Origin of the sequence: Bacillus pumilus (genome assembly GCF_900186955.1) — a bacterium.
Lineage (GTDB): Bacteria > Bacillota > Bacilli > Bacillales > Bacillaceae > Bacillus > Bacillus pumilus.
In genome coordinates, this window is sequence record NZ_LT906438.1 from 919,795 (window position 1) to 977,465 (window position 57,671).

Here is a 57,671-nt window from a genome sequence, read left to right on the forward strand (position 1 = left end):
AAGCAGCCTATTATGATCAGCTTTTATCGGACTGGAAGAAATTTCAGCAAACGGAGACAAGAGGCTTCATGAAATGGTGTGCGGAGCGTAAGAAGCCGTATGAGTGGGTAGAGGCTTTTTATTATCAACAATAGATGAGGAAACGGCAGAATTCATTCTGCCGTTTAGTTATGCCATATACGCTCTATTTCTATATGATCTGGTTTGAAATATTTCAGGACATAGACATCTGGATTGCTTAGCTTCTCCCACTCTTTGAATCCAATCGTGGGATCGGCATGTTTAAGAAGCAGGCTCATAAGATTGCCATGTGTGACGAATAGAGTATGATTTTTTCCTAATTTTATTTGTTCATAGAGTGCCTCTACAATACGATTCATCGCTTCTTGGCTCGATTCTCCGCCTTCACAGGTCATATGCAAGTCCGTAAAACTGAGCTTTAGTTTCTCATACCAATCGTCCATTGGTTTGCTGCTTAACACACGTTCAGAGAGACGCTGATCAATTTGTACCTCGAGTTGTTTTGCATGAGCAAGAGGCTCAATGGTTTGGATCGCTCGCTTATAGGGACTTGAGATGATCTTATTGAGGTGAATGCCGGAAAAGAACTGTGCTAGTGCGTGAGATTGTGCGATGCCTTGTGGCGTTAAATACGCATCCTCGGATTGTCCATTGGCTTGGCAATGTCTGACGATATAATATGTTTTCATGTGACACACCTTTCATCGAGTATAAAAAAATCATCCAGGATTGGATGAGGATAGGTTCATTTGTTCGGATCTGTTTCTTTATAGGGATCTGTGAGCTTCGAGGTGAGGTCTAAGTTGAACAAAAAATCATCTACTGTGTCTGTACCAAAGGGAAGTGTGGAGAAGTTGATTGGGATGCTGTCTTCTTTCATTTCTGAGATGATCTGTTGTTTAGGCTGCTTTTTTCTCCAGTACTTAAACAAGCGCATGTAAAGCCCCCTTTTCTATGAAAAAGATGGATTTATACATAATATACGGGGAGAGTTGTCCAGGCGTCAAATGTTTTCTTCAAAAGGATATATGAAAAGAGCCACACAGGAAAGTGCGGCTCTTTTTGTATATTACTCAGCAAATTACGTTCGTATTCGTTTTTGATGGAGTTTTATTCCAATGACCTTTAAAAACAATCCCAATGCATAAACCATTCTTTTGTGTCTTTGTCGTAATAGAAATACATCGTGCCATTATCACCAATCATGAACCGAGGTTTTTCTTCTGAGGCGATTTGCAGCATGAATTCGCCTTGTTGTTGATGGGGTGGAGATTGAATATACGCCCCATATCCACCGATTTTTGTGAACGAATAATTGGTGTATTGATCAAAGAAGTGTTCTATCGCTTCATCACTTTCATTTACTTCTGATAAATCGACGTATGACCACGCTTCTTCCCAGCAAGGGTAGTCTTCTTGCTCACTTTCCTTCCATTGGATTTGAAAGGATTTGAGTCCTCTCACTTCTTCAGGAGTTTCAACTACTTCTAATCCTTCCATATCTGCATATTCAATGAGCTTCCAGCACTCGCCGTTTTTGGTAATATCCATCGGAAGTGCTTTCTGGTTGAGAAAGATTTGAATCATTTTACATTCATTGAATTCGTTCAATCCTCCTGGCACTTCAGGTAAATAAATTTGTAAGATCGGAATCATAACGCCATCTTGATCTATGGGCCAGCCTTGATCGGGGTGGATGAAGAAATGACCGGCAAACCAGCTGTGTGCTGCTGGATCAGGACGAAAGCCGCCAATCTTAGCCACGACGGGTGTTTTTCCAATTTGCTTTAATTCATGAAAAGCCTTGATCTCCATTATTTATCCCGCCAATCTTTAGCCTGCAATGTGGGCATCTTGAAACGTGCCATTGATATTGCCTGAGACAATGATGACATGTCCCCAAAATAAATCACCGTCATGACAGTAGACTTCAAACTCTCCATCTGGGAAAGCATGCAGACTTTCAAGTGAGATGCGGCTTATAAAGTGATCCAGCGTAAGCTCTTCTTGTGTTTCAGCGGAGTCATCTTGCTCCTGCCAGTCTTTAGCTAATTCAAGCAGCTGATTTGCTGCAAATGATTTAATAGAAGCATCCCATGTGGTCTTCTCTTTCATGAGTTGTCTAGCGGTTCGAAGAGAGTCGTTTACTTTTTCATCTTCTTCGAGGTTGAAGTAGAGCAGGCATTCTTGATTACTCCACTGGATCGTTGTTTCAAATAAGTCTAGTCCTTTCACTAATTCAAAGGTGCCCAGCAGGTCATCATGATAAAAGACAGGTTTTTGGGCTTCTTCTAGTATCTCTTGCAGCTCTTCATCCTGTGTATCTGTATCGATGAGTGATACAAGCATGAACTCACCTTCACCTTTTCGGACCTGAAGTGACACGATTGATTTTTTATGTAATTGTGCCTGCTTTTCCCTTAATCCCTCTTCATCTGTTAACCAGCAGAGTCTTATGTTTTCTGTTGTAACGAAGTCTTTTTCCTTCCATGCAATCAGTGGAATAGAAGCAGTCCAAAGAGCTTCCTGTCCGGCTTTTCCTGCACCTACTCCTGAAGGTCCTGTGACAGCAATGATGTGATCTATTTCTTCTGAAAATCGTTTTTTAAATGCGTTAATTTGTTTGTTATGTTTCATGTGATTGTCCTCCAGCCTGATTTGTTGAAAATCTATATCTTTATCACACCGCACATCAGGAGGAGAAATCAAGCTTTTTTTGCTTAAAACTTTTTTAGATTGTCAGAAGGAGAGAAAATACATGGATGATTGGAGGTTGAGTCACAATAAATACGAATATGTTATGTATCGAATTTTGTATATATTTGGGTAAATGAGTCGAAAAGCCTAGGTGATTCTTCCTTTTCTTTATAATTACTTTGACACGAATAGATGAAAAAAGTAAAGTAGTACTGAGTGATTTACAAACCCTTCTTCATCTATTGAATTGCAAAGTGCGTGTAAATGAAATGTAAATGGATATTTTTCCTTTTATTTACTCGTATTTTTTTGAAACCTATGATGCTTCTCATACGTTATATTAACGGAGCACACATATCCGGCGGAAACAGAGCATCGGGAATGCTTGGTGAAGAAGATTTACATTTGCAAAATCAATGTAAATTTTTTATGATTTCATTTATATCAGAACGATAATAAGAAAGAAGAGGTTTTATGAAAAAAATATTTGCGAACAAATATAGCTTTTTTGTATTGGCTGTCCTTTTATTTTGGGCGAAATCGTATGCAGCCTACAAAATGGACTTTAATTTAGGAGTGAAAGGTTCTTTTCAAGAGGGTCTTCTCTTATTAAATCCATTTAGTTCAGCCATTGTGTTTTTGGGACTGGCTCTCTTTTTGAAGGGTCGTAAATCTGCCATAGTATTAATTGTGATTGACTTTATTATGACCGCACTTTTATATGCGAATGTAGCGTACTACCGTTTCTTTGATGACTTTTTGACTTTCTCCACAATGAAGCAAGCAGGCAATCTTGGAGGAGGCATGACTGGCGGTGTGTTATCTAGTATTAAGCCGCATGACCTTTTATATTTCCTTGATATCATTATCTTGATTGCGATTGTGATCTGGAGACCAGAAGTGAAGAAATTCCAAATGAAAAAGACATTTGCACTGTTGATTGTGGCTGCAGGTGTAGGACTGTTCTTTGTAAACCTTCATTTAGCTGAAAAAGACCGTCCAGAATTATTAACAAGAACATTTGATCATAAGTATGTTGTCAAATATTTAGGTGTTTATAATTATACGATTTATGACGGGGTACAATCAGCACAAAATGCAACACAGGTAGCAAATGCGAGCAGTGAAGATTTAACGGATGTTGTAAACTATACAGCTTCTCACTATGCGAAGCCAAACGCAGAGTATTTCGGTAAAGCTAAAGGGAAAAACATCATTAAAATCCATTTAGAAAGCTTCCAGTCTTTCTTAATTGACTACAAACTAAATGGAGAAGAAGTGACACCGTTTTTAAACAAGCTGGCTCATGGGAAAGAGGACTTTACGTATTTCGATAACTTCTTCCATCAGACAGGTCAAGGAAAGACAGCTGATGCTGAACTGATGATGGATAATAGTATGTTCGGCTTGCCAGAGGGAGCAGCGTTTGTGACAAAAGGTGAAAATACTTACCAATCACTCCCTGCCATCCTAGATCAAAAAGCAGGCTATACGAGCGCAGTGCTTCATGGCGACTATAAATCTTTCTGGAACCGTGACACGATTTATAAACATATGGGATATGATCAATTCTTCGATGCTTCACATTACAACATGGATGAAGAAAATCTTGTGAATATGGGTCTGAAGGATAAACCATTCTTCAAAGAATCAATCCCGATGCTAGAATCAATGAAAAAGCCATTTTATGCACATTTAATGACATTGACTAATCACTATCCATTTAATTTAGATGAAAAAGATGCGACGATTGCTAAGGCAACAACTGGTGACAAAACAGTAGATAACTACTTCCAAACAGCAAGGTATCTAGATGAGTCATTAGAGCAATTCTTTAAAGACTTGAAAAAATCAGGTATGTATAAAGACTCTGTCATTTTATTATATGGTGATCACAACGGAATTTCTGAAAACCATAACCGTGCAATGAGCGAAATTCAAGGGAAAGAAATTACACCTTATCAAAATGCTCAAAACCAGCGTGTACCACTCATGATACGTATTCCTGGCAAACAGGGCGGCGTGAACCATACGTATGGTGGTGAAGTAGACGTGATGCCTACGCTTCTTCACTTACAAGGTATTGATTCAAATGAGTATGTGAATTTTGGAACAGATCTATTCTCTAAGAAACATGATCAAACTGTTGCATTCCGTAACGGAAACTATGTGACACCAAAATATACACTTGTAGATAACACTGTCTATGATACAAAAACAGGTAAAGTTGTGAAACAAAATAAAAAGACAGAGGCGATTAAAGCCCGTGTCGATAATCAGTTAAGCCTTTCAGATAAAGTGCTTTATAGGGATCTTCTTCGATTCCATAAGCTGTCTGATTTTAAACCAGTGAATCCATCTGATTATTTCTATGGTAAATCAAAAGAAAAAGAAGAGGATTCTTCTACTAAGTAACTGAGTTTTGGGCAAGCACAGAAGGGTGCTTGCCTTTTTCTCTCTCATCGCTTGATTTGTTGGCAAATTATGTTTATATTTAGGGTGATACAAGCGTGATGCTGGCGTGCAGCTAGCGGAACTCATTTCGTCCTAGGGGATTTCAGGAGGAGCTTATGACAACAAATACAAAAACACAAAAAAAGAAATCAGAAGTATGGGGCTGGCTCAAAGCGATCTTAATCGCATTCATTGCCGTTTTTATCATTCGTAACTTTTTATTCGCACCGTATATTGTAAAAGGGACCTCTATGGATCCAACATTGCATAATACAGAGCGGGTTTTTGTGAATAAAACGGTTGATTATTTCGGCGATTACAAACGGGGACAGATCATAGTTCTTGATGGGGAAGACCGCAGTACTCATTATGTTAAGCGGTTGATTGGTTTACCTGGTGATAAAATTGAAATGAAAAATGACCAGCTGTATGTCAATGGTCAAAAGGTGGCAGAGCCTTACTTAGCGTCAAACAAAAAGAAAGCAGCCGCAGATGGCATCTTGTTGACACCTGATTTTGGTCCTCTTACCGTTCCAAAAGGCAAGTATTTTGTCATGGGTGACAACCGTCAAAACTCAATGGACAGTCGCAATGGCTTAGGTCTTTTTACAAAGAGTGATATTCAAGGAACGACATCATTTGTGTTTTATCCTTTCCAAGACGTTCGACTACTCAATAATGAATGAAACATAAAGAAGCACACAGAGGTGTGCTTTTTCTATTTCATTCAGCCTGGCTTTTTTTGATCGCCTGTTCAAGATCTGCAATAATGTCTTCAATCGCTTCTGTTCCAACAGATAAACGAATGAGCTCAGGTGTGACGCCTGTCGCTTTTTGTTCTGCTTCACTTAATTGCTGATGCGTTGTGCTGGCAGGATGAATGATCAATGATTTAGAATCGCCCACATTTGCAAGATGTGAGAAAAGTTTAACTGAATCAATAAGCTTTTTACCTGCTTCTCGTCCACCTTTAATACCGAATGTGAGAATGGCGCCTTGTCCTTTTGGTAAATAGGTTTGAGCAAGCTCATAAGATTCATGGCTTTCAAGACCTGGGTAGCTTACCCAATCTACAAGAGGGTGATCTTGTAAGAATTGCGCTGTTTTTAACGCATTTTCACTATGTCGCTCGAGACGCAGATGCAAAGTTTCTAGGCCTTGCAGAAGTAAAAATGAGTTGAAAGGTGACAAGGCTGCTCCTAAATCCCGTAAGAGCTGCACACGTGCTTTTGTGATATAAGCCGCTTCTCCAATTGCTTCGGTATACGTCAGGCCGTGATAACTTGGATCTGGTTCAGTCAGCCCTTTGAACTTATCACTGTCGGCCCAAGGAAACTTGCCGCTATCGACAATGACACCGCCAATTGATGTACCATGACCGCCAATGAATTTTGTAGCGGAATGGACGACAATGTCTGCGCCAAACTCAATCGGTCTTAATAAATATGGGCTTGCGAGCGTATTGTCCACAATAAGCGGAATGTGGTGCTTGTGTGCAATGGCTGAGATGGCTTCAATATGTAGAATGTCGCCTTTAGGATTCCCAATACTCTCTGCATACACTGCCTTCGTTTTGTCTGTAATCGCTGCTTCGAGTTCTTCAAGGTTGGATGAATCGACAAATTTCACTGTAATGCCGAGCTTTTTAAGCGTATGAGCAAACAGATTGTAGGTGCCTCCATAAAGGCTGCTGGAGGAGACAATTTCGTCACCAGCTCCTGCAATATTTAAAATAGAATAAGTGGTCGCTGCTTGTCCAGAAGAGACAGCAAGTGCACCAATGCCGCCCTCAAGCTCGGCGATCTGTTTTTCAAAGACGTCATTTGTGGGGTTCATAATGCGAGAATAAATATTTCCGGGTTCCTGCAGTCCGAATAAATTCGCCGCATGCTCACTATCTCTAAAACCGAAAGAGCTTGTTTGGTAAATAGGCACGGCTCTTGAATAGGTTGCTGAATCAAGCTCCTGACCTGCGTGAATGGCTTTTGTTTCTAAACGGAATGGACGTTCTTCTGACATGTGTGTATCCTCCTTTTGTTAGATAAAACCAACTACTTTGATAAGAAATATTTAATAAGACTATAAATCTTGTTTCGAGCTTGGTCAATCATTTTTTAGATAAATCTGAAAAAATAATAAATAAAGTTGATGGGCTTTTTTAATTTCAATGAGGAAGGGTGTGGATACGCTGGATGAAAAGAGGGATTGTTGCATTAGAGAGTACGGATCAGTTTTTTTGAAAGCAATCAATCATTGCCAACTAGTGAAATCATGGGAATGTCTATGCTGTAAGTTGTTTTTTCATAAAAAGAAGCGAATCATATGTTGGATGTTACTCAAGAAAAGAAAGGGCTTTTTTCCCAATGGACTTTCTTGTATATACATATTTTAAGTGACAAGAGAAGAAGGGAAATAGACTCACTCTTTTATCGGAATTATCAGTAAATATTTCATAAATGGTGTGTTAACGACATATAATTAGGACCTTTTTATCTGATATATCGGGGGAATTCTTTCTATTTCACAAAAAAGAAAGAATATATAAAGGGATTGATAAAAATGGACTATTTCAAAAAAAGAAGAAAAAAGATGGTTTAATTGACATTATATGGGTTTTGTGGTTCTTATGGATTGCAAAAAACTAGCTAATAAGATAGGGGTCCTACACTTAAAAGTGAAGAATTGAATAAAAAGTCACATTTTGTCCGAAAGTATGTTCGGTCAAAAATGGGATCTTCTGTTGATGTTTGGAGAGTGAAGCCTATGATACGATCATCATAAGCTGGGAGGTGAAAAGTATGACTTATGCAGCGCCGCAAGTTGACTATTCCACTATGGAACCTGCTATTATGGACCAAGCTTGGTTCTTAGTATTTGTTGCTGTCCTTCTTGGATTGGGAGCAACAGTTGTTCTAGGAGCAGCAGTTTGGTGTTTAGCAAACGGGAAGGGTAGCTTTACAGGAGCCGTTCAGTGGGAAAGTGGCTTAAAAGTCCAAATTGAATGTAAGTAGCTATACTTAGGATTCATCTTTTTACTTCTATGAAATGACACCAGGGCTAAACCGTCTGTGGCGGGCGGTTTAGCCTGATCTGTTTTTAAAGAATATGCAGACACTTGGAGGTTATATGTTTACGATCGAGAAATTAACCAAGACGTATAAAAATAACGTGACTGCTGTCAATGATTTTCATTTAAAAATCGACCCTCATCAAATCGTTGCTGTTGCTGGACCGAATGGTTCCGGTAAAACAACGATGATTAACTGTATACTCGGCATCATTAAGCATACAGAAGGAACGATTCTCTTGCAGGACGTCACAAATGACGAACCATCCTTTAAAAAACAAGTAGCCTATGTTCCAGATGATCTGCTACTCCCTGAAGCATTGACTGGTGCTGAATATTTAGATTTTGTTTCTTCTATGTATGAATGTAAAACAATTCATAGAAGAAATCAACTAATTGAACTGTTTGATATGGACTCGGCTTTATCAAGACCGATTGAAACCTATTCACATGGTATGAAAAAAAAGACACAGCTGATTGCCGCCTTTATGCTTGATAGTCAATTGGTGATCATGGATGAGCCCTTTAGAGGACTTGATATTGAAGCGGTTATAAACACAAAGAAACTGATGAAACGTTATACCGAGCACCATGGTGCGATCTTGCTTTCAACGCATGATATGCTTTCAGCGGAAGAGCTGTGCCATAAAATCGCCATTATTTCTAAGGGAATTAAAATGGATGAAGGAACGGTCTCAGCCTTAAAGGAGAAGTATCAATCAAGCACATTGGAACAGGTGTTTCTGAAAGCTTCAATGTTAAGTGATAGGGGTGCACATTTTGATGAAATCATTAATCATTTCTAGAATGATGCTTAAAATGTGGCAGCAGGAGATGTATAAGCTCTTTGATACTCAGACGAAGCGGATCATTGTGATCTTATTCTTTTTATTTGCCGTCACAATGGGCGCCATCATCGGATACAGTTTTACGGGTGTCTTTATGAAGGCTTTCTTAAATGGCGATGAGCGCTCACTAGGATTACTCGTTGTGTCAATGGCGATCAATGCATCCATCTTTACTAGCCTGTTATTCATTTTGATCAAGGTCAGAACGCCTGAGCAAGACCGTTTTTCTATGCAGCTCAGCTGGTTCCCGCTTTCTACCTTTCAGAAAAGCCTTGGTTACTTTATTCCGATGGTGACAGTAGTGGCAGGACTTGTTTTATTTTTTATCGGTATTCTGCTTTTACCTAATTTTATTGCCCAGGGAATAGGTATTTTCTTTATCTTTACGTTCTTTTTGATGGTGATTTTGCAATCGCTTTTTGTCTTAATGCTTTTGCAACTCATTTATAATATGACGTATTTGGTCATTCTGAAATTAAAATTACCGTTGCAAAAATTTGCAGCGATCTTTGTTTTATTAGCACTGGTTGTAGCGTATGGAATGACGCATTTTGATATCAGTCAAATTCAGCAATCATATATACAGTTTGATTATCATTTGATGTATTTTACAGCACCGTTTTTCTTAGCGGCTCAAGGGATGTCTCCTGAAGGGGTAAACTATGCAATTTTGATTCTGTTTATCCTTTTATCGGCGAGCGGTGCATTTCTTTCCCTTGCGATGATGCCGATTATGGCAGAGAAAAAAGCGTTAACCTTCTTAAACAAACTGCCGTTCTCTTCTTCAAAAAAATGGTCACTTATTGTAAAGGAAATGAAATCACAGGTGCGAAATGAAGAAAACATTTTAAACTTTCTCATTCTCCTCATTGTGATCTTATTCGTCCGTTATCAATTTGGATTCCGTTTTGAAGAAGAAGCATTTTTTGTTTTCTGCGCTCTTGCTGGATTAACCGCCTTCAATTCATTTGGCAATGATAAACGAATGCTGGGGATGTACAAAACATTTGGTCTAAGATCGTGGGAAGTGGCTCTGTATAAGTTTATCGGGCTTTTGTTTGTTGGTGTACTGCAAATTGCAATCTTCATGCTGACAACGCTGACGCTTCCTGATCAGGTTTGGAACGTATTGATTGGGGCCGCTGTCTTATGCAATGCCACTGCGCTCTTTTATGTAGTAGGTATTTTACTTCCGCTTGATCGGAACAATCCTTACACAGGCATTTTTTCATTTGGAGCACTTATTTTACTCATGATTCCGATTGTTTTTATTGGAAACTATGTCATAGGGGAGTCGAGTCAAACGCTTCAGTGGCTGCTTGTAGCTGCATTTGAAGGTCTGCTCATCTTTGCCATATACAAAGGTTTTTCATGGAGGTATTCACATGATTCAACTTCTTAACAATAAGCTAAAGATTGAGCGGGTACCGGCTTTCGCGCCGTATGTGACCTTACAAAAGAGGCATCTCACGGATACGCAGTATGGAAGCACACTCCCGATTAATGAAAGTGCCTATCATATGTTAACGAAAGTAGATGGCAAAAGGACAGAAGCGAGTATTACCACAGAGCTCGCCGATTTGTTTCAGGTCGATGAGTCTGTGATTTCTCGTGACTTTTATCAACTGATAATGGGGTTGAATCAGCACCACTTACTGTCTATTCATTATCAATCACCATATCGGATTGTGACAGCCTGCTGTCAATTTTTCAAGCAGTATCAAGTGAAAATGAAGGAACGATTTGATTGCACTGGTCACTCGTTCCTTCATATTTTTGGGACAGCATTACTCATGGTGACGCGTAAAATCATCTTTTTCTGGATGCTATTTATGGTCATGGCAGGAATCGCTTTTTTATTCATTCCTGACCGGTCGATTGCAGCCATTGCGATTTATTTTACAATTATTTATTTTGGATTAATTACGGGAACGGCCTTACATGAGGCAGCACATGGCTATACGCATCGGAAATTTGCGGGACGGGATGGTCCACAAGGTTTTTTTGCAAGTGATATGATGTCAGTGAAATTTGTGAGACCGGTATTAGATCCGTTTCAGAAAAAGCAGGTATGGATTACCCTGCTTGGGCCGCTTGTCCCAGGTGTGATCGGAGCAGCAGGGATCATTGTGACCGTATTATGTCTAAAAGAAAATCCAATTTCAACAGGTTTCTTTATTTTTTCAATCACGTATTTTATTCAATTACTCTATCTTCTTCCATTTATGGGGGATGGTAAATCCATTATGAAGCAGCTATTGCTTGGGGGAATGGGAGGACAACGATCATGAACGTACAGGCGATGAAACAAGGTGCTATTGTTGGTGGTTTTCTGGGGTTTTTAGGCTTTCCGATGCTGACAATCGGCATATTATTCTATCATTTATTTCAATCAAAAACGAATGATGCTTTATTATTTAACAGTCTCGCTTTTGAGATGGAAGGTTCATCCGCATTTACTTTTCAAATCAAGCCAAACTTTTTTATTTATATGATTGTGATTTTTGCCGCGAGTTTTCTCATTGTGGCTATCTTATCAGCCATGAAGCAGAAAAAAGCGAAAGGTTAGGAGAATTCTCCTAATCTTTTTTTTGTATGTCCAACCAAATTTTAGTATAATAGAAAATAAAAAACATCAAAGGGGATCTCAATGTTAAAAAAATGGAGTGTTCTTATATTCACTGTTTTTCTATTAGCAGGATGCGGTGAGAAGGCTGAAGAAACCACGCAAACCGAGAAGACGGTATCGACAATAAACACGGAGTCTGCTACTAAGAAGCAAGTAACCATCGAACAAATGAAACTGACAAAAAAAGAAAAAAACTTACTAGAAGCATCAACCACTAATGAAATGGTCGCTTTGACAATAAAAGGATTAACGAAGAAGGATAAGAGTATTACGTTTATCGGGAGTCATTATAAAAATGGCCGATTAGCTAATAAGGAAGCGTCATCTGCCACCTTTACTTTACATCAGGATGGAACCGACCAAACGATGAATGTGCTCTTACAATTAAGGCATGAGAAAGATACATATGAATCACAATTTAGTATGTGGTCAGACAACAAGAACGAGGGAATGACGAAAGCAACAGCAAGCTTTCCGTTCAAAGTAAGTGACTATGTTTTTTCTGCACAATCTGAAACTGTCAAAGTCTCTTCTGGAGGAAAGGCACTGATTGCGTATACAGCGGCAATGGGGAAAGACGGAAATTCACCAATGCTTGAAGAGATTGAGAAAAATCCTAAGCAAGCGCTGAAGAATAAGTCACATGCCTACTTATTTTACATCCAGCTCGATAAATAACTATCGTAATATATACGGAGAATATGAAGTTTTTTGACGAAAAATCTTCATATTCTCTTGACGAATTGTTTAGGAAGTTGTAACATAATAAAGGTCAACGCGATGACGTTGCTTTTGAAAAATTGATGCGGGTGTAGTTTAGTGGTAAAACCTCAGCCTTCCAAGCTGATGTCGTGAGTTCGATTCTCATCACCCGCTCCAATACATAATTTTTGTTAATAACGCAGTATTTCGTTTCTTAGATAAACGAAGTGTTGCGTTTTTTATTATGTCAGTATAATGTGAAAAAGCACTGTCAAGCTACAGTGCTTTTTCAATAAATTCATATTTACTTTCTCCACCATGTATTTGTACAAACATCTTCGTCAAGGATTGGATGAGAGCTTCACTCTTTTCCCGGGAAATAGATGGCGGAAACAGAATGATTTGCAGAATGTTTTTTGTGTCTTGAGAAATGTGTGCTTTACTTGGTTGAGAAAATAATCCCTTAAGTCCTGCGTTGTCCTGCCATTCAATGTAACCACTCTCATGTTTTGCTAGTGAAAGCGGCTCTTCTATGCGATCAGCATCGAATGTCAGGATAGGCAAGAAATATTTTAAAGAGAAAAAGATCGACAAATCCTGTACGGAATTGGTCGAGTCTATAAATTGTTCCTTTTGGATATCAGCAAGAATTGGCAGGAAAGGAACGTCTTTTAAAAGGTCCGTCCATTCTTTGATGGCTGGTACTTCTTCTAAGACTTTATCTTCGTATTCAAAGAATAAAGATTCTTGAAACAGGCGTAGCCGGCCTTTTAACATTTGAGGGGATGTGCCAACTTCAATATGCGAATATTCAATCTGTCCAACATGGATAGACGGGTTGTCAGGATGAGAAATTTCCATATGTATCTTCACAGTGACTCACTCCAATCGGTCATGATACACTCGTATTATACTGAAAACAACAGAAGAAACAAAGAAAGGAGGTTTGCAAGGTGATTCATGTTGGAGAATTAAAAGAAGAATTGATTCAATATGCGAAAGAAATTGGTGTCGATAAAATCCGATTTGCAAGTGCTGATACATTTGATTCATTAAAAGACCGCCTCATCTTACATGAATCGTTAGGGTATTTGTCAGGCTTTGAAGAGCCTGATATCGAAAAACGAACAAACCCTTCTTTGCTGCTTCCGAAGGCCAAATCAATTGTTGCGATAGCGCTCGCGTATCCTTCCAAAATGAAAGATGCTCCTCGAAGTACAAAGGATGCAAGAAGAGGGATCTTTTGCCGTGCTTCTTGGGGAACAGACTATCATGTTGTGCTGAAAAAAAAGCTCGATATGCTCGAGGAATTCTTGCGAAGCAAACATGTCGATATACGAACAAAATCAATGGTGGATACAGGGGAGCTGTCCGATCGTGCAGTAGCGGAACGTGCTGGCATAGGTTTTAGTGCGAAGAACTGTATGATTATCACGCCAGAGTTTGGGTCTTACGTGTATTTGGCTGAAATGATCACAAATGTCCCATTTGAACCGGATGAAAAAATTGAAGACCAGTGCGGAACGTGTAATAAATGTGTTGATTCGTGTCCAACTGGTGCACTTGTAAATCCAGGACAGCTGAATTCCCAGCGATGTATTTCCTTTTTAACGCAAACGAAAGGATTTTTGCCTGACGAGTTTCGTTCGAAAATAGGAAATCGTTTATATGGGTGTGATACGTGCCAAATTGTCTGCCCGATCAATAAAGGGAAGGACTTTCACCTGCATCCTGAAATGGAGCCGGACCCTGAAATTGCGAAGCCGCTCTTAAAGCCGCTTCTTACGATCAGTAATCGTGAGTTTAAGGAAAAATACGGTCATGTTTCAGGTTCATGGCGGGGGAAAAAGCCAATTCAGCGAAATGCGATTTTGGCACTTGCTCACTTTAAAGATACATCTGCCTTACCCGTGTTGATTGATTTGATGCACAAGGATCCAAGGCCTGTTATTCGAGGCACGGCTGCTTGGGCAATTGGGAAAATTGGCGACGAGCAGCTACTCCCAGAGCTGGAAAAAGCCCTTGAGCGGGAAAGTGATGAGGAAGCGAGACAAGAAATTGTCAAAGGGATTGAGTTTTTACAGACACCTTTAAATACTAAATAACATCTCTGTGAACATAGAATGAACCAAACAGAGATTTTAAAAAAAGTTTGGTGGTGTCTGTGTGAAACAATTATTAGAGCAAACATTAGAAGACAGGCTTGGTTATTTATTAAATGGAAGTGCAATCAAACAGCCGCAGCTCATGTCTGATGTGGAAGCAGTCGAACGGAAAAAAGAGCTTTTTGCTAGAAGACAGGTGGAGATTGTCAAGGCGAAGGCGAAAGCAACACTCCTAGATTCAACGATTCAGGATGATGGGGCTCAGCATGTGCAGTATCTTGCTCATCTCACTTATGTATGCAAGGATGTAGACGATTCTTTTTATTTAGAGGAACAAGTAGAAAAAAGAGAAGCGTTCCTTTACAACGACATGCTTGTGAAAGATCGGATAATGCTAGAAAAGCGGCAAATGGAAGAGCAGGTGGATGAGCGCTTTCAGACCGAAGAACAGTTTGGGAGAGCCTTTCACTATGACCGGCGGGCAGCCGTACAATATGCGGAGACGTACTGGAATAAACGAAATCCCGCCTATAAAAACTTCGATGATAACTGCACAAATTTTATTTCACAATGCTTGAAGGCAGGGAATGCGCCAACGAGAGGGTATCCGAACCGCGGATCTGGCTGGTGGGTGCGGCCGCATACGTGGAGCTATAGCTGGACGGTGGCTCATTCGATGAAAAATTATTTAGCGAATTCGAAAGCGGGTTTAAGAGCAAAGAAACTCAAGGAAGCGCAGGAGCTTCAAATTGGTGATGTCATTTGCTACGATTTTGAGGGAGATGGTAGGTATAATCATACAACCATTGTCGTCGATCACGATAAAGGCGGAATGCCTCTTGTGAATGCTCAGACATATGACAGCCGAATGCGTTATTGGTCGTATGAGGATTCGACCGCCTATACACCAGCTATTCGTTATACGTTTTTTCACATTTTGGACGATGCCGCGAAGGATAGTTAATGGTATAATGTTGAGCGGAAAAGAAAATTAGAGGTGAACTTTTTTGGGACTTCATGTCGTTTTATATCAACCAGAGATTCCAGCTAATACTGGAAATATTGCGCGTACATGTGCAGCAACAAATACAACCCTTCATCTGATTCGTCCGCTTGGTTTTTCGACAGATGATAAAATGCTGAAGCGTGCAGGACTCGATTATTGGAAATATGCCAATGTCGTCTATCATGACTCGCTTGATGAATTGTTTGAGGCTCATCCGAAGGGACAATTCTTCTATATCACAAAATTTGGCCAAAAGCCGCATACGACATTTGATTACTCTCAGTTAGATGAAGATTACTTCTTCGTTTTTGGCAGAGAGACAAGTGGATTGCCGAAAGATTTGATCGAGCGGAATATGGACCGCTGCCTTCGTTTACCGATGACAGAACATGTTCGTTCTCTGAATCTATCGAATACGGCAGCAATTCTTGTGTATGAGGCACTTCGACAGCAGCAATATCGAGATCTGATATAAGGTCAAGAAGAAAGCTGGGATACCAATCTCGGCTTTTTTTATATGAGATAAGGAACAAAATATGATTTGTTCAGTCTATTTTTTGACATATTGAAAAAATCGAAACACAGTGAATAAGCAGGTGCTAAAAACAACGAACTAAATGAAAAAAGGATGTTCCGTTCATGGAACATCCTTTTTTTCATTTACCAGGCTTGCCTTCGTAGCCAGCTGTGAAAATGGATACTAAAAACGTAATGATGACGCCCATCATAATGACCGTTCTCATATAAGCTCCCCCTTATCCCTTTGTTTCTATCGCTGCCTGTTTCATATGATGTGAAGTTCGCCTTGAAAAGCAGGAGAAGAAGATCATTTTTCTCCTGTTTTTCCTTTATTATGAAGGGTCTTGCGGATGGTTGTCAATTCAGTTTGCCAATTCGTCATTTTGAAGAACGAAAGCATGTAATAGGACGCCTCCGCATAGATTGTAAAACAGTATCTGATTACTTGCTTCAATCTTGAAAGAGGAGGTTCATATGGATATTTTAAAGAAAATTGAACAGCACAGAGAAGAAGAGCAGCGTCTTAAATGGGAAGGCACATTTGGCGAGTATTTAGACATTATAAAGGAAAATCCACTTGTCGCTCAATCTGCTCATTCTCGCGTTTATCATATGATTAAAGACAGCGGGATTGAAGAGGAGAATGGGGTCAGAACGTACAAATTTTTTGATCAGGAGCTTTTTGGATTAGAGGAATCATTGGAAAGATTAGTGGAGGAATATTTTCACCCTGCTGCCAAGCGCCTCGATGTGAGGAAGCGTATTTTGTTATTGATGGGACCAGTGAGCGGGGGGAAATCTACGCTTGTTACTAGGCTGAAAAGAGGACTAGAGGAATATTCACTGACAGATCATGGCGCAGTCTATGCGATCAAAGGCTGCCCGATGCATGAAGATCCGCTTCATCTTATTCCGCAAAATCTGCGGGAGGATTTTTATAGAGAATATGGCATTCGTGTGCAGGGGAATTTGTCCCCTCTGAATATGATGAGGCTGGAAGAGGAATATGGCGGACGAATTGAGGATGTAAGGGTTGAACGGATCTTCTTCTCAGAGGATAAACGGACCGGTATTGGTACCTTTAGTCCGTCTGATCCGAAATCTCAGGACATTGCTGATTTAACAGGAAGCATCGATTTTTCAACCATTGCTGAATTTGGATCAGAGTCAGATCCAAGGGCCTACCGCTTTGATGGAGAACTCAATAAAGCAAACCGAGGGATGATGGAGTTTCAGGAGATGTTAAAGTGTGATGAGAAGTTTCTATGGCATCTTCTGTCATTAACGCAGGAAGGAAATTTTAAAGCAGGCCGTTTTGCCTTGATTAGTGCAGATGAATTGATCGTTGCTCATACGAATGAAACCGAGTACCGGTCGTTTATTTCAAATAAAAAGAACGAGGCCTTGCATTCAAGAATTATTGTGATGCCGATTCCTTATAACTTGAAGGTGACAGAGGAGGAACGCATTTATCATAAAATGATTTCAGAAAGTGATGTTTCTGATGTGCATATTGCCCCGCATACGCTGAAAGTAGCAGCGATGTTCTCCATTTTGACAAGACTCAAAGAGCCGAAGCGTTCTGATATTGATTTGGTGAAAAAAATGCGTCTGTATGACGGAGAAAGTGTCGAAGGCTTCCAATCTGCTGATATTGATGAGATGAAAAAGGAATTTCATGATGAAGGGATGAGCGGAATTGATCCGCGATATGTGATTAACCGCATTTCCTCCACTATTATCCGGAAGAATATGGAGTCGATCAATGCGCTGGATGTTCTTCGTTCGTTAAAAGAAGGACTCGATCAGCATCCGTCTATCTCAAGCGAGGACCGGGAGCGCTATTTGAATTTTATTTCTGTTGCGCGAAAAGAGTACGACGATATTGCCAAGAAGGAAGTACAAAAGGCATTTGTGTATTCCTATGAAGAGTCTGCGAAAACACTGATGGATAATTACTTAGATAATGTCGAGGCGTATTGCAACAAAAACAAGCTGCGTGATCCGTTAACCGGTGAAGAAATGAATCCTGATGAAAAGCTTATGCGTTCAATTGAAGAGCAGATCGGAATTTCTGAAAATGCGAAAAAGGCATTTAGAGAAGAAATTCTGATTCGTATTTCGGCTTATGCGAGAAAGGGCAAACGCTTTGATTATAATTCTCATGAGAGATTGCGTGAGGCGATTCAGAAGAAGCTGTTTGCTGATTTAAAAGATGTGGTGAAAATCACGACGTCAACGAAGACGCCGGATGAACAGCAGCTGAAGAAAGTGAATGAAGTAGTGGCTAGATTAATTGATGAACATGGCTATAATTCAACAAGTGCAAATGAACTTTTAAAATATGTAGGCAGTCTTCTCAATCGTTAATAAATGAAGGAGGCATTATTGGCGCACCTGCACCGGTAATGTCTTTTTTAGAAATGATCGTCAACTTGGGTGACGAGCAGCATAAGATAAAGGAATCGGTGGTTAGAAGAATTGTGCAAACAGGTGAGGAGGGGGATGGATGTCCCGGCAAGAAAAAAGTCAGTTTATTGTATCTCAGGAAGACTGGTCCCTCCATCGAAAAGGCTATGACGACCAGCAGCGTCATCAGAAAAAGGTCAAAGAAGCGATTAAAAACAATTTGCCGGATCTTGTCACAGAAGAAAGCATTATCATGTCTAACGGAAAAGATGTTGTCAAAATTCCGATTCGTTCGTTAGATGAATATAAAATTCGGTACAACTACGATAAAAATAAGCATGTGGGTCAAGGCGATGGAGACAGCGAGGTAGGCGATATTGTCGCACGTGATGGATCAGACAGTAAGCAAGGGCAAGGAAAGGGACAGAGCGCAGGAGATCAGGCTGGAGAGGATTATTACGAAGCTGAGGTCTCATTAATGGATCTTGAGGAAGCGCTGTTTCGGGAATTAGAGCTGCCAAACCTTAAACAAAAGGAGCTTGACGACATCATTGTCGAGCAAATTGAGTTTAACGATATTCGCAAAACCGGGTTAACAGGGAATATTCATAAAAAACGAACGATGCTGTCAGCATTTAAACGAAATGCAATGACAGGCAGTCCTTCCTTTTATCCAATCTACCCAGAGGATATCAAATATAAGACGTGGAATGAAGTGACCAAACCAGAGTCGAAAGCCGTCGTTTTGGCAATGATGGATACGAGCGGAAGTATGGGACTTTGGGAAAAATATATGGCGAGAAGTTTTTTCTTTTGGATGACACGTTTCTTACGGACAAAGTATGAGACGGTCGATATTGAATTTATTGCCCATCATACAGAGGCGAAGGTTGTAGATGAAGAGCATTTCTTCTCGCGCGGCGAGAGCGGGGGGACGATTTGCTCCTCTGTCTATCGAAAAGCACTAGAGCTCATAGACGAACGTTATCCGCCATCGCGATATAATATTTATCCTTTTCATTTTTCTGATGGAGACAATTTGACCTCAGACAATGCACGGTGCGTAAAGCTTGTTTCTGAAATTATGAAAAAAGCCAATTTATTCTGTTATGGTGAAGTGAATCAATACAACCGGCATTCTACATTAATGTCAGCATATAAGCATATACAGGATGAGAAATTTAAGCATTATATTTTGAAGCAAAAATCAGATGTTTTTCTCGCCCTAAAAAAATTTTTTCAGCAGGAAGAAGTTCTTTCGTAAATAGCACATTTGAAAAAACCTTTCAGCATAAGGGCTGAAGGGTTTTTTGTATGGAGAAGGAAGGGATCACCAGAAAAAAAGTAAAACTTTCTCTTTGACATTTCAATTTTCATTTATTAATATTTAATCTTGTTAAATATAAGTTTTTCAAAAAAGATGCCGATCGTCTTTTCTTCTTTTTCTACTCTTTGCTCATGAGTGAACAATAAGTATAAATGGGCTGCACACCATTATTCATGCGGGGAAGATGAAGGAGATATAACAGTTTTATGAGCTTGCTTCATATTCTGTCAGATGATGGGCATTCTAAGTTTGCTAAAGCAGATGACACTATATTTTTATACATGAAAGGAGAAACAAAACATGAACAGAGGGCGTTTATTGCTAACGAACATTATTGGCCTTATTGTAATTCTTGCCATTATTGCCGGAGGTGCTTATTACTACTACGAAAGCACAAATTTTGTCAAAACTGACGAGGCGAAAGTGACAGGTGACATGTATCAAATCACAGCACCAGCAGCTGGACAAATCAAAGGCTGGGATATCAATGAAGGTGACGAAGTGCAAAAAGACAGCACAGTTGCAAAAGTTGAAGGAGAAACAAAAACAAACATTAAATCAGTGGCTGATGGCACATTAGTCAAAAAAGAAGTACAAAACAATCAACAAGTGCAGCCTGGTACAGTTCTTGGTGAAACGATTGATTTAAGCAAGCTTTACATCACAGCGAATATCAAAGAAACAGATATTAAAAACATTGAAAAAGGCGACAAAGTTGACATCGTCGTAGATGGTGATCCTGATACAACATTTGAAGGAACAGTTGAACAAATTGGTTATGCGACAAACTCAACATTCAGCATGCTGCCAGCAACAAATTCAAGTGGTAACTATACAAAAGTCACACAAAAAGTAGCAGTGAAAATTTCAATTAAAAATCCATCAGACAAAGTACTTCCTGGTATGAATGCTTCTGTCAAAATTTCATCTTAATGATGATTGATATCAAAAAATGAAAGGAGGTTGTCTGAGATGGCAAATCAACCTGCAGCAACAAAACAGGGAGCAGGCTCCTTGTCTTTACTGATCATTTTAATGGCCGGCTTGTTCGTAGCGATTTTGAACCAAACACTTCTGAACGTAGCCATGCCCCATTTAATGACTGAATTTAATGTGAGTGCAACGACGATTCAGTGGCTTACAACAGGTTATATGCTTGTCAACGGTGTGCTGATTCCGTTATCTGCGTTTTTAATCACACGCTTTGGACAGCGCAGCTTATTCTTAGTTGCCATGATCTCGTTTACACTAGGGACCTTTATTTGCGGGATTGCGCCGAACTTTTCAACGATGCTTATCGGTCGTTTGATTCAGGCAATCGGCGGCGGTATTCTGCAGCCGCTTGTGATGACAACAATCCTTTTTATTTTCCCTCCTGAAAACAGAGGGAAAGGAATGGGGATTTTCGGTCTTGCAATGATGTTTGCTCCAGCGGTAGGACCAACATTATCTGGTTACATTATTGAAAATTATTCTTGGCGTATTATGTTTTATGGACTTGTTCCAATCGGAGCAATTGTCATTATCGCGGCTTTCTTTATGTTTAGAAATATTGTAGAGCCTAAAAAGATCAAGCTGGACGGCCTTGGTGCGATTCTTTCCATCGTTGGTTTTGCTTCGCTTCTATACGGAGTGAGTGAAGCCGGAAGTGATGGCTGGACAGATCCGATCGTCTTATCGACGATTATTGTTGGTGCGATTGCGATCATTCTCTTTATTTTCCAACAGCTGAAAGTTGATAATCCGATGCTTGATTTCCGTGTGTTTAAATACAGCATTTTCTCATTATCAAGTGTTATTAATATTATTATTACAGTTGCCTTATACACTGGGATGTTCTTACTTCCGATTTATTTGCAGAACCTCGTTGGATTTACGGCATTGCAATCCGGGCTATTAATGCTTCCGGGGGCACTTGCGATGCTGATTATGTCCCCGATTTCAGGGATTTTGTTTGATAAATTTGGACCTCGTCCGCTTGCGATTGTGGGGATGCTCATTACCGTTGTCACCACATTCGAGTTTACAAGGCTGACCATTGATACATCATATAGTCACATTGTACTCATGTATGCAGTGCGTGCATTCGGTATGTCACTCCTTATGATGCCGGTGATGACAGCTGGGATGAACCAATTACCACAGCACTTAAACAGCCATGGTACAGCGATGTCTAATACATTAAGACAAATAAGCGGTTCGATCGGTACGAGTTTGATCACAACGATTTATACGAATCGGACAACATTCCATTATTCCAATATGGCGGATCAAACAAATACAGCGGACCCATTCTTTATGAATTCATTCCAGGCGGCTGTGTCGAATGTGATGCATCATATGGGCATGACAGCTGAAGCTGCTCAAAAATATGTATCCACCCAGCTCTTTACGAAAGCACAGGTTGATTCAAACGTAATGGGTATCAATGATGCTTACATGTGGGTAACGTTATTCTGTGCCGCTGGTGTCATTCTTAGCTTGTTCCTGCGTGATGTACGTAAGGATAAAAAGCGAAAAGATCAGCAGCATAAAAAACAAGAAATAACACTGCTTCCAGCACCTAAGGAAGCAAACCAAGATGCAAGATAAGTGTGGAGGGACCGTACATGAAAATTTATGTCGTATACGATAGTGAAGGTAACCATACAAAAGCACTGGCAGAAGCAATTGCAGCAGGCGCAGGTGAAACAGAGCAGGCTGAAGTATTCGTTGATCACGTGAAAGATGCGGATATTCGCAAGCTGGATCAAATGGATGCGATCATTTGGGGCTGCCCTGGTCACTTTGGGACCATTAGTGCTGGATTAAAGACATGGATTGACCGTCTTGGCTACCTATGGGCAGAGGGAAAACTAATCGATAAAGTCGGTGCCGTTTTCTGTACAACTGCTACAACGCACGGCGGTTTAGAAATGACGATGCATAATTTGATTACACCAATGTTCCACCAAGGGATGCTTGTCGTTGGTCTTCCTGGAAATGTGCCAGAAAATGCTTTATACGGCTCTTACTATGGAGCAGGTGTGACATGTCCGATTGATTCTGATGAAGTGATTTCGACAGAAGGCATTGAACTCGGGAAAGCATTAGGAAGACGTGTAGCATCAGTCACTGCGTCATTTAAGCGATAAGGAGAGGGTTCTTTTGGCGACGATTATTGTAGCGTTAGTAGCTGCTGTTCTAGTCATTATCGGATTAGTAGCATTCAATGTCAGACACGCTTCGGTCGAGAAGAAAGAGATCAATGAAGATGTGCCCAATCAGCCTGACGTGCCCCGTAGCGAGTCAGAAGTTGCGGCGAGACCTGTAGAGCCTGAAGTAGAAGAGGAAGCGTCAACGCCTTCTCAAACGGATGAACGAGTGTCTGGTGATGATTTCTATAGACAGGCGCTTCAAAAGTTTAAGCAGCCAGAACCACCTGTCAAAGAAGAAGAGCCAGAAACTAAAATGAATGATGATATGTATCGTTCTGCTTTGCAGAAGCTAAAGCAGAACGACAAATAAAAAAGAGAACCTCTCGTCAGGTTCTCTTTTTTTATAGCACAAAAAAACCGCCGGCAGAAGCCGGGCGGTTTTCCTTCACTCTATAAAGTGCTAAAGAGCAGATGCTCTTAAATTACGCTTTGTTAACGTTAGCAGCTTGTGGTCCACGGTTACCTTCAACGATTTCGAAAGAAACTGCTTGACCTTCTTCTAAAGTTTTGAAGCCTTCGCCTTGGATAGCAGAGAAGTGAACGAATACATCGTCTTGACCTTCTACTTCGATGAATCCGAAACCTTTTTCAGAGTTGAACCATTTTACTTTACCTTCTAACATGAAATTTCCTCCTAAAGCGATCTTAACGCTTAAATTCACTATTCTTGCTCTTACACAAACTTCAAAGACGAAAACTCTTTCAAAACTTTCTTCTTAAAGATGATACGAACAAAAATAATTACCTTTACTTTACCAGTGTTTGCGGGAAAAAACAACTGTTATCCAAAAACTTTTTTAAAAATAATTAGCGCTAACAAATTGAGGAAAAAGCCTATGTTCATTGGCCTCTTTTTCTCCCTGAGAAGCTCACTTGATTTCGGCCAGACTGCTTCGCTTTATAGAGCTCTTGGTCAGCTATAATCGGTAATTGCTTGATATTTGGACTTGTCCCGGGGAAATACGCACACCCAAGTGATACTGTAATATGAATGGACATGCCATTTTGTAAATAAATCGGCTGATCTGCTATTTTTCTTCGTAAGCGTTCTGCAATCTGCCATGTTTTTTCAACTGTACAATTGGGTAGAAGGACGGCAAATTCCTCACCGCCAATTCGGCCAATATAATCTGAGCTTCTTGTGTTTTTCATCAGCCTTTTTCCGATTTCTTTTAAAACCATATCTCCCTCATGATGTCCATATTGGTCATTGATGGATTTGAAGTAATCGATGTCTAAGTAAATAAGGGATATTTGATGGATAGGCTGCTTAAATTTCATCGAAAAAGCATCATTTAAGACCTCATCGAACTTCCGCTTATTTAAAACACCTGTTAAAAAGTCATAATGAGCTTGGAATTTATACAAATTTAACAGCTGATATGCTTTTGTTTGATGCTCAATGACGTAAAAGTTAAACAGTCCTGCAACATATGAGAACATCCAATAAGCAAAATGCAGTTCAAATGATGTCTCATGCACGATCATGATAAACAGGCTTGTGGCAATGACATTACCTAACGTAATGGACAAAAGCATTTTCATAACTTGATTCATATGGCGCTCAGCAATTAAAAAAGAAGCTGTTGCGATGATCATCATGGAAAAAATATTGATGAAAGAAGCGACGTTGGCTTCGATTAATAATCGACCAATGATTACAACACAGGCTGCAATGATGGTTTGGGCGATGCCTCCATAAAAGGCCGTTAAAATAAGGGGGATATGTCTTAAATCGATGATGGCTGGTCCTGCTTTGATAGAGAAGAACATTAAGAGGACACCGAGTAACCCAGAAAGAATGCCTTTGAATAGTTGTCTGAGCAGGGTATCTTCTTTCTTAAGAAAATTCTCTTTAAACACAAGCAGAAATAGATAATGAAAAGTGACAAGAATTGTTAAATTAATAAAGAGGTCTCTTAGCAAAATTAAATCACCTTTTTAAAATTACTAAAATTTGTTGCAAAAGAAAAGGGGAAAAAGGATAATTAATAAAAATTTCACTTATAAGGGGATCGAAACATATGCGAGGAAAACGCTTCCCAGATGAAACGGACTGGCTTTCTTTTTTTGAAACGGAGCCTGATGAAAGGTTCGAGAAAGGGATGCCTATTGAATATCAAAGCCTGACATTTCGATTTGAGAATCAAGACGAGCGTTTCGTTGTCACGATGTACCTTGGAAGTCAAGAATTTACGTTAAAAGCTGTTCGAAAAAAAGATGGATCTGTTTTAGGCATCTATGATTTTAAAACCGTGCAACATGTAGAGATAAAAAAAGACAAGCAATACGAAAAAGAGCTTTTAATCATAGTGGAAGCTTATGGCGATTTTATCACAACAGTTGAAATCACCTTTTTACCTTTCTTCTCTGTGATGATGAAAGAACATTTTTCAGGAGAATAAACAGGAGCCTCTATTCATAAAGGCTCCTGTTTTCTTATTTGTGCTCGATGTCATTGATCACTTGCTGGATTGATTCATCATCCATCACATTCATGACACTTTCATCAATATGAAGAGACTGTGCATAAGACTCTCTTGGCTGATGGTTTCTTGATGTCGATTGGTGCGGATTCGTATGATTTGGCTGTACAGCAGTGAATGCCTGCTTCATCATTTGTCCGATTTCCGCAGTGCCCTTTGATTCTTTCTGTGCGTGTGACTCTTGTCGAGACGATTCATGGTGCTGTTGATCTTTTCCCTTCATCATTGAAGACATATTCATTTGCGTCATGCTTTTCAGTCTTCTTCGTAAAACTGGGGAAAATAATGCAATGATGGCTGTAGATGCTGCGATCATTGCGCCAGTGCTCATGCCTTTTCTTTTTTTAAACAAACGAATCCCTCCATTTGATCGTGATGATTCTTCTTCATCATGTTTAGGATGACCAAACAAAGCTGAATTATGAATTCATTTCGTTGAAAGAGAGGATGTATGCATAAAAAGCCGACTGGATGAAAAACCTAAGAGCAAAAGGAGGGAATAAATGATGAATAAGAAATGGATGCTATCTTTACTACTCGTTCCAGCATTGATCACCACTGGATGTGGTATGAACAACCAGGGCGATGAGCGAAGAGGAACAATGAAACGACAGTATGAAAATGTCACATATAAGAATGACAACATGAGGCAGGATCAGCCAGATGTTCAAACACCTCAGAAGGTCAAAGTGGCAGATAAAGCGTCAGAGCTAGTAGCCAACATGTCTGAAGTAAAAACAGCGAACGTACTTGTTACAGGAAAGAATGCATTTGTTGCCGTTATGCTTGAAGGCGATAAAAGCGGTAATGTAACAGAAGATTTGAAAAAGAAAATTTCTGATAAAGTCAAATCAACGGATCAACAAATCGACAATGTATATGTATCTGCAAATCCAGACTTTGTCGATCGTATGGAAGGGTACGGAAAACGTATTAGAAGCGGAGAGCCCATCTCAGGATTTTTCGATGAATTTACTGAAACGGTCAGACGTGTCTTCCCTGAATCAAAATAGCTACGACAAAAGCCGTATGTCATATGCGGCTTTTTTGTTTGGAACCGCACCTTGCGCACCTGACTGCATAAAGTAAAAAATATATCACCTCTTGTTGATCTTTGTTTCTTCATAGAAAGAGAAAGAGGCTGCAGGATGAATTCAGGTGGGGAGCAAATGAAAGCCAAGCCGTCATTGATTCATAAAAAGCTTGTAGGCGGAATGATAGCAGCAGGTCTCATTTTTTATGCTTTCACCGCATACTTGATTTATGTTGCGTTTCAGCTGACAGGACAATATTTAGAGCAGCAGTCTTCTCCTAAAACGATTTTAACGGAGGGACTCAATAAGCAAGTCTATGAACATATTAGAATATACTATGCAGAGGAAGAGGACGCTTTTGTTGATTTAACAATTGAGGCCATGGATCAGGCAAAGAAGAGGACAGCGTCAGTATTTCAATTTGAAACTGACAAACCTTTAGACATTATTTATTTTGATGATAAAGAGACAATCGAGCAATTTGCAGGAATTAAGCATATTACGGGTTTTTACTCCGATCATGATCAAATGATAGGGTTATATCCAGATAAGCGGGAAGCATTATTGAAGAAAGAGACACTCCCTTTATACTTTTTCAACACGTTATTGATTCATGAATATGCTCACTTTGTTTTCTATGAAAAAGTTCATTCTTACGAAGTGTCTTCGATGATCTTTCCCCTTTGGTTCCATGAGGGAACAGCAGAATGGACGGCCTATGACGTGTTAAATGCCACGTCTGAACGGTTCGACGTCATTCCCTTTCAATTTCTTCATTCCGATCAAGATTGGCAGGACTCCCGAATGACGTATGAGACAGATGTTTATGTGCAAAGCTACTATATGATTTATGAGCTCGTGCAGCTTTATGGACGAGACGTCATACATGAGATTATGGAGGAAACGGCGAAGACTGGCCGTTTTGATAGAGGTTTTGAACAAGCGACAGGACAACGTTTGGCAGATTTTGAAGAGCAATTTAAACTGAGTTATCAAAGAAAAAACGGCTGACCTGAGGATATAGGTCGGCCGTTTTTTGTTTAATGAAGCGGTTTTTGCTGATTGGCTTTGTTTGGCGGCATTTGAACTTGGCCCTTCATTGGGGCAAATGTAGACGTCATCGCCTGCATATCTTGAGCTGTAAGCTGCGGAACTTGATAATAGCTATGTTTATTTTGATATAAGAAAATTTCATACGCCATTTCAATAAAGTTCGGAATTTGTGCTGCAAGCACACGTCGCACCACAGGGTTTGTTACCTCTAGTGCAGTCATTGAAAGTAATCCAGCATGTGATTTCACGAGACCTAGCATATGCCCTGTAATTCCCGAGTCCTTTACATCCTGTAACGATTGATTTGGCTTCTTAGGCTGAGATGGTTTTATTCCGTATGTCACCTGTGTTTGTTCTTTCATCATATACGTAGATGTTTCTTCACTAGGCTTTTGACCAGTAGAAAAACAATCTACCGTGACATTATACTGTGACAATACAAATTGATATTGTCGATCTAAAATGTCGGATAATGCGGGATCTTGGATGAATTGGCGAAAGATCATGTATTGATCCAAAATATTAATGGTCCCTGCTAATACTTCATGTAAATCAAATAACTCATGCCCGCCATGATTGAATTGGGGCTGCTGGACATTTCCTTGAACGTTTGTCTGCTGATCGTTTTGCATAGAGATTCCTCCTATTGTTTATACATTCTGTTTTAATGTGAGGAAGTTTTCCTTCTTTCATGCAAAAAACATTATTTACAATTAGAGGGTTTTCTTCCTTTTTGTCGAAAAAAAGTATCAGACGAATGAACATGGGGGTACCAGATGCAGGACAAAATCATTAATCGTTTGATAGAAGACGAACATGTGCAGGCACCAGTGATTGGCATCGGTGTTTCGCCGTTTGAACAGCATCATCTTGAGGCTTTTTTTCAATCATTTCCACATGAACTAAATGCCTCTTTTATTGTTGTACAAAATCATGTGACAGGCGATTGTATAACTGATTTGGAAGCACTTGTTTTACCGATTGGCTACCGGGCAAAAACGATTAAACATGGTGAGAAAGTCATGAAGAAGACGATTTATTTTTGTCCACAGCATGCGGTAGTGACGTTAACAGAAGATCAGCGGCTGCACCTATCAGAGCAGCTGCCGGCGTGCATGGCTTGCTCTGTGGACTTGCTTTTTCAGTCTCTTGCCAGCGTTCAAAAGGAGGAGGCATATGCGATTTTCTTTCAAAAAGGTCATTGCGTGGGAAGTGGCTTGCTTCAGTTGGTTGAGCAGGGCGGTACAGTTTTATCGTGCAGTGAGGAAGAAAGTGGTTTTGACACTTTGTATCAACAAACATTCAAAGACCCTTCAACCCTTGCGGCATATATCGCAAATATCATCAACGTCCCGCATCTCGATGAGGCAGATCCTGTTTTACTGAGAATTATTGAACGTCTTGAAATGTATAAAGGCATTGCTTTTTCAACCTATCAAAAGAAAAGGCTGCTATCTGTCATTCAAAAACGAATGAATGTTGCAAAAAAACGGATTTCATTGTTAGCAGAGTACGACTACTTATTAGAAAGAGAACCAGATGAGCTTGACCTTCTGCACGCTCAGCTTCTAAGCGGCATGACATCTTTTTTTAGAGATATGGAGGCTTTTCATGTATGTGAACATCAAATCATTCCGTCGATCATTGAAAATGCGGTGAAAAACGGGAAATCTCGATGCCGTATTTGGATTGCAGGATGTTCGACAGGAGAGGAAGCGTATTCTTTTACGATCTTATTTTTAGAAGAAATGAAGCGAAGACAAGTGACCATTGAACTTCAAGTATTTGCAACAGATATCAACCGGAAAGCCATTCAAACAGCTAGTAAAGGTCTTTACTCAGTAGAGTCTATGGCAAGGATGCCGGAAAAATGGCGGGCGCGATATTTCGAAAGGAAAGGTGACGCTTTTATTGTGAAGCAGTCGCTTAGAAAACATATTGTCTTTGCACCTCACAATTTATTGATCGATTCACCTTTTATCCACCTCGATTTTATCAGTTGCCGAAATGTTCTGATGTACTTCCAGCCTGAAGTGCAAAAACGAGTATTGTCCCGATTCCAATATGCTTTAAAAGATCAAGGGATGTTGATATTAGGGCCAAATGAAACTGTACCCAATATCCCTCGTTTGTTTCATTTGTTCAATGAAAAATGGAACATTTACACCCATTCAAACGTTTCAAAACCACATGTCCCTTGGACACCAGACGCTCGTGATATCGAGTTGAAAGCGCGAGCCGAACAATATATGCAAGAAGTAAGCAAGGATTATGATGCATGTATGGTCATCAACGATAGTGACAAAATCCTGGCAGTATCAAAGGGTGCGTATTCTTTTTTAGATCATACAGAAGTGTCAAATCAATCATGTGAATATGTGACACCAGATTATATGAAAGAGATGCTCAGTCAAACCTTTCAAAAGGTGTGGACAGACGAGACAGAGGTTGTGTTTCAACATGTTCTCATTTCGGAAAAAGGCAGCAAGCAGTATGCAGATTTTACCGTAAAAAGTTTTGACCGCCGTTTTAAGGGAGTTTACGTCATTCTCATTCGAATGAATGAGAGAGGAAAAAATCAAAAGAACGGCAGGGACATAGGGATGTCAGATCAGAATTCAGTCTATCAACAGCGTATTGTCGATTTGGAAAATGAACTCAATGAAGTCAAACAAAAGGAGCAGGAGGCAAGGGCTCAATTAAAAGCAAAACACACGCAATTAGAGGAGCTTGAGAAAAAACACGAACATTATATAAATATCATAAACAACTTGAGGGTGACAAGAGAAGAACTGTACAAACCCTCTGTCAAGCCGGAGCTTGCAACGCTGTTTGTGGACAGGGACATGAATATACGCTATTACACTCCTACAGCTGCCTCTTTATTTACTTCTGCGAAAATCAGACATCAGCAATCCTTTCAGTCGATGGCTAAAAAGCTTACGCAGGAAACGCTCTATCATGATATCCAATCCGTCATATCGGATAGGCGCGCGATCGAACGTGAAATTGAAACGAACGAAGGCGAGCAATTCACCGTTCACATCACACCCATCTACGATGAAGAACGTGAAGGAGCAGTGATGACCTGGATTAAAATGACTGAAGTAACGAAAATCAAGCAGTCGCTTCATCTAGCGGTGACGGCACTTGATAACAGCCATATTCATATTGTTGTGGCAACTGAGGAAGGGGTCATCCAATGCGTGAATCAGCGTTTCTGTCAGTTTGTCCAGCAGCATGAATATGACCTGATCGGCAAAGATATTTTTTCTGTCTATCATTCGCTATGTCAATGTGATGATTTAGAGAAACAATGGAAGGTTTGTTTAAGAGAGGGCAGCTGGACAGGTGAACTATACTTTCAAGATTTATCTGGACGTGAACGATGGGAGAGAGTCTCTTTACACCGAATTGATGACCCTGACAAAATGCAGTCAACCGTCATGCGGATTTCAGAGGATATCACCAATCAAAAGCAGTCAGAGAAGATGCTGATGAAATCTGAGATGCTGTCAGCAGTAGGGCAGCTTGCAGCAGGCATCGCTCATGAGATACGGAACCCGCTGACCTCATTAAAAGGGTTTTTACAGCTGATGATTCAAAGTAAAAAGTATCAGAAAGATTATGCAGATGTGATGATGTCAGAGTTTAATCGGCTCGAGTCGATTATTAATGAATTCCTCGTTCTTTCGAGAAGCAAATCGGTGAAATTTGAACCGGTACATGTCAATCTTCTGCTCGAAGAAGTGATCATGGTCGTTGAATCCCAGGCGGTCTTAAAAGGCGTGTCCATTCAGAAAAAGCTGTCTCCGTCGCTCCCTAACATTCAAGGCATTCCGAATGAACTGAAACAAGTCTTCCTAAACATCCTTAAAAACGGAATAGAAGCGATGGATGGTGTGACAGGCGTCATCAAGGTGACCTCTCTCATGAAAGATCAGCAAATGATGTTGATCTTTGAAGACCAAGGAAAGGGAATACCAGAGGACGAAATAGGGAAACTCGGTGAACCATTTTATACAACAAAAGAAAAGGGGACAGGCCTTGGTTTAATGATGACCATTAAAATCATTGAAAGCCATGGCGGCACCATTCGTTTTGAAAGCAAAAACTTTGAGGGGACACGAGTGATTATTACCTTTCCGATGAGTTAAAAAAGACAAGTTTTACATGAAATCCATTCAACATCAATATTTACTTTGTACACTATGAGAGATGAAGCACAAAGGGGAGAGGTCTAATGAAACGAATGCTGTCTATTCGAATGATTTGTTGTTTGGTTTTGGTGATCTTTAGTTTGCAATCCTTATTGCCTGGTATGTCCGCAGGGAGCGAGGTCAATGCATCTGAAAAGAAAGAAATGGTGTGGAAACAAAAAAAGATTGTGCAGATCAAAAAAGCCCGTCAGCTCATAGGAGAGACCGTGACAGTGAGCGGAATTGTGACAGCAGATCAATCAGCTTTAGGCAATGGGAAACTGTCCACATACATTCAAGACAAATCAGCTGGAATCAATGTTTATTCAGCTCAGCCCAATCACTTCCCGGAACTAAAAGCAGGGATGAAGGTGACAGTGACTGGTAAAATCACGTCTTATAAAGGACTGATTGAAATTGTGCCAGATCAAGGCAGTCTGAAGATAGATGCTGTGAACCAAACCTTGCCAAAGGCGAAGCGAGTGTCTGTGAAGCAGCTAGAAACGGAACAAGCAGGTAAACATGAAGGAAGACTAGTAAAGGTCAAAGGCTATGTAGAGGCAAAACCAGCGCAGCCGGCTGGCGGTGGATACAATGTGGTGATCATCGATAAAAAATATCACAGCACCACTCTGAGAGTGATGGTCGATACGAATGCGATTGATAAAGTAAAGACAGGAAAATGGTACGAGTTTACAGGGGTGTTAAGCAGATATGATACGTTGCAGGTGCTTCCAAGACATAAGGATGATATGAACCTGCTGAAACGCCAGCCAAAGCCGCCAAAGATGAAGAAAGAATACAAAGCAACGGTTGACCGTGTGGTGGATGGAGATACGATACATCTAAAGAAGCCCGTTTTAGGTACAACAAAGGTGCGTTTTGTGAATATGGACACGCCGGAAACGTATCATCAGCCAAAAAGCGAATTAGACAAAAACCAATTGCGTTTTGGACAGCAAGCGACTGACTATTTAAAAACACTACTTTCGAGCGGTGACCAAGTCACATTAAAGATTGGTCCTGAAGCGAAAGATAACTATGGACGTCTTTTAGCTCAAGTAAAAACCAAAAAAGGGTTAAATACAAATCTAGAGCTTGTGAAAAAAGGATATGCCCCTACTTATTTCATCTGGCCAGTTGGAGATGAAAAGGACTATCATACGTTTCAAAAAGCAGTAAAAGAAGCAAAGGAAAAAGGACTGGGCATATGGAACGAAGCAGACCCTCTGCTGGAACAGCCATTTGAATTTAGAGCACGTGAACAGAAAAAAGGACTGACACGCTATGTTGGTGATTCATCTGTCAAAACCTACGTGTCCCCTGACAAATGGAAAGAAATCGATGTGGATAAACGGGTCTTTTTTGCTTCCAAAGAAGAAGCAGAACAGGCTGGTTATCAGCCGGAAAAGGATGCGGGCGAAGTACCATTAACGATTTTAAGTATGAATGATTTACACGGTAAAATTGATCAAGAATACGAACTGGATGTAAAAGATGATGGCAATAAAGGCATGTACGGGCGGATGGATTATGTCGCGGCCTATATGAAGCAAAAACAAGCAGCGCACAAAAATACGATCACGGTCCATGCTGGAGATATGATTGGCGGGAGCTCTCCAATATCTTCTCTTCTGCAAGATGAACCAACCGTTGAGCTTATGGAGAACATTGGCTTTGATGTCGGCACGGTCGGCAACCATGAATTCGATGAAGGGGTAGACGAGCTATTGCGTATTTTAAATGGCGGAGATCATCCTAAAGGCACAAAGGGGTATGACGGACAGAACTTTCCGCTCGTTTGTGCGAACTGTGAATACAAGGATACTGGCAAACCGCTTTTACCGGCTTATGAAATCATCGATGTCGAAGGAATCCCAGTCGCATTTATCGGCGTTGTGACCAAGTCAGCCGCAGGAATGGTCATGCCAGAAGGGATTAAAGACATTCAGTTTACAGATGAAGTCAAAGCCGTGAATGAAGCCACGAAGGAATTAAAACAAAAAGGAGTTAAAGCCATAGCGGTTTTAGCTCATATGACAGCCTCTCAAAATGGGGATACGATCACTGGGGAGAGTGCAAAGCTTGCCAAAGAAGGTGATGATGAAATTGACGTCATCTTTGCAGGGCATAATCATGAAGTGGTCAATGGAGAGGTCAATGGAAAATTAATTGTGCAAGCCTTTGAATATGGAAAGGCGATTGGCGAAGTCAATGTGACACTTGACCGTAAAACGAAGGATATCGTCAAAAAGAGTGCGAATATCCAGTATGTAGATCAAGCTGGTATAGAAAAGGACAAGGAAGCAGCAGACATCTTGGCTCATTACGGGAAAGAAGTGGAGCCGATTATTAGTGAGGTTGTTGGAGAAGCCGGGGTCAAAATGGAAGGCGGCTATTCAAATGATGGAGACACGCCGCTCGGTAATTTGATTGCGGATGGTATGAGATATTCAATGAAAAGTGACTTTGCCATGATGAATGGAGGCGGCATTAGGCAAAACCTTGAAAAAGGGCCGATAACATGGGGAGCTCTCTTTAATATTCAGCCATTTGGCAACGTTTTAGTCAAACTAGAGATCAAGGGAAAAGACTTAGTAGAGATCATAGAAGCACAAATTTCTCCACAATTTGGACCAGATTATAGCATTTCAGGCTTTTCATATTCCTATGATCCTGTAACATATAAAGTAGTCGACTTGAAGCTGCCAGATGGTTCAGCCGTAGCTCTCGATCAAACGTATACACTCACTGTGAATAACTTCATGGCAACTGCAACTGGCAGTAAATATGCACCAATAGGCAGGCTTGGGCAAAACCCTGAAACAGGCCCAGAAGACTTAGAAGCCACTGTCGATTTTGTGAAAAGCTTTGAGGGGGCTTCCATTTTGTATCAAAAAGAAGGACGAATTCAAAAAGCAAAACAAGAAGAAAAAGCAGCAAGCTAAAAAGCGTATCATCTAAGAGAAACGTAACAGGCAAAGGAGTTTAAGCATGAAAAAGTGGCTTGCACTGACTGTGATGACAGCCGGGATTGTGCTGCTCGGCTGGGGAATTTGGCAAATCGCCTCTACTCATCTTCAAACAGCCCAATCATTAGACGAAGCGAAGAAGGTCGTGGCGGACGATCAAGGGATGTCCAAGAAGCAGTTTGCTCCAGAAGTGGGGAAAGCTTCTGGCATCCTGACGATTCCAAAATTAAAAGCAGACCTTCCCATTGTCGAAGGGACGGATGCGGATGACCTAGCAAAGGGAGTAGGACACTACAAAGGCAGTTATTATCCTGATCAAAATGGACAAATCGTCCTTTCTGGCCATCGTGACACGGTGTTTCGCAGGACAGGCGAACTGGATATTGGAGATCAGCTGAAAATCACTGTGCCGTATGGTGAATTTATATATGAAATCACACATACGAAAATTGTTGATCAGCATGATACATCCATCATTACGTTGCAGAATGAAAAGGAAGAGCTGATATTAACCACATGCTATCCTTTTCATTTCGTCGGCAATGCGCCAGAGCGGTATATTATTTATGCAAAAAGAGTGTCTGAATAAAGAAAAAGAGCCTGCTTTCATACGCAGGCTCTTTTGTTAATGGATGATTTGACTCATGAGCTGGTCCATATCAGGTGGTAGAGGTGCTTCGATGATCAGATGCTCACCTGTAAAAGGATGTTTCATGTCTACTTGCTTGGCGTGAAGAGCACACCTGTTGATGTAATCACGAACTCCGTCATATAATGTATCCCCAGCTAGTGGATGCCCGAGACTGCTCAGGTGGACACGAATTTGATGCGTTCTACCCGTTTCTAATTGAAGTTTAACGGCTGTCAGTTGCAGACGTTTATTCATGTCCATGACCTGAAAATGAGTCACAGCTTTTTGCCCATTAGGGGAGATTCTTCGTCTGACTGCATGGTGTTTGTCACGGCCGATCGCTGCATCGATGGTGCCTTTCTTTTTTTTGAAAAGTCCCTCTGCGATGGCGATGTATGTGCGTTTGATTGTTTTTTTAGAAAGCATTTGATCAAGAGCCGCATGGGCTAACCTATGCTTTGCAAAAATGACGGTGCCGCTCGTGTCTTGATCTAGCCTGTGGATATGTCTTACCCGCTTTTCTTCTCCATTTGCTTGAAAATGGAATGCCACAAGATTTGCCAGTGTGCCTGTTTGTCCTTGTTCATTCGGATGAGTTGGCCGGCCGGCAGGTTTTTGCACAATTAATAAATGCTCGTCCTCAAAGAGTACCTCTAATTCACCGTATTCCGGTGTCACATCACTTTCTTCTGTTTCAAATAAATCAATGATGATCTGATCGCCTTGACTGACTTTAGCCGCGTGATGGGCAGGCTTTTGATTTAAACGAACTTTTTGATGCTCCATCCAAAAATGAATAATCGGTTTTGATGCAAAGACGGCTGTCTTTAAAAAATGACTGAGTGAAGTGTGATGATACTGCTCGTCTACTTTGAGTGAGAGCGTGTGTCCTTTTATGATCATGATATCCGTTCCTCTCTATGGGTATATATAGGAAACACTTACCTTGGCGAACGCCTTTTTTTCTGTGCTATTCTGAATGGAGAATAACGACAGAGAGGTAGATGTCACGTGAGATTAATGAAAGCTGCTACAGACCTGCAAGAGCAGGCAATTGAAGAAATATCAAAGGATGTTGAAGATCTTCTTTCTCATGCTGTCAATGGACAGCAACGGGATATGCGTCAAAAAGATCGCTCCCTTACCTTTATTGATGGCGTATATAACGGGACGATGGACGATGCTTTTCGTATTTTATCGGGACTTCAGCTATTACATACCATCATTGTAAAACCGAAACGTCATCTCACCAAACGAGATCGTGAACTATTCGAACGAAACCGTGAGCAGGTCAATGCCTGCGGCTTTTCTTTTCCGTTTGATCTAGACGATTTTGCCAGCCGTCACCTTCAAAATGCGTAAAAGATGGTGTGAACTTCCTTGTTAACTTACAAGGACCTCGCACATACTATTTTTAAGGGAACGGAGAAACCTTTAAGATCTGTAATACCAAACCCGCTCTTTTTCAACATCGCCTATTTCTCCACGAATCGGAGCGCTTGGATCTCTTGCAGAATGAACCGAACACGGGTAGGAGCCTGACAAAACGGTGCAGGCTCCTTTTATACATAATCATTTTAGCAGACATTCATCTTTGAAAGTCAATTTTATTCACGATATGATAGCATTGAGTATATCTTTAAGACTTTTGTGAAAAAAGGAGTGGCCTCGTTGGTAAAGGCGATTATATTTGATTTTGACGGATTAATTTTAGATACAGAAACACATGAATATGAGGTTTTACAAGAAATGTTTGCGGAGCATGAGTCAGATCTGCCTCTTTCCGTATGGGGCAAGGTCATTGGTACGCAGGCAGGCTTTAAGCCATTTGAATATTTGGAAAAGCAGCTAGGGAAGACGCTGGATCATGAGACACTCACAGCAGATCGGCGTTCTCGTTTTCAAAAAAGAATGAAGGACGAATCAGCAAGACCTGGTGTAGAAGCTTATTTAGAAGCAGCAAAGGAGCTGGGGATCAAGATTGGACTTGCTTCCAGCTCAGACTATAAATGGGTGTCTGATCACCTGAAGCAGATTGGTCTTTTCGACTATTTTGAATGTATCCGCACGTCAGATGATGTGGAAGAAGTGAAACCAAATCCAGAGCTCTATTTGCAAACCGCACGCTGCTTAGGGGTAGAGCCAAAAGATTGTGTGGCATTTGAGGATTCTGTAAATGGATCAGTAGCTGCCAAACGGGCAGGTATGAAATGTGTCATCGTCCCAAACAAAGTGACGAGCACGCTGCAATTTGAAGAATATGATGTCAGATTAGAATCCATGGCTGAAATCGAATTGCTCCAGCTATTCCATCAGCTTGAAAAAGAGGATCAGTAAGGGGGCAAATACATCATGGCAGAAAAACTAGACTTAACGCGGTTTGAAAAAAGAATAGTGATCCGTAATATCCATGAAGAGGATATTGATCGAATCATTGCCTTACAAGAGGTATGTTTTCCGGGCATGGATCCTTGGAAACGGGAGCATCTTGAAAGCCACCTTGAGCATTTCCCAGAAGGACAGTTTTGTGCTGAATTCGAGGGGGAAATCATTGGCTCTTGTTCAAGTTTATTAATTAACTTTGATGAATACGATGATCGCCACACGTGGCAGGACATTACAGATGATGGGTACATCACAAACCATAATCCTGATGGGATGAATATGTACGGAATCGAAGTCATGGTGAGTCCTGAGTACCGCCGCATGAAAATTGGACATCGTTTGTATGAAGCAAGAAAAGACTTAGCAAGAAGATTAAATTTAAAAAGCATCATCATTGGCGGACGCATTCCGAATTATCATAAATACCAAGAGGAAATGACGCCTCGCCAGTATGTAGAGCAGGTCACGATTCACCAAATCTATGATCCCGTTTTATCTTTTCAGCTGTTAAATGAATTTAGTCTCATGCGGATCAATCCGAATTACTTGCCTGATGATAAAGCATCCAGCACATATGCCACGTTAATGGAATGGAACAATGTCGATTATCGCCCGCAATCGAAAAGATATTTTAAATCGGCTTTCCCTGTTCGAATTTGTGTGATTCAATATGCAATGAAACAAATTCACTCCTTTGAAGAATTTATGAATCAGGTCGAGTATTATGTGGATGTCGCATCAGATGCATCAGCTGACTTTGCGGTATTCCCAGAAATTTTCACGACGCAGCTCATGTCTTATTTAGAAGAGCGGTCACCAAGTCTTGCTGTGCAGCGAATCACGGAATATACCGAGGACTACATTAATTTGTTCACAGACCTTTCTGTGAAATATAACATTAATATCATCGGCGGGTCCCACTTTGTAGAGGAGGAAGGGAAAATCTACAATATCGCCTATTTATTTAGACGTGATGGAACGATTGAAAAGCAATATAAGCTTCATATCACGCCGAATGAAAGAAAATGGTGGGGGATTTCAGCTGGTGACCAGGTCCGGGTATTTGATACGGACTGCGGCAAAATTGCGATCCAAATTTGCTATGATATTGAATTTCCTGAGCTTGCACGGATCGCAGCTGACAAAGGAGCGAAAATTATTTTCACTCCGTTTTGTACAGAAGACCGCCAAGGCTATTTAAGAGTACGTTACTGTGCACAGGCGAGAGCGGTTGAAAACCAGATTTATACCGTTATCTCGGGAACAGTTGGCAACCTTCCGCAAACCGAAAATATGGATGTTCAATATGCGCAATCGGCTATATTTGCCCCATCAGACTTTGAATTTGCAAGAGATGGGATTGTAGGAGAGTGTAATCCAAACATTGAGATGGTCGTCGTAGGTGATGTCGATTTAGAAATTTTAAGAAGACAAAGACAAGATGGAACCGTACGTCAGCTGAAAGACCGAAGAAGAGACGTGTACCATATTGAATATAAGAAATAATGAAAAGAAGCGCCTATTGTTGAGGCGCTTCTTTTTGATGACATCAGATTTTTTCAATTGCCAAAGGGATGCTGGAGAAAAAGCTGAATATACTGAAAGGAGATTATGTGTTCAAAAAGGAGAGGAACATGGGGCGACAATCTAAACATCTGTATATCAATTTGCCGGTAAATCATGTGAAGGAATCTATCGCTTTTTTTGAGCAGCTGGGCTTTGACTTTGAGCAGCAGTTCACGAATGATCAGGCGGCCTGTTTGGTCATTGATGACACGATCACCGTCATGCTGTTATCTCTTAGGCATTTTCAATCCATCTCAGAGAAACAATTAGTGGATGCAAAAAAGGCATCAGAGGTGATTATCTCTATGCGTGTTCATTCACGAGAAGAGGTCGATGAGCTTGTCGAGAAGGCAATGGCGGCAGGGGGTTCACCGTTTAAGGAGAAGCAGGATCATGAGTTCATGTATGGATGGAGCTTTCAGGATCTTGATGGTCATTTGTGGGAAGTGTTTTATATGGATGAGGAAAGAAGCGGCCTTTCATAAGGGTGCTTCTTTTTTATTGTTTATCAGTGGTATGTAATGAGGAGCAGAAGGAATCTGGAATTCAACTAGAGAAAAGTAGGTGCAGCATGGAGTTTTTACTTGTCTTACTGCCAGTGTTCGGCATATTCCTGATCGGGTATATCGGGCAGAAGGCGATTGGTTTTGACATACATACGCTCTCATCAATGTCTTTATATTTAATGTCACCATTTCTTGCGTTTGAAACCTTTTATCAAAACAAAGTGTCGATGGACTATGTGTATTTATCCATTTTTGTTGTCGGGCTTTGTCTTGCACTTATTTTATGTGTTTTTATTTTATCTCGTATTTATGGGTATTCGAATGAAACGTATTGCGCCATGATTCTGTCGTCAGCTTTTATGAACAATGGAAACTATGGCACGCCTGTTGTGCTGCTTGTCTTCGGAGCCGCAGGTTTGGATATTGCGATTGTGTTGATGGTGCTGCAGCAGCTTGTCATGAGTACAATCGGCATGTATTATGCAGCAAAGGGCGGAGAGGATGCGGGAGATGGAAAGGTCGTCTTGAAAAAAGTGCTGCGTATGCCGGTTGCTTACGGGGCACTCATCGGTCTATTATTTCAGCTGATTGATCTTTCATTACCTAAAGAGCTGATGACGGGTATTCAGCTTGTAGGGAATGCTGCCATACCGACGATTATGCTTATTTTAGGTATGCAGCTTGCTGTGATCTCTTTTAAGCAAGTGGATTATCGCAATATTTCTTATGCTGTATTGCTGAAGCTGTTTATCTCCCCACTTATTGCATTTGGCTTTACGCTTATTTTACCGGTAGATGATATGGTGAAACAAATTATGATCTTAGTGGCAGCCATGCCGACAGCAGCAAATACCACGCTGATGGCTGTACAATTTCGAACGAAGCCTGAGTTTGTTTCAAGCACGACATTTCTCAGTACAATCTTAAGTATCGTGACATTACCAGTTTTATTATGGATTTTATCCATGCACCCTCTGGGATAGGGGATAGGCGGCAAACAAAGGGGGACATATGAATGAATGTAGATGTTCATTTCCAAGTGAGTGACGTGTTGAAAACGAAGCATTTTGCGCATGCAAAAGTGTTAGCAGGGGAAAAAGGATTGTTTCGGCAGGTCAAATGGATACATGTGTTAGAAGTGCCTGATGTAGAGGATTTATTAAATGGAGGCGAGCTTATATTAACAACAGCCGCAGGCTTCCATGATCAACTGGATGTGTTTCAAGCGTTTTTACGACAGCTGATTGATTCAGGGGCAGCCGGCTTGTGTATTGAATTTGTTCCGCTAAGATTCGAAGTGCCCGAAGAATTACTGACCTATGCAGAAGAAAGAGATTTTCCGCTTATTCTGTTTACAAAAGAAGTGAAGTTCGTCAACATCACGCAGCATCTTCATACGATGATGATCGAGCGTCAATATCAAATGATGGCTGATTTAGAAGCACTGTCATCAAAGCTAAATGAGCTTTTGCTGACCCCGCATCCGCAAATGGATATTTTGGATCAAGTGTATCAGCACGTAAGGGGGATACTTTTACTCCTCCCTGTTCAGGGCGAGCCGATTATTTTATGTGATTCTTCCAAACAAACCGAAGAACTGGTCATGAATTATTTGCAGTTTGCTTCCGTGCCAAAAGGATACGAAGTGACACAAAAACAAGTGCTTGCGCTCAAACAAACATTTGCAGATCTTGTGCTCATTCATCAAGCGGACACGCTCTCTGAATTCGAACTGCTTGTAATGGATAAAGGAGCCAATGCTCTAGCCCAGCAAACATTAAGAGAGCTTTATACAGAAGAGCTGAAGAAGACAAAAGAAAATGAATGGCTGCAAAAATGGTTTCAAGAAGAGCATACAGAACAAGAGATCATAGAGCACCTAGAAGAAACAGAAGGGGTGAAAAAGCCAACTGGCTGCGTAGTCTTGCTCTTTCAAAAACATCATCAAATTGAAAAAATCACAGGGAATCTTTACTTTCTTGTCTCTTGCCGCTCCATTTTTCAGCGTGCTGGTTTCCATCTGATTGCATATGAGCATCAAGAACAAACCTTGTTTATTTTATTAAACACTAGAAAGAAAGAGGACTGGAAAGAGCGTGCAGAAAAGGCTGCAAACGACATCAAACAATTGTATGACCGGGAGCAGCCCCGAGGGGCCGAGATCAATTTTGGTATCGGGCAATATTGTGAAAAATTTCAGCACATGAGAAAAAGCTTTCAAGCAGCCAAAGAAGTGCTGCATTTAAAAAAAGTGATGCCTCATCGGGTGGAAAGTCCATTTTATCAAGATCTACATATGCTCCGTCTCATGCCTATGATGAAGGAAAGCGGTCTGCTTGAATGTATGGTGAAAGAGTATTTAGAGCCCGTGATTGTATACGATAATCAAAATAGCGGAAGACTCTATCAAACGCTAAATATCTTTTTACAGACAAACGGTTCTAAAAAAGAAACCGCAAGCCAGCTCTATATTGTTAGGCAAACCCTCTATCATAGACTGGATAAACTGCATGCCTTGCTCGGTGAGGATATGATGCAGGCGCCGAAACGACAGGCGCTTGAATTTGCGATTCTTGCCTATGAATTCCTGCAAGGAAATCGACGTTAGCAGAGTGTGCTCCATTTTGCCAAGTCATCAAGAAAAGTGTCTTATGCTGGTGTTCAATCAGTTGACGATCTGTCTAATGTAATCGGCCTGACCCCTTTTTTATAATGAAAGTAACGATTGGTAGTTTCATATGCCTCACGTTTCATCCATATAATGAATGGAGAGGCAATGTGCTGCTGAATTGGTCTAAGCTTCTTTAATGATGAAAACGGATACATGGGGGCGGGAAGATGAAAATACATGAGCAGGCTCAAAATCTTCAGGCAAAAGATGATCAGTTGATCTGGCATCATATGAAAGGAACAAACAAGGAAAATGAAAGTATGGTCATTCACGAGGCAGAAGGCGCATGGGTGACAGATATTCATGGAAATCGTTATTTAGACGGGATGTCAGGCCTTTGGTGTGTAAATGCCGGATATGGCCGGAAAGAGCTTGCAGAAGCGGCGTATAAGCAATTAAAGACAATGCCTTACTATCCGCTTACACAAAGCCACGTGCCGGCGATTCAGCTGGCTGAAAAGCTAAATGAGTGGCTTGGCGGGGACTATGTCATCTTCTTTTCTAACAGCGGCTCTGAAGCCAATGAAGCTGCATTTAAAATGGCCAAACAATATCATACGCAAAAAGGAGAAAGTACTAGGACAAAGTTTATCTCCCGGTACCGGTCGTATCACGGCAATACAGCAGCGGCTCTTGCCGCAACCGGTCAAGCGCAGCGTAAATATAAATATGAACCATTAGGTCAGGGCTTTATTCATGTCGCACCGCCTGATGTGTATCGTCATCCTGAGGATCAAGAGAATCTGGCAAGTGCTATGGCAATAGATCAGGCCATGACGTGGGAACTAAGTGAGACGATAGCTGGGGTCATTATGGAGCCAATCATTACGGGCGGAGGTATCCTAATGCCGCCAAAAGGGTATTTGAAGAAGGTCAAAGACATCTGTGAAGCCCATGGAGCGCTTCTCATTGTAGATGAAGTCATCTGCGGATTTGGCCGGACAGGGAAGCGGTTTGGTTTTATGCATGAGGAAGTAAAGCCGGATATTATCACCATGGCAAAAGGGATCACAAGCGGTTATTTACCGCTTTCTGCAACGTGCGTGAAACGAGAAATCTATGAAGCCTATGCAGGAGAAGATACGTATGACAGGCTGCGTCATGTGAATACATTTGGCGGTCACCCTGCTTCCTGTGCGGTGGCACTTGCCAACCTAGAGATTATGGAAAACGAGCAACTAGTGGAACGGTCCGATGCGCTCGGCCGGGATATGCTTGAACGTTTGCAAGAGTTAAAAGAACACCCATTTGTCGGAGATGTCAGAGGAAAAGGCTTGCTGTTTGGCATTGAACTTGTTCAGGATCAACAATCCAAAAAACCAGCTGAGCCACATGTCGTCGGTCAATTGATTGCTGAATGTAAAAAACGCGGACTGATCATCGGGAAAAATGGGGATACAGTGGCCGGCTATAATAACGTTGCCCAGCTTGCACCGCCGCTTAATATAACAGATGATGACGCCTCATTTATCATCAATACCTTAAAAGAAAGCATGGCACAGCTATAGCAGAGAGACTTCTCTGCTTTTTTTATGGAATAAAAGTTTGCTTTTCATCATTTTGAGCTAGTTATATGAAGATGATGTGAGATGAAATCGGTATTGGGTACACTAGGTGTATTGAAAAATAGAAGAGTTTCAATTACTGTTAGGAGAAGACTGATTCAATACACTTTTGAAGGAGACGGCTTATGAGTTTTCATGATCAACCCATTTTACCTGCTGTACGCAATATGAAGCAATTTGAGGAATTTTTAAAAAGTCCATTTACATATGGTGTTTTACTTGATGTTCACTTAGGCCGGCTTAAGGGCATCATGAATGAGGCAAATGCTCATCACAAAAAAATGTTTGTCCATGTCGATCTCATTCACGGGATTAAACATGATGAGTATGGAACGGAATTTATTTGTCAGGAAATGAAGCCAGCAGGAATTATTTCTACTAGGTCTTCTGTCATAGTAAAAGCCAAGCAAAAAAAGGTATATGCCATTCAGCGAATGTTTTTACTTGATACGAGTGCCATGGAAAAAAGCATGGAGTTCGTCGGGAAACATCGTCCAGATTTTATTGAAGTATTGCCGGGCGTCGTGCCAGATTTAATTACAGAAGTGCGCGAGCGAACTGGGATCCCGATTTTTGCAGGCGGATTTATCCGTACAAAAGAAGATGTAGAAAGAGCGCTTGAAGCAGGGGCTACAGCAGTGACGACCTCAAATACCACCCTTTGGAAAGCGTTCCAAAAGTGAAAAGATAAAATGTGAATATTTATTGACAACGTTTTCATCCTCTGATACTATAGCACTAAGTTAATATCATGTGATGGAGAAACGGAGATCCACAACAACGCTTTACTAGGTGACAAATGACCCTGATGTAAAGTATGTTTGTTGTGGATCTTTTTCTTTATCTTTTCTACACATTCATAGGGGATGGCAACTGAACCAGAGGAGGAATTTTTCATGACACCATTTTGGGGAGAAGTCGTAGGTACAATGCTGCTCATTATTTTTGGAGGCGGTGTGTGTGCGGCAGTTAATTTAAAGAAATCACTCGCATATCAATCCGGCTGGATTGTAATCGCTTTCGGGTGGGGATTTGCAGTAGCCATTGCAGCATATGCAACTGGTGGAATTAGTGGAGCTCATTTAAACCCTGCACTCACAATTGGGCTTGCGCTAGAAGGAAGTTTTCCTTGGGCTGATGTTCCAATGTATATTGTTGGTCAAATGCTTGGCGCATTAATAGGGGCTACTATTGTCTTTTTACATTACTTACCGCACTGGAAAGCAACAGATGATCCAGGTGCAAAGCTAGGCGTATTCTCAACTGGTCCTGCGATTCCGCATACTTTTGCAAACGTACTTAGTGAAGTCATCGGTACATTTGTATTGGTTCTAGGAATTTTAGCGATTGGTGCAAATAAATTTGCAGACGGAGTCAATCCGCTGATTGTTGGTTTCTTAATTGTTGCAATTGGTCTTTCTTTAGGTGGAACAACTGGTTATGCAATTAACCCTGCACGTGATTTAGGTCCGAGAATCGCACATGCGATCTTGCCGATTCCAGGGAAAGGCCCATCGAACTGGAAGTATGCTTGGGTGCCAGTCGTTGGTCCAATTTTAGGCGGCGCATTTGGCGGTGTTTTCTACAATGCAGCCTTTAAAGCGAACGTCACTCCAGCCTTTTGGATTGTAAGCGTTATTTTAGTTGTGGTATTGTTAGGACTCTATATCACTACGAAAAACCAAACAAATGCTGTAAATGAAAGTATGTAAGGGGAGGAAAACATCATGACAAAAGAAAAATATATTCTTGCACTAGATCAAGGGACAACAAGCACAAGAGCGATCTTATTTGATCAAGAAGGCAAAATTGCACATACAACTCAGAAGGAATTTAATCAATATTTTCCGAACCCAGGCTGGGTAGAACACAATGCAAATGAAATTTGGAGCTCTGTTCTATCTGTCATTTCAACTGCTTTAATTGAATCAGGAATTGAAGCAGACCAAATCGCTGGTATCGGAATTACGAACCAACGTGAGACAGCGGTTGTTTGGGATAAACATACAGGCGCACCTATTTACAATGCAATTGTTTGGCAGTCAAGACAAACATCTGGCATTTGTGAAGAGTTAAAAGAACAAGGACACAATGAAACGTTTAGAAATAAAACAGGTCTTCTTATTGATGCTTATTTCTCAGGTACAAAGGTAAAATGGATCTTAGACAATGTTGAAGGTGCCCGTGAGAAAGCAGAAAATGGCGACTTACTGTTTGGCACAATCGATACTTGGCTTATTTGGAAGATGACAGGCGGTAAATCACACGTCACAGATTACTCCAATGCGTCAAGAACATTAATGTTCAACATTTACGATCTGAAATGGGATGAAGAATTACTTGATATCCTTGGCGTACCGGCTTCTATGCTTCCAGAGGTGAAACCATCTTCACACATTTATGGTGAAACAACTGACTATCACTTCTTCGGCAGAAATATTCCGATTGCAGGAGCGGCGGGAGATCAGCAGGCTGCTTTATTCGGTCAGGCTTGCTTTGAAGAAGGAATGGCGAAGAACACATATGGTACAGGATGTTTCATGTTGATGAATACAGGGGAAAAAGCCATTAAGTCGGATCATGGTTTATTAACGACGATTGCATGGGGCATTGACGGCAAAGTTGAATATGCTTTAGAAGGAAGTATTTTCGTTGCTGGCTCAGCGATTCAATGGCTGCGTGATGGACTCAGAATGTTTAAAGACTCGAAAGACAGCGAAGCTTATGCAGAGCGCGTTGAGTCAACAGATGGCGTATACGTCGTTCCGGCATTCGTTGGTCTAGGCACACCATACTGGGATAGTGATGTCAGAGGCGCTGTATTCGGGTTAACACGCGGTACTTCTAAAGAGCACTTTGTCCGTGCAACGTTAGAATCACTTGCTTATCAAACGAAAGATGTGTTAGATGCGATGGAAAAGGATTCAAATATTTCATTAAAAACATTGCGTGTGGATGGCGGAGCTGTAAAGAATGATTTCTTAATGGGCTTCCAAAGTGATTTACTGGATGTGCCTGTAGAGCGTCCAGAAATTAATGAAACGACGGCACTCGGTGCGGCCTATCTTGCGGGAATAGCAGTTGGCTTCTGGAACGACCGTTCAGACATTGCAAAACAGTGGAACCTTGACAAGCGCTTTGAACCTAAGATGGAAGAAGGCAGCCGTGACTCGTTATATAGCGGGTGGAAAAAGGCTGTAAAAGCAGCTCAAGCTTTCAAATAAACCAAAAGTATGATATACTTCAATTAAGTTAATAGAACGGTTGGAGAACTGGAGAGACCGCAGGCACCGAAGTGTAGAAATACGCTTTGGGTGTTTGCGGTCTCTTTTTCTTTACCGTACAACATGGGAGGAACAAGAGATGACTTTTTCTAGCTTAGAAAGAGAACAAATGCTGCAGGAAATGACAAAAAAACCATATGATGTGTTTATCATTGGTGGGGGTATTACAGGCGCGGGTACAGCACTTGATGCGGCTTCACGCGGAATGCGCGTCGGTCTTGCAGAAATGCAGGATTTCGCAGCAGGTACATCTAGCCGCTCTACGAAACTAGTGCACGGTGGACTTCGTTATTTAAAACAATTTGAAGTAAAAATGGTCGCAGAGGTCGGTAAAGAGCGTGCCATTGTATACGAAAACGGTCCTCATGTAACAACACCAGAATGGATGCTTCTTCCGATGCATAAAGGCGGGACATTCGGTAAGTTTTCAACATCCATTGGGCTTAGAGTGTATGACTTTTTAGCTGGCGTCAAGCATAACGAACGCAGAAGCATGCTGAGCGCGAAGGAAACACTTGCAAAAGAACCGCTTGTGAAAAAGGACGGCTTAAAAGGCGGCGGCTACTATGTTGAATACCGTACGGACGATGCACGCCTCACAATCGAAGTCATGAAAGAGGCTGTGAAATTCGGAGCAGAAGCGGTCAACTATGCGAAAGTAAAAGAATTTATTTATGATAAAGGCAAAGTTGTCGGTGTTGTCATTGAAGATGTCATGACGCAGAAAACATACGATGTATATGCGAAGAAAATCGTCAATGCGACAGGTCCGTGGGTCGATCAACTAAGAGGCAAGGATCACTCAAAAGAAGGGAAGCACTTACAGCATACAAAAGGTATTCACTTAGTATTCGACCAATCAGTCTTCCCATTAAAACAAGCGATCTACTTTGACACACCTGATAAACGGATGGTCTTTGCGATTCCAAGAGAAGGCAAAACGTACGTTGGTACAACAGATACAGTGTACAAAAAGCAGCTGGAACATCCGCGTATGACAAAAGCAGATCGTGATTATGTCATCAATGCGATTCAATACATGTTCCCTGATCTCAATATTACAGAAAAAGATGTTGAATCTAACTGGGCTGGTCTTCGTCCACTCATTCATGAAGAGGGCAAAGACCCTTCAGAAATTTCTCGTAAGGATGAAGTATGGACATCATCTTCAGGCTTAATCACCATTGCTGGCGGTAAATTAACAGGCTACCGCAAAATGGCTGAGCATATTGTGAATCTTGTACGTGATGGACTAAAAGAAGAAACAGGCAAAGACTTTGGACCATGTAAAACAAAGCATATGCCAATTTCAGGCGGTCATGTAGGCGGATCTAAAAATATGGCTTCCTTTGTCCAAGCGAAAACAGCAGAAGGTGCATCTGTTGGTTTAACAGAACCGATTGCTCAAAAACTTGCCGAAAAATATGGCTCAAACGTCAGCAGTCTCTTCAAGCGTGTAGAGCAGCTTCAAGGTGAAGCAGACAAACGAAACATTCCAGCGTATGTACTCGCAGAACTTGTCTATGCAATCGAAGAAGAATTAGCTGTTACTCCTGTCGATTTCTTCTTAAGAAGAACAGGAAGCCTACTATTTAATATCAACTGGGCAAAAAAATATGCACAGCCAGTCGCTGATTATATGGCAGAGCGTTTTGGCTGGGATGAAGCAGTAAAACAGAAGCATCAAACAGAATTAGATCAACTATTCCATGAAGCAGTTGTACCGCTTGATGCTGAATAAAAGAAAAGCCGATCATGCATCGGCTTTTCAGCGTGTAGACAAACCCTCGCATTCTTTGTCAGGTCTGTGCGCCGGTGCTCACGAATGTCAAATTCGCTCCGCTCCGGTGCTCGTCCTTTCTAGACTTCAAGGGTTTTCAGACTACGCTGAAAGGAAGACAAAGAACTAAAATAAAGATCATTTTAGCCCTTTGTCAGCAATAAGTAAAAGCCGATCATGCATCGGCTTTTTTATTTGTTCAGCATTTTCTTCATCTCCCAATGATATAGCATGACATAAAGGATGATTCCATATAAAATAGCAGTAGAGGTTATTTTATTGATGATAAGAGCTGGGAGGACGACCATGAGTTGGAAGACGAATTATGAGCGATGGATCAATGAGAAGCACCTGGATACTGAGCTAAGGGAATGGCTGGAGGCACATCAAGATAATCAACAAGCACTTGAAGACTGTTTCTACAAAAACCTTGAGTTCGGCACTGGAGGAATGCGCGGGGAGATTGGTGCTGGTACGAACCGAATGAATGTGTACACGGTTCGTAAAGCATCTGCAGGTCTTGCTGCGTATATTGCGAAACATGGAGAGGATGCAAAAAGAAGAGGCGTCGCCATTGCATATGATTCACGCCATAAATCGCCTGAATTTGCGATGGAAGCAGCCAAAACACTTGCCTCGCAGGGCATCCAAACATACGTATTTGACGAACTGCGTCCAACACCTGAGCTTTCCTTTGCTGTTCGAGAGCTGAATGCATTTGCTGGGATTGTCGTAACAGCAAGTCATAATCCACCAGAATATAATGGCTATAAAGTATATGGAGAAGACGGCGGACAGCTGCCGCCACTTCAAGCAGATCAAGTCATTCAAGAAGTAGATGCAATAGAAAATGAACTGTCGATTTCGGTTGATTCAGAAGAAACGTTAAAACAACAAGGGCTGATCAACATGATCGGAGCAGAAATCGATCATGCTTATATTGAAAAATTAAAAACCATCAGTGTGCACCCTGAGCTGGCAGATGAGGTCGATGTCAAAGTCGTTTTCACACCACTTCATGGTACGGCCAACCAGCCTGTCCGAAAAGGGCTTCAAGTTTTAGGCTATCAGCACGTAACCGTTGTGCCTGAACAGGAAAGACCAGATCCGCAATTTTCAACAGTGACATCGCCAAACCCAGAGGAGCATGCAGCATTTGAGTATGCCATCAAGCTTGGCGAAAAGCAGAATGCCGATATCCTCATTGCAACAGACCCAGATGCGGATAGGTTAGGTATTGCGGTCAGAGATCATGATGGAGAGTTTACCGTCTTAACAGGCAACCAAACAGGAGCCCTATTGCTCCATTATTTATTGTCTGAAAAACAAAAGCTTGGTCAGCTGCCGCCTCGTCCCGTTGTGATGAAAACGATTGTCACAAGTGAGCTTGGGCGTGCTGTTGCTTCAGCATTTGGTGCCCATACGATTGACACGCTTACTGGTTTTAAATTTATCGGTGAAAAAATCAAGCAATTCGAAGAGAGCGGAGAATACACGTTTCAATTCGGGTACGAAGAAAGCTATGGCTATTTGATCGGTGACTTTGCCCGAGATAAAGATGCGGTGCAAGCAGCGCTGTTAGCTGTCGAAGTCGCTGCTTTCTATAAAAAACAAGGCAAGTCCTTGTACGATGCGCTAGTTGATATTTTCAAGGAGTTTGGATTTTACCGAGAAGGGTTAAAGTCGTTAACCTTAAAAGGAAAAGAAGGAGCAGAGCAAATTTCAGCGATCCTTCATACCTTTAGAACAAATCCGCCAGCTGCTATCGCGGGTCAGCGCATCACTGTCATCGAGGATTACCAATCAAGTCAAAGATATCTGATTGCCGAAAAGAAAGAAGAAACCATTCACCTTCCAGCATCAAACGTGCTGAAATATTTCCTTGAGGATGGTTCGTGGTTCTGCTTAAGACCTTCCGGAACTGAGCCTAAAGTGAAATTTTATATTGCCGTCAAAGGTACATCGTTAACAGATAGCGAAGAAAAGCTGAAGCATTTGTCAGAAGAAGTGATGAAAGTCGTTTATGAAATTGTGGAAGAAACAGCTAAATAAACAAACAAGGCCATTGTGTGAATACACGATGGCTTTTTCTCCATCAAAAGGATGAGAAAAAATCATCCTTTTAGCGAAAGAACCGGCAGAATGCTCATGATATAATGAGCGTAATGAAAAGAGAAGGCAGCAAATGCCGGGGGTAAACAGTATGGGAGAATATCAAGAGAAGGTTGAAACATTAAAAACGCTAAAAGAAATTGCTGAAAAGCTAAATGAAGGCTTGGAAATAAAAGATACGCTTCATGAAGTGCTCCATATGCTGATGGATGTCACAGGCTTTCATTCCGCATGGATTTATTTTATAGAAAAAGACGGCTCGTACGAACTGATGGCAGAGGTCTCCTTACCAGAAGCGCTGGCAAAGCATCAAAAGCAGCTCATGTGCCAAAACGATTGCTATTGCATCAATCGATACACAAAGGGCTCACTCCAATCAGCCACAAACATTATGAATTGTAAACGCATCGAAACGGCGGTTAAAAAGCAGCTTGGGGATACTGAAGGAATTACACATCATGCGACGGTTCCCCTCAAAGCATGTAAGCGTACGTTCGGGTTATTGAATGTGGCGGCAAAAGGAAAAGTCACATTTACGCAAGAAGAATTGAACTTGCTTGAAAGCATTGCGCTTCAAATTGGTACCGCCATTCAACGGATGAAGCTTGTGCAAAACGAACATCAGCATGCTCTTTTGGAAGAAAGAAACCGGCTTGCACAGGACTTACATGATTCCGTTAACCAAATGCTATTTTCAGTCAGCCTGACTGCTAAAGCCGCCCGTCAAATGACAAACGATCAGAATCTAGGGGAAATGATTGATTTTATTCAGCATTTGTCACAAGATGCACTGGTTGAAATGCGGTCACTCATTTGGCAGCTAAGGCCAAGAGGACTTGAAAAAGGATTCACAACAGGGATTCAAGAGTATGCAAAGCTTTTAGGATTACGCTGTACATTATCGTTATCAGGCTGTATGGAGATGGATCATTCCCAGCATGAAACGTTGTTTCGGGTATGCCAAGAAGCGCTGAATAATTGTCAAAAACATGCGGAAGTAGAGGAAGTCAAGGTCCAGCTTGAACAATCAAAAGACACGTTTGAGATGAAAATCATCGACCACGGAAAAGGGTTTCAGTATGACGAGCAAATGAGCCTCCCTTCACTTGGTCTGAAAGGGATGTCTGACCGTATCAAAAGAGCTGGTGGAACATTTTGTATAGAGTCTGAGCTCGGTAAAGGAACCACTATTCAAGTGAAGGTGCCATTTTCTCAAGAAAGGAAGGGGTCGTCATGAGAGTTGTCATTGCAGATGATCATCATATTGTGAGAAAAGGGCTTGTGTTTTTCCTGCAGACACAGCCTGACGTCGAAATCGTTGGTGAGGCTTCTAATGGAGAAGAAGCATTAGAAATTGTCAGACAAACGCGGCCTGATATCGTTCTCATGGATTTATCGATGCCTGTAATGAATGGCATTGAGGCAACGAAACAAATGACGCTGGAAATGCCTGATACCCGCATTGTGATCCTGACAAGCTATGCGGATAAAGATTATGTTATTCCCGCCATTCAAGCAGGGGCAAAAGCCTATCAACTCAAGGATGTAGCGCCAGAAAAACTTCTTACGACAATGATTGACGTACAAAAAGGCACCTATCAATTAGATGGTCATATCACCAATTTTCTTGTGCAGCATTTGACTGAGCCAAAAGAGCAAAAATGGGAGTTAATGAAAGAGCTGACCAATAGAGAGCGAGATGTCTTATTCGAAATTGCAAAGGGGAAAAGCAATAAAGAAATTGCCTCATCCTTGTTTATTTCTGAAAAAACTGTCAAAACGCACGTATCTCATGTATTATCAAAACTAGAGCTGGCAGATCGTACCCAAGCGGCTCTGTATGCAGTGGATTATCAAAAAAGTCAGCCTAAAGAGCTGCTATAACAGAAGGGAATTTAGTCGTTATGCTAAAACTTTTAAGCGCACATTCAGTTCAATGAATTGAATAAAAAGAGCACGGTTGTTGGTTTATTTGACGTGCCCTTTTTGCGTGAAAAGAGAAGCATGTTCAGTCTAATTTCTATGAGTAAAACGAAAAAAGACTTAATGAGTATATGCTCATCAAGTCTTTTTTTATTTTGAAGGGGGTGATAAACCGGCTGACTAAAGGTGAAATGATAAAAGGAGGAAATGAGCATGGAGACATATGAATTAGTGAGTGATTATCGCCATGATGACAAATTGAAAGAAAGTTTTAATCAGTTAGCGATCAAGACATTTGATTTGGATTTTAGTGACTGGTACAAAAGAGGGTATTGGGATGAAAAATATATTCCTTATTCCTTTGTCCATCACGGGAAAGTGATCTCAAACGCTTCCGTCTATCTCATGTCGCTGATCATTGATGGCCAAACGTATCGAGCTGTTCAAATTGGCACGGTGATGACGGATCAAGCCTACCGCCACAAGGGATTAGCGACAAAGTTAATGCAGCATATTATGGATTCGTACGAACATGATTGTGATTTGATCTTTCTTTTTGCCAATGAAACTGTACTGGATTTTTATCCAAGGTTCGGCTTTACTCGTTATGACGAAAGTGAATTTATTTTAAATATCGGCAAAAGCGCTATTCAAATGAAAAAGAACGTGCGTCTCAAGCAGCTGACGTTGGAACATGACCTGCCATTACTTGAACAGTTCGCAGAGAAACGCCAAACAGGCTCAATGAAATTAGATGCTAAGGATCATGGCAGCTTATTGATGTTTTATTTTACATTCGTTTGGCGGGATGCCATTTTCTATATTGAAGCGTTGGATACGATTGTTCTGATGAATGAAGAAAATGAAACCATACATGTATTTGATATCATTTCTCTCGAGCGACAAAATATAGAGGAAGTTGTTGCATATATTGTGAGTGAAACGACGGAAAAAGTGCTGTTCTATTTTACACCTGATACGTCAATTGACGGCTTACACGCGGTGAAGGCACCAAATGACGAGGATGCGCTGTTTGTTTATACAAAACAAGATTGGGTAAAAGACCACTTTATGCTTCCAATCACTGCGCACTGCTAAATGTATGTAAAAAGGCTGATCATCAGCCTTTTTCTTTATGTGTACACCGGTTGTGAATAAACTTCAGAAGCAGCAGCCTCTGAAGCATGGTCAATGTACTGCAGGAGCCCATATAAACATTTTTCAACATCAGCATCGTTCCGGTTAAATTGATACGCGTGTAAGAAATGCTCAATACGTTTCGAGAGCAAGTCATCTTGCGTACGTACCATAAGAATAAGTAAATTATCCCATTGCGAGCGATGCGTATAATAAAGTGCTTTATCATAATCCGCCACATTCATCAAACCTTCTCCTTTCCCTTGAGAAGTCCTCATTAGTTTGCTCGGAACATATCGACATTTTCAGGGGAAAAGTTGGTGTCCGCATCAATCGTGTACCGGGAATTATAGGCTGAATAAATGCTTCATGTATGAAAATGGATCGATCAGCAAAACATAAACAAAATATACATGAAAGTGAGAGCAATGATATCATGCAGCCGAAATGGTGGGTGCCTTTTGCAGCAGGAATGGTTTTGTTTGGCAGTTTCATGATCCATCCTCCAACAAATGCAGCGATGCAGCCTGTTGAAAATTGGGAAAGACTTGCGTACACAGCGTTGCAAGAGGAATATGAAGGCGCCGCTTTAAACGATTATCAATATATCGGGCGTACACAAGTAAATGAAGATCAGACAAAAGATGTCTTTCGCGTCACCGTGAAGGAAGGCTCAACGCTTTTTGCTGCGCATGCAGAAATCTATTTTCACCCGGTGACCGGTCATTTGATTAGTATTAACGTATTCCGGTTATAAAAAAAGCACCTCTTTATTAGAGGTGCCCTTTCCGGATCAATTATTTCATGCTTCCTTGAAGGTATGAGCGGATATCCACGCCAAGTGAATCGGCTAATCGTTGTCCGTAGTCTTCATCTGCACGGTAGAAGTTGCAGATCGCAAGTAATTTTGTTTTGTCATTTACGTCTTTCAGGTCAGCGGTTAGATTTTTGATCAATGCTTGTTTCTCTTCTTCAGAATAGCTTCGATATTTTTCCCCTGCTTGTTTGAAGTCGTTTGGTTTTTCAATTTTTTGTCTCACCATACGATCACCGTGAAGAACTTGTTCACTTTCCTTGTAGTGAGGATTTTCTTTTGGCTGATCATCGTAACGGTTTGGTTCATAGTTAATATGACCGCTTGGACGAGTCGTTGTCATAAAGCCATCCTGCTGATTATTGTGTACAGGTGCATAAGGACAGTTCACCGGAATGCGCATATAGTTGGCACCAAGACGATGACGCTGCGTATCTGGATAAGAGAACAGACGACCTTGAAGCAATTTATCTTCAGATGCTTCAATTCCTGGAACAAGTGCACTTGGTGTGAAAGCAACTTGCTCTGTTTCAGCAAAGAAGTTCTCAGGATTGCGGTTCAGAGTCATGCGTCCTACTTTTTGAAGTGGGTAATCTTCTTCGCTCCATGTCTTTGTTGGATCACATGGATCATAATCAAGATCATCATAATCGCTCAGCGGCATCAGCTGGACATATAAGTCCCATGCTGGGTAGTTGCCATTTTCAATACGGTCATATAAGTCTCTTGTCGCATGCTGGAAATCATTCGCTTGGATTTCTGCTGCTTCTTCCATAGATAAATTGCGAATACCTTCTGAAGGTCTCCAGTGATATTTCACATATTTTGTTTCTCCATATTTGTTGACCCATCTAAATGTATGCACACCAGAACCGCGCATTTCAGCATAGTTCGCAGGGATTCCTTCATCAGAGAAGAGCCATGTGAGCATATGAGTGGATTCAGGTGTTAAGGTCATAAAATCCCAATAACGGTCAGGATCTTGGATATTGGTTACAGGATCTGGCTTGAGAGAGTGAACCATATCAGGGAATTTCAATGCATCACGTATAAAGAAGATCGGCAAGTTGTTACCAACTAGATCATAGTTGCCTTCTTCTGTGTAAAATTTGACAGCAAAGCCACGCGGATCACGCAATGTTTCAGGTGAACCTTTAGGATGAATAACGGTTGAGAAGCGAACAAAAACATCTGTCTGTTTTCCTTCTTCACTTAAGAAAGCCGCTTTTGTATGTTTCTCCATACTATTTTCAACTTCAAACACACCATAAGCGCCGGCGCCTCTCGCATGAACGACACGCTCTGGAATACGTTCACGATCGAAGTGTGCAAGTTTTTCAATCAAATGGTAATCATCAAGAAATGTAGGTCCGCGGTGACCAGCTGTTCTTGAGTTTTGGTTATCGCCAACAGGTACGCCTTGGTTCGTTGTCAAATTTTTATGATTTGAATTTGTCATTCTTTTTCTCCTCCTGTAAACAAAAAAATGGTTTCTAGCAATCTATATACCCTAATTATATTGAATCAAACATGATAGTCAATATCTATTTATAATAATTTTAAATTAATTATTATTACAAGAAGGTAAAGAAAAAGACGAAAGAATAGAATTCTTTCGTCTAAAGGAGGAGCTCTCTAAGAGCATCTTTGTTTTGTGTTAAATCTTTTAATGTGTATTTGTCAAGAACGCGCAAGTAAGCAGTAAGTGCTTCATGAAGTACATGCTTTAATGAACAAATCGGGGAGATGATACAGCTGTTTTTCCTTGGATCAAAGCATTCAACCATGACTAAATCATCCTCTGTATAACGGACAACCTCTCCAATGTTAATGCTTTCTGGGCTTTTCCCAAGCCTAATCCCGCCATTTCTTCCACGGATCGTTTCAACATAGCCGCGTTTTCCAAGATGATAAATCACCTTTGTCAGATGATTTTTAGAAATGCCATAAACATCGGCGATCTGCTGAATATTTGACAGTTCATTGTTCTCTCTTGATGCTAAATAAATGAGTACTCTTAATGAGAAATCTGTATAATTCGTTAGTTTCATTTTGACGACCTCTAAACCCTATAGAGTTTTGTATCATCGTAACACATTTTAGACAAAAACTGTTCGAGAAAGTGTTAAATGTGTCAACATTCAAAACATGTATTATAAATATTGCTTTTATAAGCTGTCATCCGTTACGATAAAGATGTATTTAAAATACATCTTTAGGAAGAAGGAATGACGATGTTATCTAAAGATCAAATGAACGCTATTAAACAATCAGCCCCTCTATTAAAAGCCGAGGGAACCAAACTTGTGACTGTTTTTTATCAAAATATGATTCGTCAGCATCCAGAGCTACTCAATCAATTTAATCAAACAAACCTCATGAACGGAAGTCAGCCAGAGGCGCTTGCTGTGACACTATATCAAGCTGCACTACACATCGATCGATTAGAAGAATTACTTCCTGTGGTCAAACAGATTGCCCATAAGCATGTCAGTGTGATGGTCAAAAAAGAGCAATATCCAATCGTCGGATATCACTTGATTGAAGCGATGAAAGAAGTGTTTGGTTTAAC

At 40.9% G+C, this 57,671-nt stretch carries 55 protein-coding genes and 1 tRNA gene (2 of these 56 only partly in view); 42 read left to right on the forward strand and 14 right to left on the reverse strand.

Annotated features, from left to right (window positions below; genetic code table 11):
* On the forward strand, positions 1–134 hold the 3' end of the coding sequence (locus CKW02_RS04540) for a hypothetical protein (RefSeq protein WP_003211528.1). Its footprint begins 571 nt before the window's first position; the window shows 134 of its 705 coding nt (coding positions 572–705); its start codon lies beyond the left edge, outside the window; its stop codon occupies positions 132–134.
* 30 nt (positions 135–164) lie between these two features.
* On the opposite strand, the gene CKW02_RS04545 is transcribed toward CKW02_RS04540, so the two are convergent.
* The 4 genes from CKW02_RS04545 to CKW02_RS04560 form a co-directional block, all read right to left on the reverse strand.
* Positions 165–710 (reverse strand): histidine phosphatase family protein, encoded by a 546-nt coding sequence (locus tag CKW02_RS04545; protein WP_003210854.1) that lies wholly within the window; start codon positions 708–710, stop codon positions 165–167.
* Positions 711–766: 56 nt separating this feature from the next.
* Positions 767–958, reverse strand: coding sequence for a hypothetical protein (locus CKW02_RS04550; RefSeq protein WP_003212265.1), 192 nt, complete (start codon positions 956–958; stop codon positions 767–769).
* A gap of 188 nt (positions 959–1,146) precedes the next feature.
* Complete coding sequence (locus CKW02_RS04555; RefSeq protein WP_003212507.1) at positions 1,147–1,836, reverse strand: DUF1963 domain-containing protein; 690 nt, start codon at positions 1,834–1,836, stop codon at positions 1,147–1,149.
* 18 nt (positions 1,837–1,854) lie between these two features.
* Positions 1,855–2,658 carry a DUF2262 domain-containing protein gene (locus tag CKW02_RS04560; RefSeq protein WP_003212429.1) on the reverse strand — a complete coding sequence of 268 codons (804 nt, stop codon included), beginning with the start codon at positions 2,656–2,658 and terminating at the stop codon, positions 1,855–1,857.
* Positions 2,659–3,192: 534 nt separating this feature from the next.
* Between CKW02_RS04560 and CKW02_RS04570 the strand changes: the two genes are divergently transcribed.
* Positions 3,193–5,133, forward strand: a complete 1,941-nt coding sequence (locus CKW02_RS04570; protein WP_003210978.1) for a lipoteichoic acid synthase — start codon at positions 3,193–3,195, stop codon at positions 5,131–5,133.
* A gap of 155 nt (positions 5,134–5,288) precedes the next feature.
* On the forward strand, positions 5,289–5,858 hold the full coding sequence (gene lepB, locus CKW02_RS04575) for a signal peptidase I (protein ID WP_003211638.1): 570 nt from the start codon (positions 5,289–5,291) through the stop codon (positions 5,856–5,858).
* A 37-nt stretch (positions 5,859–5,895) separates the two neighbouring features.
* Here lepB and CKW02_RS04580 read toward each other — a convergent pair whose 3' ends face one another.
* Positions 5,896–7,191, reverse strand: a complete 1,296-nt coding sequence (locus CKW02_RS04580) for a homocysteine synthase (RefSeq protein ID WP_095117773.1) — start codon at positions 7,189–7,191, stop codon at positions 5,896–5,898.
* 779 nt (positions 7,192–7,970) lie between these two features.
* Between CKW02_RS04580 and CKW02_RS04585 the strand changes: the two genes are divergently transcribed.
* From CKW02_RS04585 to CKW02_RS04615, 7 genes are all read left to right on the forward strand, one after another.
* Positions 7,971–8,183, forward strand: coding sequence for a hypothetical protein (locus CKW02_RS04585; protein ID WP_003211695.1), 213 nt, complete (start codon positions 7,971–7,973; stop codon positions 8,181–8,183).
* Between the two features lie 115 nt (positions 8,184–8,298).
* On the forward strand, positions 8,299–9,045 hold the full coding sequence (locus CKW02_RS04590) for an ABC transporter ATP-binding protein (RefSeq protein WP_003211711.1): 747 nt from the start codon (positions 8,299–8,301) through the stop codon (positions 9,043–9,045).
* Entirely contained in the window at positions 9,023–10,489 is a 1,467-nt protein-coding gene (locus CKW02_RS04595) for a hypothetical protein (RefSeq protein ID WP_003212365.1), read from the forward strand. The genes CKW02_RS04590 and CKW02_RS04595 overlap by 23 nt, the downstream gene beginning before the upstream one ends.
* On the forward strand, positions 10,473–11,378 hold the full coding sequence (locus CKW02_RS04600) for a PqqD family protein (RefSeq protein WP_003212126.1): 906 nt from the start codon (positions 10,473–10,475) through the stop codon (positions 11,376–11,378). The genes CKW02_RS04595 and CKW02_RS04600 overlap by 17 nt, the downstream gene beginning before the upstream one ends.
* Positions 11,375–11,656: a hypothetical protein gene (locus CKW02_RS04605; protein ID WP_003211021.1), complete on the forward strand. Its 282-nt coding sequence runs from the start codon at positions 11,375–11,377 to the stop codon at positions 11,654–11,656. Before CKW02_RS04600 ends, CKW02_RS04605 begins: the two co-directional genes overlap by 4 nt.
* An 81-nt stretch (positions 11,657–11,737) precedes the next feature.
* The gene (locus CKW02_RS04610; protein WP_003211065.1) at positions 11,738–12,394 is read left to right on the forward strand and encodes a putative periplasmic lipoprotein; all 657 of its coding nucleotides are present in this window, start codon (positions 11,738–11,740) and stop codon (positions 12,392–12,394) included.
* A 127-nt stretch (positions 12,395–12,521) separates the two neighbouring features.
* Positions 12,522–12,595: transfer RNA gene (locus tag CKW02_RS04615), tRNA-Gly, on the forward strand.
* Between the two features lie 99 nt (positions 12,596–12,694).
* On the opposite strand, the gene CKW02_RS04620 is transcribed toward CKW02_RS04615, so the two are convergent.
* Complete coding sequence (locus CKW02_RS04620) at positions 12,695–13,291, reverse strand: hypothetical protein (protein WP_223251302.1); 597 nt, start codon at positions 13,289–13,291, stop codon at positions 12,695–12,697.
* An 83-nt stretch (positions 13,292–13,374) separates the two neighbouring features.
* Between CKW02_RS04620 and queG the strand changes: the two genes are divergently transcribed.
* From queG to CKW02_RS04665, 9 genes are all read left to right on the forward strand, one after another.
* Positions 13,375–14,523: a tRNA epoxyqueuosine(34) reductase QueG gene (queG, locus tag CKW02_RS04625; protein WP_034620065.1), complete on the forward strand. Its 1,149-nt coding sequence runs from the start codon at positions 13,375–13,377 to the stop codon at positions 14,521–14,523.
* A 61-nt stretch (positions 14,524–14,584) separates the two neighbouring features.
* Positions 14,585–15,487 carry an amidase domain-containing protein gene (locus CKW02_RS04630; RefSeq protein WP_003212210.1) on the forward strand — a complete coding sequence of 301 codons (903 nt, stop codon included), beginning with the start codon at positions 14,585–14,587 and terminating at the stop codon, positions 15,485–15,487.
* Between the two features lie 43 nt (positions 15,488–15,530).
* Positions 15,531–16,004, forward strand: a complete 474-nt coding sequence (gene trmL, locus CKW02_RS04635; RefSeq protein ID WP_003211950.1) for a tRNA (uridine(34)/cytosine(34)/5-carboxymethylaminomethyluridine(34)-2'-O)-methyltransferase TrmL — start codon at positions 15,531–15,533, stop codon at positions 16,002–16,004.
* Positions 16,005–16,522: 518 nt separating this feature from the next.
* Complete coding sequence (locus CKW02_RS04640) at positions 16,523–18,418, forward strand: PrkA family serine protein kinase (protein WP_003211752.1); 1,896 nt, start codon at positions 16,523–16,525, stop codon at positions 18,416–18,418.
* A 139-nt stretch (positions 18,419–18,557) separates the two neighbouring features.
* Entirely contained in the window at positions 18,558–19,721 is a 1,164-nt protein-coding gene (gene yhbH, locus CKW02_RS04645; protein WP_003211440.1) for a sporulation protein YhbH, read from the forward strand.
* A 363-nt stretch (positions 19,722–20,084) separates the two neighbouring features.
* Positions 20,085–20,717, forward strand: a complete 633-nt coding sequence (locus CKW02_RS04650; protein WP_003211200.1) for a biotin/lipoyl-containing protein — start codon at positions 20,085–20,087, stop codon at positions 20,715–20,717.
* A 39-nt stretch (positions 20,718–20,756) separates the two neighbouring features.
* The gene (locus CKW02_RS04655) at positions 20,757–22,376 is read left to right on the forward strand and encodes a DHA2 family efflux MFS transporter permease subunit (protein ID WP_003211187.1); all 1,620 of its coding nucleotides are present in this window, start codon (positions 20,757–20,759) and stop codon (positions 22,374–22,376) included.
* A gap of 17 nt (positions 22,377–22,393) precedes the next feature.
* Positions 22,394–22,918 (forward strand): flavodoxin family protein, encoded by a 525-nt coding sequence (locus CKW02_RS04660; RefSeq protein ID WP_003210946.1) that lies wholly within the window; start codon positions 22,394–22,396, stop codon positions 22,916–22,918.
* A 13-nt stretch (positions 22,919–22,931) separates the two neighbouring features.
* Positions 22,932–23,291, forward strand: coding sequence for a hypothetical protein (locus CKW02_RS04665; RefSeq protein ID WP_003211027.1), 360 nt, complete (start codon positions 22,932–22,934; stop codon positions 23,289–23,291).
* A 112-nt stretch (positions 23,292–23,403) separates the two neighbouring features.
* Here the strand turns inward: CKW02_RS04665 and cspB are convergent, their stop codons facing one another.
* Together cspB and CKW02_RS04680 are read right to left on the reverse strand one after the other, a co-directional pair.
* Positions 23,404–23,604 (reverse strand): cold shock-like protein CspB, encoded by a 201-nt coding sequence (cspB, locus tag CKW02_RS04670; protein ID WP_003212277.1) that lies wholly within the window; start codon positions 23,602–23,604, stop codon positions 23,404–23,406.
* 217 nt (positions 23,605–23,821) lie between these two features.
* Positions 23,822–24,907, reverse strand: a complete 1,086-nt coding sequence (locus CKW02_RS04680) for a GGDEF domain-containing protein (protein ID WP_003211754.1) — start codon at positions 24,905–24,907, stop codon at positions 23,822–23,824.
* Between the two features lie 98 nt (positions 24,908–25,005).
* Here CKW02_RS04680 and CKW02_RS04685 point away from each other — a divergent pair, with 98 nt between their 5' ends.
* Positions 25,006–25,386, forward strand: coding sequence for a hypothetical protein (locus CKW02_RS04685; protein WP_003211455.1), 381 nt, complete (start codon positions 25,006–25,008; stop codon positions 25,384–25,386).
* Positions 25,387–25,420: 34 nt separating this feature from the next.
* Here the strand turns inward: CKW02_RS04685 and CKW02_RS04690 are convergent, their stop codons facing one another.
* Positions 25,421–25,819, reverse strand: a complete 399-nt coding sequence (locus tag CKW02_RS04690; protein ID WP_034620025.1) for a hypothetical protein — start codon at positions 25,817–25,819, stop codon at positions 25,421–25,423.
* Positions 25,820–25,970: 151 nt separating this feature from the next.
* Here CKW02_RS04690 and CKW02_RS04695 point away from each other — a divergent pair, with 151 nt between their 5' ends.
* On the forward strand, positions 25,971–26,480 hold the full coding sequence (locus tag CKW02_RS04695) for a YhcN/YlaJ family sporulation lipoprotein (RefSeq protein WP_003211812.1): 510 nt from the start codon (positions 25,971–25,973) through the stop codon (positions 26,478–26,480).
* Positions 26,481–26,636: 156 nt separating this feature from the next.
* Positions 26,637–27,512, forward strand: coding sequence for a hypothetical protein (locus CKW02_RS04700; RefSeq protein WP_034620064.1), 876 nt, complete (start codon positions 26,637–26,639; stop codon positions 27,510–27,512).
* 29 nt (positions 27,513–27,541) lie between these two features.
* Here CKW02_RS04700 and CKW02_RS04705 read toward each other — a convergent pair whose 3' ends face one another.
* Positions 27,542–28,186, reverse strand: coding sequence for a spore coat protein (locus CKW02_RS04705; RefSeq protein ID WP_003212525.1), 645 nt, complete (start codon positions 28,184–28,186; stop codon positions 27,542–27,544).
* Between the two features lie 144 nt (positions 28,187–28,330).
* Between CKW02_RS04705 and CKW02_RS04710 the strand changes: the two genes are divergently transcribed.
* The 3 genes from CKW02_RS04710 to CKW02_RS04720 all read left to right on the forward strand — a co-directional run bounded on the left by CKW02_RS04710 (position 28,331) and on the right by CKW02_RS04720 (position 35,314).
* On the forward strand, positions 28,331–31,711 hold the full coding sequence (locus CKW02_RS04710) for a CheR family methyltransferase (RefSeq protein ID WP_095117775.1): 3,381 nt from the start codon (positions 28,331–28,333) through the stop codon (positions 31,709–31,711).
* 86 nt (positions 31,712–31,797) lie between these two features.
* The gene (locus CKW02_RS04715) at positions 31,798–34,701 is read left to right on the forward strand and encodes a 5'-nucleotidase C-terminal domain-containing protein (protein WP_003211734.1); all 2,904 of its coding nucleotides are present in this window, start codon (positions 31,798–31,800) and stop codon (positions 34,699–34,701) included.
* Positions 34,702–34,747: 46 nt separating this feature from the next.
* A complete protein-coding gene (locus CKW02_RS04720; RefSeq protein ID WP_003210961.1) occupies positions 34,748–35,314 on the forward strand; it encodes a class D sortase in 567 nt (188 codons plus the stop codon).
* Between the two features lie 36 nt (positions 35,315–35,350).
* Here the strand turns inward: CKW02_RS04720 and CKW02_RS04725 are convergent, their stop codons facing one another.
* Positions 35,351–36,259 carry an RluA family pseudouridine synthase gene (locus tag CKW02_RS04725; protein ID WP_003212496.1) on the reverse strand — a complete coding sequence of 303 codons (909 nt, stop codon included), beginning with the start codon at positions 36,257–36,259 and terminating at the stop codon, positions 35,351–35,353.
* A 108-nt stretch (positions 36,260–36,367) separates the two neighbouring features.
* On the opposite strand from CKW02_RS04725, the gene CKW02_RS04730 reads away from it, so the two are divergent.
* The 15 genes from CKW02_RS04730 to CKW02_RS04810 all read left to right on the forward strand — a co-directional run bounded on the left by CKW02_RS04730 (position 36,368) and on the right by CKW02_RS04810 (position 54,246).
* Positions 36,368–36,718 carry a DUF5365 family protein gene (locus CKW02_RS04730; RefSeq protein WP_003212251.1) on the forward strand — a complete coding sequence of 117 codons (351 nt, stop codon included), beginning with the start codon at positions 36,368–36,370 and terminating at the stop codon, positions 36,716–36,718.
* A 309-nt stretch (positions 36,719–37,027) separates the two neighbouring features.
* Positions 37,028–37,693 (forward strand): HAD family hydrolase, encoded by a 666-nt coding sequence (locus CKW02_RS04735; RefSeq protein WP_003211898.1) that lies wholly within the window; start codon positions 37,028–37,030, stop codon positions 37,691–37,693.
* A 15-nt stretch (positions 37,694–37,708) separates the two neighbouring features.
* Positions 37,709–39,247, forward strand: coding sequence for a bifunctional GNAT family N-acetyltransferase/carbon-nitrogen hydrolase family protein (locus CKW02_RS04740; RefSeq protein WP_003211656.1), 1,539 nt, complete (start codon positions 37,709–37,711; stop codon positions 39,245–39,247).
* A 128-nt stretch (positions 39,248–39,375) separates the two neighbouring features.
* Positions 39,376–39,792, forward strand: coding sequence for a VOC family protein (locus CKW02_RS04745; RefSeq protein ID WP_034620024.1), 417 nt, complete (start codon positions 39,376–39,378; stop codon positions 39,790–39,792).
* Between the two features lie 86 nt (positions 39,793–39,878).
* Positions 39,879–40,796, forward strand: coding sequence for an AEC family transporter (locus tag CKW02_RS04750; RefSeq protein WP_003212117.1), 918 nt, complete (start codon positions 39,879–39,881; stop codon positions 40,794–40,796).
* Between the two features lie 32 nt (positions 40,797–40,828).
* The gene (locus CKW02_RS04755) at positions 40,829–42,421 is read left to right on the forward strand and encodes a PucR family transcriptional regulator (protein ID WP_003212045.1); all 1,593 of its coding nucleotides are present in this window, start codon (positions 40,829–40,831) and stop codon (positions 42,419–42,421) included.
* A 230-nt stretch (positions 42,422–42,651) separates the two neighbouring features.
* Positions 42,652–43,992: an aspartate aminotransferase family protein gene (locus CKW02_RS04760; RefSeq protein WP_003211643.1), complete on the forward strand. Its 1,341-nt coding sequence runs from the start codon at positions 42,652–42,654 to the stop codon at positions 43,990–43,992.
* A gap of 182 nt (positions 43,993–44,174) precedes the next feature.
* Entirely contained in the window at positions 44,175–44,732 is a 558-nt protein-coding gene (locus CKW02_RS04765) for a glycerol-3-phosphate responsive antiterminator (RefSeq protein WP_003212480.1), read from the forward strand.
* A 213-nt stretch (positions 44,733–44,945) separates the two neighbouring features.
* Entirely contained in the window at positions 44,946–45,761 is an 816-nt protein-coding gene (locus tag CKW02_RS04770) for an MIP/aquaporin family protein (protein WP_003211784.1), read from the forward strand.
* Positions 45,762–45,776: 15 nt separating this feature from the next.
* On the forward strand, positions 45,777–47,273 hold the full coding sequence (gene glpK, locus CKW02_RS04775; protein WP_003212099.1) for a glycerol kinase GlpK: 1,497 nt from the start codon (positions 45,777–45,779) through the stop codon (positions 47,271–47,273).
* A gap of 139 nt (positions 47,274–47,412) precedes the next feature.
* Positions 47,413–49,074, forward strand: a complete 1,662-nt coding sequence (gene glpD / locus CKW02_RS04780; RefSeq protein ID WP_003211227.1) for a glycerol-3-phosphate dehydrogenase — start codon at positions 47,413–47,415, stop codon at positions 49,072–49,074.
* A gap of 345 nt (positions 49,075–49,419) precedes the next feature.
* Complete coding sequence (locus CKW02_RS04790) at positions 49,420–51,165, forward strand: phospho-sugar mutase (RefSeq protein ID WP_003211128.1); 1,746 nt, start codon at positions 49,420–49,422, stop codon at positions 51,163–51,165.
* Positions 51,166–51,316: 151 nt separating this feature from the next.
* The gene (locus CKW02_RS04795; protein ID WP_003212413.1) at positions 51,317–52,462 is read left to right on the forward strand and encodes a GAF domain-containing sensor histidine kinase; all 1,146 of its coding nucleotides are present in this window, start codon (positions 51,317–51,319) and stop codon (positions 52,460–52,462) included.
* Positions 52,459–53,109: a response regulator gene (locus CKW02_RS04800; protein ID WP_003212112.1), complete on the forward strand. Its 651-nt coding sequence runs from the start codon at positions 52,459–52,461 to the stop codon at positions 53,107–53,109. Before CKW02_RS04795 ends, CKW02_RS04800 begins: the two co-directional genes overlap by 4 nt.
* A gap of 252 nt (positions 53,110–53,361) precedes the next feature.
* Positions 53,362–54,246 (forward strand): GNAT family N-acetyltransferase, encoded by an 885-nt coding sequence (locus CKW02_RS04810; protein WP_003211708.1) that lies wholly within the window; start codon positions 53,362–53,364, stop codon positions 54,244–54,246.
* A 35-nt stretch (positions 54,247–54,281) separates the two neighbouring features.
* Here the strand turns inward: CKW02_RS04810 and CKW02_RS04815 are convergent, their stop codons facing one another.
* Positions 54,282–54,530 carry a YhdB family protein gene (locus CKW02_RS04815; RefSeq protein WP_003211315.1) on the reverse strand — a complete coding sequence of 83 codons (249 nt, stop codon included), beginning with the start codon at positions 54,528–54,530 and terminating at the stop codon, positions 54,282–54,284.
* A 128-nt stretch (positions 54,531–54,658) separates the two neighbouring features.
* Between CKW02_RS04815 and CKW02_RS04820 the strand changes: the two genes are divergently transcribed.
* On the forward strand, positions 54,659–55,042 hold the full coding sequence (locus tag CKW02_RS04820; RefSeq protein WP_003211293.1) for a YqzG/YhdC family protein: 384 nt from the start codon (positions 54,659–54,661) through the stop codon (positions 55,040–55,042).
* 40 nt (positions 55,043–55,082) lie between these two features.
* Here the strand turns inward: CKW02_RS04820 and CKW02_RS04825 are convergent, their stop codons facing one another.
* Positions 55,083–56,558 (reverse strand): catalase, encoded by a 1,476-nt coding sequence (locus CKW02_RS04825; protein WP_003211348.1) that lies wholly within the window; start codon positions 56,556–56,558, stop codon positions 55,083–55,085.
* A 160-nt stretch (positions 56,559–56,718) separates the two neighbouring features.
* Positions 56,719–57,150, reverse strand: a complete 432-nt coding sequence (locus CKW02_RS04830) for an Rrf2 family transcriptional regulator (protein WP_003210795.1) — start codon at positions 57,148–57,150, stop codon at positions 56,719–56,721.
* A 183-nt stretch (positions 57,151–57,333) separates the two neighbouring features.
* Between CKW02_RS04830 and CKW02_RS04835 the strand changes: the two genes are divergently transcribed.
* Positions 57,334–57,671, forward strand: partial view of a globin domain-containing protein gene (locus tag CKW02_RS04835; protein ID WP_003212404.1) — the 5' portion only. The gene runs 862 nt beyond the window's last position; the window shows 338 of its 1,200 coding nt (coding positions 1–338); its start codon is at positions 57,334–57,336; its stop codon lies beyond the right edge, outside the window.

What these genes read in the sequence shown, in the direction of transcription:
- CKW02_RS04545 (WP_003210854.1), bottom strand. Translation starts at nt 710, where the DNA reads ATGAAAACATATTATATCGTCAGACATTGCCAAGCCAATGGACAATCC.
- CKW02_RS04550 (WP_003212265.1), bottom strand. Translation starts at nt 958, where the DNA reads ATGCGCTTGTTTAAGTACTGGAGAAAAAAGCAGCCTAAACAACAGATC.
- CKW02_RS04555 (WP_003212507.1), bottom strand. Translation starts at nt 1,836, where the DNA reads ATGGAGATCAAGGCTTTTCATGAATTAAAGCAAATTGGAAAAACACCC.
- CKW02_RS04560 (WP_003212429.1), bottom strand. Translation starts at nt 2,658, where the DNA reads ATGAAACATAACAAACAAATTAACGCATTTAAAAAACGATTTTCAGAA.
- CKW02_RS04570 (WP_003210978.1), top strand. Translation starts at nt 3,193, where the DNA reads ATGAAAAAAATATTTGCGAACAAATATAGCTTTTTTGTATTGGCTGTC.
- lepB (WP_003211638.1), top strand. Translation starts at nt 5,289, where the DNA reads ATGACAACAAATACAAAAACACAAAAAAAGAAATCAGAAGTATGGGGC.
- CKW02_RS04580 (WP_095117773.1), bottom strand. Translation starts at nt 7,191, where the DNA reads ATGTCAGAAGAACGTCCATTCCGTTTAGAAACAAAAGCCATTCACGCA.
- CKW02_RS04585 (WP_003211695.1), top strand. Translation starts at nt 7,971, where the DNA reads ATGACTTATGCAGCGCCGCAAGTTGACTATTCCACTATGGAACCTGCT.
- CKW02_RS04590 (WP_003211711.1), top strand. Translation starts at nt 8,299, where the DNA reads ATGTTTACGATCGAGAAATTAACCAAGACGTATAAAAATAACGTGACT.
- CKW02_RS04595 (WP_003212365.1), top strand. Translation starts at nt 9,023, where the DNA reads ATGAAATCATTAATCATTTCTAGAATGATGCTTAAAATGTGGCAGCAG.
- CKW02_RS04600 (WP_003212126.1), top strand. Translation starts at nt 10,473, where the DNA reads ATGATTCAACTTCTTAACAATAAGCTAAAGATTGAGCGGGTACCGGCT.
- CKW02_RS04605 (WP_003211021.1), top strand. Translation starts at nt 11,375, where the DNA reads ATGAACGTACAGGCGATGAAACAAGGTGCTATTGTTGGTGGTTTTCTG.
- CKW02_RS04610 (WP_003211065.1), top strand. Translation starts at nt 11,738, where the DNA reads ATGTTAAAAAAATGGAGTGTTCTTATATTCACTGTTTTTCTATTAGCA.
- CKW02_RS04640 (WP_003211752.1), top strand. Translation starts at nt 16,523, where the DNA reads ATGGATATTTTAAAGAAAATTGAACAGCACAGAGAAGAAGAGCAGCGT.
- yhbH (WP_003211440.1), top strand. Translation starts at nt 18,558, where the DNA reads ATGTCCCGGCAAGAAAAAAGTCAGTTTATTGTATCTCAGGAAGACTGG.
- CKW02_RS04650 (WP_003211200.1), top strand. Translation starts at nt 20,085, where the DNA reads ATGAACAGAGGGCGTTTATTGCTAACGAACATTATTGGCCTTATTGTA.
- CKW02_RS04655 (WP_003211187.1), top strand. Translation starts at nt 20,757, where the DNA reads ATGGCAAATCAACCTGCAGCAACAAAACAGGGAGCAGGCTCCTTGTCT.
- CKW02_RS04660 (WP_003210946.1), top strand. Translation starts at nt 22,394, where the DNA reads ATGAAAATTTATGTCGTATACGATAGTGAAGGTAACCATACAAAAGCA.
- cspB (WP_003212277.1), bottom strand. Translation starts at nt 23,604, where the DNA reads ATGTTAGAAGGTAAAGTAAAATGGTTCAACTCTGAAAAAGGTTTCGGA.
- CKW02_RS04685 (WP_003211455.1), top strand. Translation starts at nt 25,006, where the DNA reads ATGCGAGGAAAACGCTTCCCAGATGAAACGGACTGGCTTTCTTTTTTT.
- CKW02_RS04695 (WP_003211812.1), top strand. Translation starts at nt 25,971, where the DNA reads ATGATGAATAAGAAATGGATGCTATCTTTACTACTCGTTCCAGCATTG.
- CKW02_RS04700 (WP_034620064.1), top strand. Translation starts at nt 26,637, where the DNA reads ATGAAAGCCAAGCCGTCATTGATTCATAAAAAGCTTGTAGGCGGAATG.
- CKW02_RS04705 (WP_003212525.1), bottom strand. Translation starts at nt 28,186, where the DNA reads ATGCAAAACGATCAGCAGACAAACGTTCAAGGAAATGTCCAGCAGCCC.
- CKW02_RS04710 (WP_095117775.1), top strand. Translation starts at nt 28,331, where the DNA reads ATGCAGGACAAAATCATTAATCGTTTGATAGAAGACGAACATGTGCAG.
- CKW02_RS04715 (WP_003211734.1), top strand. Translation starts at nt 31,798, where the DNA reads ATGAAACGAATGCTGTCTATTCGAATGATTTGTTGTTTGGTTTTGGTG.
- CKW02_RS04720 (WP_003210961.1), top strand. Translation starts at nt 34,748, where the DNA reads ATGAAAAAGTGGCTTGCACTGACTGTGATGACAGCCGGGATTGTGCTG.
- CKW02_RS04725 (WP_003212496.1), bottom strand. Translation starts at nt 36,259, where the DNA reads ATGATCATAAAAGGACACACGCTCTCACTCAAAGTAGACGAGCAGTAT.
- CKW02_RS04740 (WP_003211656.1), top strand. Translation starts at nt 37,709, where the DNA reads ATGGCAGAAAAACTAGACTTAACGCGGTTTGAAAAAAGAATAGTGATC.
- CKW02_RS04745 (WP_034620024.1), top strand. Translation starts at nt 39,376, where the DNA reads ATGGGGCGACAATCTAAACATCTGTATATCAATTTGCCGGTAAATCAT.
- CKW02_RS04750 (WP_003212117.1), top strand. Translation starts at nt 39,879, where the DNA reads ATGGAGTTTTTACTTGTCTTACTGCCAGTGTTCGGCATATTCCTGATC.
- CKW02_RS04755 (WP_003212045.1), top strand. Translation starts at nt 40,829, where the DNA reads ATGAATGTAGATGTTCATTTCCAAGTGAGTGACGTGTTGAAAACGAAG.
- CKW02_RS04760 (WP_003211643.1), top strand. Translation starts at nt 42,652, where the DNA reads ATGAAAATACATGAGCAGGCTCAAAATCTTCAGGCAAAAGATGATCAG.
- CKW02_RS04765 (WP_003212480.1), top strand. Translation starts at nt 44,175, where the DNA reads ATGAGTTTTCATGATCAACCCATTTTACCTGCTGTACGCAATATGAAG.
- CKW02_RS04770 (WP_003211784.1), top strand. Translation starts at nt 44,946, where the DNA reads ATGACACCATTTTGGGGAGAAGTCGTAGGTACAATGCTGCTCATTATT.
- glpK (WP_003212099.1), top strand. Translation starts at nt 45,777, where the DNA reads ATGACAAAAGAAAAATATATTCTTGCACTAGATCAAGGGACAACAAGC.
- glpD (WP_003211227.1), top strand. Translation starts at nt 47,413, where the DNA reads ATGACTTTTTCTAGCTTAGAAAGAGAACAAATGCTGCAGGAAATGACA.
- CKW02_RS04790 (WP_003211128.1), top strand. Translation starts at nt 49,420, where the DNA reads ATGAGTTGGAAGACGAATTATGAGCGATGGATCAATGAGAAGCACCTG.
- CKW02_RS04795 (WP_003212413.1), top strand. Translation starts at nt 51,317, where the DNA reads ATGGGAGAATATCAAGAGAAGGTTGAAACATTAAAAACGCTAAAAGAA.
- CKW02_RS04800 (WP_003212112.1), top strand. Translation starts at nt 52,459, where the DNA reads ATGAGAGTTGTCATTGCAGATGATCATCATATTGTGAGAAAAGGGCTT.
- CKW02_RS04810 (WP_003211708.1), top strand. Translation starts at nt 53,362, where the DNA reads ATGGAGACATATGAATTAGTGAGTGATTATCGCCATGATGACAAATTG.
- CKW02_RS04815 (WP_003211315.1), bottom strand. Translation starts at nt 54,530, where the DNA reads ATGAATGTGGCGGATTATGATAAAGCACTTTATTATACGCATCGCTCG.
- CKW02_RS04820 (WP_003211293.1), top strand. Translation starts at nt 54,659, where the DNA reads ATGAAAATGGATCGATCAGCAAAACATAAACAAAATATACATGAAAGT.
- CKW02_RS04825 (WP_003211348.1), bottom strand. Translation starts at nt 56,558, where the DNA reads ATGACAAATTCAAATCATAAAAATTTGACAACGAACCAAGGCGTACCT.
- CKW02_RS04830 (WP_003210795.1), bottom strand. Translation starts at nt 57,150, where the DNA reads ATGAAACTAACGAATTATACAGATTTCTCATTAAGAGTACTCATTTAT.